Origin of the sequence: Zhengella mangrovi (assembly GCF_002727065.1) — a bacterium.
In the GTDB taxonomy this organism is placed as follows: Bacteria; Pseudomonadota; Alphaproteobacteria; order Rhizobiales; family Rhizobiaceae; genus Zhengella; species Zhengella mangrovi.
In genome coordinates, this window is sequence record NZ_PDVP01000005.1 from 54628 (window position 1) to 110915 (window position 56288).

Annotated in this window: 55 protein-coding genes (2 of these 55 only partly in view); 25 read left to right on the forward strand and 30 right to left on the reverse strand. The window is 67.0% G+C overall.

Features of this window, described 5'->3' with window-relative positions; translation table 11 throughout:
* The 5 genes from CSC94_RS10585 to eutB form a co-directional block, all read right to left on the reverse strand.
* A protein-coding gene (locus CSC94_RS10585; protein ID WP_099306315.1) for an aspartate aminotransferase family protein crosses the window boundary here: on the reverse strand, positions 1-587 show its 5' end (the start). 784 nt of this gene lie to the left of the window's left edge; only the first 587 of its 1371 coding nucleotides appear in the window; its start codon is at positions 585-587; the stop codon falls past the left edge of the window.
* Between the two features lie 22 nt (positions 588-609).
* Positions 610-2088, reverse strand: coding sequence for an NAD-dependent succinate-semialdehyde dehydrogenase (locus CSC94_RS10590; protein WP_099306316.1), 1479 nt, complete (start codon positions 2086-2088; stop codon positions 610-612).
* Between the two features lie 117 nt (positions 2089-2205).
* Entirely contained in the window at positions 2206-2691 is a 486-nt protein-coding gene (locus tag CSC94_RS10595) for an Lrp/AsnC family transcriptional regulator (protein ID WP_099306317.1), read from the reverse strand.
* Between the two features lie 18 nt (positions 2692-2709).
* Entirely contained in the window at positions 2710-3702 is a 993-nt protein-coding gene (locus CSC94_RS10600; RefSeq protein WP_099306318.1) for a cyclodeaminase, read from the reverse strand.
* Positions 3692-4699, reverse strand: a complete 1008-nt coding sequence (eutB, locus tag CSC94_RS10605; RefSeq protein ID WP_099306319.1) for a hydroxyectoine utilization dehydratase EutB — start codon at positions 4697-4699, stop codon at positions 3692-3694. The genes CSC94_RS10600 and eutB overlap by 11 nt, the downstream gene beginning before the upstream one ends.
* A 257-nt stretch (positions 4700-4956) precedes the next feature.
* On the opposite strand from eutB, the gene CSC94_RS10610 reads away from it, so the two are divergent.
* Together CSC94_RS10610 and argE are read left to right on the forward strand one after the other, a co-directional pair.
* Complete coding sequence (locus CSC94_RS10610; protein WP_099306320.1) at positions 4957-6141, forward strand: M24 family metallopeptidase; 1185 nt, start codon at positions 4957-4959, stop codon at positions 6139-6141.
* A 4-nt stretch (positions 6142-6145) separates the two neighbouring features.
* On the forward strand, positions 6146-7306 hold the full coding sequence (argE, locus tag CSC94_RS10615) for an acetylornithine deacetylase (protein WP_099306321.1): 1161 nt from the start codon (positions 6146-6148) through the stop codon (positions 7304-7306).
* A gap of 13 nt (positions 7307-7319) precedes the next feature.
* Here argE and CSC94_RS10620 read toward each other — a convergent pair whose 3' ends face one another.
* A complete protein-coding gene (locus CSC94_RS10620) occupies positions 7320-7700 on the reverse strand; it encodes a VOC family protein (protein WP_099306322.1) in 381 nt (126 codons plus the stop codon).
* Positions 7701-7770: 70 nt separating this feature from the next.
* Entirely contained in the window at positions 7771-8985 is a 1215-nt protein-coding gene (locus CSC94_RS10625; RefSeq protein ID WP_099306323.1) for an MFS transporter, read from the reverse strand.
* Between the two features lie 186 nt (positions 8986-9171).
* Here CSC94_RS10625 and CSC94_RS10630 point away from each other — a divergent pair, with 186 nt between their 5' ends.
* The 3 genes from CSC94_RS10630 to CSC94_RS10640 all read left to right on the forward strand — a co-directional run bounded on the left by CSC94_RS10630 (position 9172) and on the right by CSC94_RS10640 (position 12418).
* Positions 9172-10155, forward strand: a complete 984-nt coding sequence (locus CSC94_RS10630) for an MBL fold metallo-hydrolase (protein ID WP_425356516.1) — start codon at positions 9172-9174, stop codon at positions 10153-10155.
* Between the two features lie 246 nt (positions 10156-10401).
* Positions 10402-11904: an IMP dehydrogenase gene (gene guaB / locus CSC94_RS10635; protein WP_099306325.1), complete on the forward strand. Its 1503-nt coding sequence runs from the start codon at positions 10402-10404 to the stop codon at positions 11902-11904.
* A gap of 94 nt (positions 11905-11998) precedes the next feature.
* Positions 11999-12418 carry an MAPEG family protein gene (locus CSC94_RS10640; protein WP_099306326.1) on the forward strand — a complete coding sequence of 140 codons (420 nt, stop codon included), beginning with the start codon at positions 11999-12001 and terminating at the stop codon, positions 12416-12418.
* Here CSC94_RS10640 and CSC94_RS10645 read toward each other — a convergent pair.
* A complete protein-coding gene (locus tag CSC94_RS10645) occupies positions 12383-13741 on the reverse strand; it encodes an adenylate/guanylate cyclase domain-containing protein (protein WP_099306327.1) in 1359 nt (452 codons plus the stop codon). The genes CSC94_RS10640 and CSC94_RS10645 overlap by 36 nt on opposite strands.
* A gap of 195 nt (positions 13742-13936) precedes the next feature.
* On the opposite strand from CSC94_RS10645, the gene CSC94_RS10650 reads away from it, so the two are divergent.
* The 5 genes from CSC94_RS10650 to guaA all read left to right on the forward strand — a co-directional run bounded on the left by CSC94_RS10650 (position 13937) and on the right by guaA (position 18779).
* Positions 13937-15226: an RsmB/NOP family class I SAM-dependent RNA methyltransferase gene (locus CSC94_RS10650; protein WP_099306328.1), complete on the forward strand. Its 1290-nt coding sequence runs from the start codon at positions 13937-13939 to the stop codon at positions 15224-15226.
* An 87-nt stretch (positions 15227-15313) separates the two neighbouring features.
* Positions 15314-15766, forward strand: coding sequence for a TspO/MBR family protein (locus tag CSC94_RS10655; protein ID WP_099306329.1), 453 nt, complete (start codon positions 15314-15316; stop codon positions 15764-15766).
* Between the two features lie 90 nt (positions 15767-15856).
* Entirely contained in the window at positions 15857-16315 is a 459-nt protein-coding gene (locus CSC94_RS10660; RefSeq protein ID WP_099306480.1) for a PaaI family thioesterase, read from the forward strand.
* A 23-nt stretch (positions 16316-16338) separates the two neighbouring features.
* A complete protein-coding gene (locus CSC94_RS10665) occupies positions 16339-16977 on the forward strand; it encodes a 5'-methylthioadenosine/S-adenosylhomocysteine nucleosidase (protein WP_099306330.1) in 639 nt (212 codons plus the stop codon).
* A gap of 239 nt (positions 16978-17216) precedes the next feature.
* Positions 17217-18779 (forward strand): glutamine-hydrolyzing GMP synthase, encoded by a 1563-nt coding sequence (guaA, locus tag CSC94_RS10670; protein WP_099306331.1) that lies wholly within the window; start codon positions 17217-17219, stop codon positions 18777-18779.
* Between the two features lie 221 nt (positions 18780-19000).
* Here guaA and CSC94_RS10675 read toward each other — a convergent pair whose 3' ends face one another.
* From CSC94_RS10675 to CSC94_RS10705, 7 genes are read right to left on the reverse strand one after another with little or no spacing between them, the layout of a single operon-like run.
* The gene (locus CSC94_RS10675; protein ID WP_099306332.1) at positions 19001-19927 is read right to left on the reverse strand and encodes a hydroxyacid dehydrogenase; all 927 of its coding nucleotides are present in this window, start codon (positions 19925-19927) and stop codon (positions 19001-19003) included.
* Positions 19924-20940, reverse strand: coding sequence for an aldose epimerase family protein (locus CSC94_RS10680; protein WP_099306333.1), 1017 nt, complete (start codon positions 20938-20940; stop codon positions 19924-19926). Before CSC94_RS10680 ends, CSC94_RS10675 begins: the two co-directional genes overlap by 4 nt.
* A complete protein-coding gene (locus CSC94_RS10685; protein WP_245408319.1) occupies positions 20937-22034 on the reverse strand; it encodes a Gfo/Idh/MocA family protein in 1098 nt (365 codons plus the stop codon). The genes CSC94_RS10680 and CSC94_RS10685 overlap by 4 nt, the downstream gene beginning before the upstream one ends.
* A 2-nt stretch (positions 22035-22036) precedes the next feature.
* Positions 22037-23419: an L-fucose/L-arabinose isomerase family protein gene (locus CSC94_RS10690; RefSeq protein ID WP_099306335.1), complete on the reverse strand. Its 1383-nt coding sequence runs from the start codon at positions 23417-23419 to the stop codon at positions 22037-22039.
* Between the two features lie 3 nt (positions 23420-23422).
* Positions 23423-24454 (reverse strand): tagatose 1,6-diphosphate aldolase, encoded by a 1032-nt coding sequence (locus tag CSC94_RS10695; RefSeq protein WP_099306336.1) that lies wholly within the window; start codon positions 24452-24454, stop codon positions 23423-23425.
* Complete coding sequence (locus tag CSC94_RS10700; RefSeq protein ID WP_099306337.1) at positions 24445-25338, reverse strand: PfkB family carbohydrate kinase; 894 nt, start codon at positions 25336-25338, stop codon at positions 24445-24447. Before CSC94_RS10700 ends, CSC94_RS10695 begins: the two co-directional genes overlap by 10 nt.
* Positions 25338-26732, reverse strand: coding sequence for a cytochrome-c peroxidase (locus tag CSC94_RS10705; RefSeq protein WP_245408328.1), 1395 nt, complete (start codon positions 26730-26732; stop codon positions 25338-25340). Before CSC94_RS10705 ends, CSC94_RS10700 begins: the two co-directional genes overlap by 1 nt.
* On the opposite strand from CSC94_RS10705, the gene CSC94_RS10710 reads away from it, so the two are divergent.
* Positions 26619-27149: a tetratricopeptide repeat protein gene (locus tag CSC94_RS10710; protein WP_245408320.1), complete on the forward strand. Its 531-nt coding sequence runs from the start codon at positions 26619-26621 to the stop codon at positions 27147-27149. The two genes, CSC94_RS10705 and CSC94_RS10710, sit on opposite strands and share 114 nt — an antisense overlap.
* A 60-nt stretch (positions 27150-27209) precedes the next feature.
* On the opposite strand, the gene CSC94_RS10715 is transcribed toward CSC94_RS10710, so the two are convergent.
* The 6 genes from CSC94_RS10715 to CSC94_RS10740 all read right to left on the reverse strand — a co-directional run bounded on the left by CSC94_RS10715 (position 27210) and on the right by CSC94_RS10740 (position 32855).
* Complete coding sequence (locus CSC94_RS10715; protein WP_099306338.1) at positions 27210-28268, reverse strand: TRAP transporter substrate-binding protein; 1059 nt, start codon at positions 28266-28268, stop codon at positions 27210-27212.
* A 32-nt stretch (positions 28269-28300) separates the two neighbouring features.
* Positions 28301-29821, reverse strand: a complete 1521-nt coding sequence (locus CSC94_RS25030) for a TRAP transporter large permease (RefSeq protein WP_099306483.1) — start codon at positions 29819-29821, stop codon at positions 28301-28303.
* A complete protein-coding gene (locus CSC94_RS10725) occupies positions 29821-30420 on the reverse strand; it encodes a TRAP transporter small permease (RefSeq protein WP_099306339.1) in 600 nt (199 codons plus the stop codon). Before CSC94_RS10725 ends, CSC94_RS25030 begins: the two co-directional genes overlap by 1 nt.
* 97 nt (positions 30421-30517) lie before the next feature.
* A complete protein-coding gene (locus CSC94_RS10730; RefSeq protein WP_099306340.1) occupies positions 30518-31291 on the reverse strand; it encodes a DeoR/GlpR family DNA-binding transcription regulator in 774 nt (257 codons plus the stop codon).
* Positions 31292-31410: 119 nt separating this feature from the next.
* The gene (locus tag CSC94_RS10735; protein WP_099306341.1) at positions 31411-31815 is read right to left on the reverse strand and encodes a universal stress protein; all 405 of its coding nucleotides are present in this window, start codon (positions 31813-31815) and stop codon (positions 31411-31413) included.
* An 11-nt stretch (positions 31816-31826) separates the two neighbouring features.
* Positions 31827-32855, reverse strand: a complete 1029-nt coding sequence (locus tag CSC94_RS10740) for a LacI family DNA-binding transcriptional regulator (RefSeq protein WP_099306342.1) — start codon at positions 32853-32855, stop codon at positions 31827-31829.
* Positions 32856-32976: 121 nt separating this feature from the next.
* On the opposite strand from CSC94_RS10740, the gene CSC94_RS10745 reads away from it, so the two are divergent.
* The 11 genes from CSC94_RS10745 (at position 32977) to CSC94_RS10795 (ending at position 43130) form a co-directional block, all read left to right on the forward strand.
* Positions 32977-33204 carry a hypothetical protein gene (locus tag CSC94_RS10745; RefSeq protein WP_205853281.1) on the forward strand — a complete coding sequence of 76 codons (228 nt, stop codon included), beginning with the start codon at positions 32977-32979 and terminating at the stop codon, positions 33202-33204.
* The gene (locus CSC94_RS10750) at positions 33204-34352 is read left to right on the forward strand and encodes a TRAP transporter substrate-binding protein (RefSeq protein ID WP_099306343.1); all 1149 of its coding nucleotides are present in this window, start codon (positions 33204-33206) and stop codon (positions 34350-34352) included. Before CSC94_RS10745 ends, CSC94_RS10750 begins: the two co-directional genes overlap by 1 nt.
* A 112-nt stretch (positions 34353-34464) precedes the next feature.
* Positions 34465-34980 (forward strand): TRAP transporter small permease, encoded by a 516-nt coding sequence (locus CSC94_RS10755; protein ID WP_245408321.1) that lies wholly within the window; start codon positions 34465-34467, stop codon positions 34978-34980.
* Between the two features lie 13 nt (positions 34981-34993).
* Positions 34994-36325 (forward strand): TRAP transporter large permease, encoded by a 1332-nt coding sequence (locus CSC94_RS10760; RefSeq protein ID WP_099306344.1) that lies wholly within the window; start codon positions 34994-34996, stop codon positions 36323-36325.
* 11 nt (positions 36326-36336) lie between these two features.
* Positions 36337-37644, forward strand: coding sequence for a histidinol dehydrogenase (hisD, locus tag CSC94_RS10765; protein WP_099306345.1), 1308 nt, complete (start codon positions 36337-36339; stop codon positions 37642-37644).
* Between the two features lie 3 nt (positions 37645-37647).
* Complete coding sequence (locus CSC94_RS10770) at positions 37648-38415, forward strand: SDR family NAD(P)-dependent oxidoreductase (RefSeq protein ID WP_099306346.1); 768 nt, start codon at positions 37648-37650, stop codon at positions 38413-38415.
* The gene (locus CSC94_RS10775) at positions 38412-39407 is read left to right on the forward strand and encodes a zinc-dependent alcohol dehydrogenase (RefSeq protein ID WP_099306347.1); all 996 of its coding nucleotides are present in this window, start codon (positions 38412-38414) and stop codon (positions 39405-39407) included. Before CSC94_RS10770 ends, CSC94_RS10775 begins: the two co-directional genes overlap by 4 nt.
* A 12-nt stretch (positions 39408-39419) precedes the next feature.
* A complete protein-coding gene (locus CSC94_RS10780) occupies positions 39420-39710 on the forward strand; it encodes a UxaA family hydrolase (RefSeq protein WP_099306348.1) in 291 nt (96 codons plus the stop codon).
* Between the two features lie 11 nt (positions 39711-39721).
* Positions 39722-40903, forward strand: a complete 1182-nt coding sequence (locus CSC94_RS10785) for a UxaA family hydrolase (RefSeq protein WP_099306349.1) — start codon at positions 39722-39724, stop codon at positions 40901-40903.
* Between the two features lie 64 nt (positions 40904-40967).
* Positions 40968-41978, forward strand: a complete 1011-nt coding sequence (locus CSC94_RS10790; RefSeq protein ID WP_099306350.1) for a YeiH family protein — start codon at positions 40968-40970, stop codon at positions 41976-41978.
* 132 nt (positions 41979-42110) lie between these two features.
* A complete protein-coding gene (locus CSC94_RS10795) occupies positions 42111-43130 on the forward strand; it encodes an Ldh family oxidoreductase (protein WP_099306351.1) in 1020 nt (339 codons plus the stop codon).
* Between the two features lie 264 nt (positions 43131-43394).
* Here CSC94_RS10795 and CSC94_RS10800 read toward each other — a convergent pair whose 3' ends face one another.
* The 9 genes from CSC94_RS10800 to CSC94_RS10840 all read right to left on the reverse strand — a co-directional run bounded on the left by CSC94_RS10800 (position 43395) and on the right by CSC94_RS10840 (position 53952).
* Entirely contained in the window at positions 43395-44156 is a 762-nt protein-coding gene (locus tag CSC94_RS10800; RefSeq protein WP_099306352.1) for an SDR family oxidoreductase, read from the reverse strand.
* Positions 44157-44160: 4 nt separating this feature from the next.
* Positions 44161-45060: a 2-oxo acid dehydrogenase subunit E2 gene (locus CSC94_RS10805; protein ID WP_099306353.1), complete on the reverse strand. Its 900-nt coding sequence runs from the start codon at positions 45058-45060 to the stop codon at positions 44161-44163.
* 1 nt (position 45061) lies between these two features.
* Positions 45062-46492 (reverse strand): NAD-dependent succinate-semialdehyde dehydrogenase, encoded by a 1431-nt coding sequence (locus CSC94_RS10810; protein ID WP_099306354.1) that lies wholly within the window; start codon positions 46490-46492, stop codon positions 45062-45064.
* A 15-nt stretch (positions 46493-46507) separates the two neighbouring features.
* Entirely contained in the window at positions 46508-47839 is a 1332-nt protein-coding gene (locus tag CSC94_RS10815) for a biotin/lipoyl-containing protein (RefSeq protein WP_099306355.1), read from the reverse strand.
* Positions 47829-48827, reverse strand: coding sequence for an alpha-ketoacid dehydrogenase subunit beta (locus CSC94_RS10820; protein ID WP_099306356.1), 999 nt, complete (start codon positions 48825-48827; stop codon positions 47829-47831). The genes CSC94_RS10815 and CSC94_RS10820 overlap by 11 nt, the downstream gene beginning before the upstream one ends.
* Before the next feature lie 11 nt (positions 48828-48838).
* A complete protein-coding gene (locus CSC94_RS10825) occupies positions 48839-49858 on the reverse strand; it encodes a thiamine pyrophosphate-dependent dehydrogenase E1 component subunit alpha (RefSeq protein WP_099306357.1) in 1020 nt (339 codons plus the stop codon).
* Positions 49859-49926: 68 nt separating this feature from the next.
* Positions 49927-51225: a M24 family metallopeptidase gene (locus CSC94_RS10830; RefSeq protein WP_099306358.1), complete on the reverse strand. Its 1299-nt coding sequence runs from the start codon at positions 51223-51225 to the stop codon at positions 49927-49929.
* A 67-nt stretch (positions 51226-51292) separates the two neighbouring features.
* On the reverse strand, positions 51293-52102 hold the full coding sequence (locus tag CSC94_RS10835) for an SDR family NAD(P)-dependent oxidoreductase (protein ID WP_099306359.1): 810 nt from the start codon (positions 52100-52102) through the stop codon (positions 51293-51295).
* 14 nt (positions 52103-52116) lie between these two features.
* Positions 52117-53952, reverse strand: a complete 1836-nt coding sequence (locus CSC94_RS10840) for an ABC transporter substrate-binding protein (RefSeq protein ID WP_205853282.1) — start codon at positions 53950-53952, stop codon at positions 52117-52119.
* A gap of 250 nt (positions 53953-54202) precedes the next feature.
* Here CSC94_RS10840 and CSC94_RS10845 point away from each other — a divergent pair, with 250 nt between their 5' ends.
* From CSC94_RS10845 to CSC94_RS10855, 3 genes are all read left to right on the forward strand, one after another.
* Positions 54203-55159, forward strand: a complete 957-nt coding sequence (locus CSC94_RS10845) for a sugar ABC transporter substrate-binding protein (RefSeq protein WP_099306361.1) — start codon at positions 54203-54205, stop codon at positions 55157-55159.
* Between the two features lie 82 nt (positions 55160-55241).
* On the forward strand, positions 55242-56039 hold the full coding sequence (locus CSC94_RS10850) for an SDR family NAD(P)-dependent oxidoreductase (RefSeq protein WP_099306362.1): 798 nt from the start codon (positions 55242-55244) through the stop codon (positions 56037-56039).
* A gap of 81 nt (positions 56040-56120) precedes the next feature.
* Positions 56121-56288 carry the beginning of an ABC transporter permease gene (locus tag CSC94_RS10855; protein ID WP_099306486.1) on the forward strand. It continues 807 nt past the right edge of the window, so the window shows 168 of its 975 coding nt (coding positions 1-168); its start codon is at positions 56121-56123; the stop codon falls past the right edge of the window.

Here is a 56288-nt window from a genome sequence, read left to right on the forward strand (position 1 = left end):
CTCATCGTCAGGTCGGCGCGGCGGTAGTAATAGGGTGCCTCGGTGTGCAGCACCTGCGCCAGTGGCAGGTCGAACTTCTTGTGGAACAGCTCGAGCCCGGTCAGCGAACCGGTCATCAGTCCGGAGCCGTGATAGCCGCGCCAGCGCGAGATGATCTTCTTCTTCCCGGGCCGGCCAAGGATGTTGTTGTAGTACCAGACCAGCTTGATGTTGGTCTCGTTGGCATCCGAGCCGCCAAGCCCGAAATAGACCTTGGACATGTTGTCCGGCGCGCGCTCGACGACCATCTTGGCCAGCGTGATGGACGCCTCCGTGCCGTGGCCGACATAGGCATGGTAATAGGCCAGTTCCTTCGCCTGGGCGGCAATCGCCTCGGCGATCTCGGACCGTCCGTAGCCGACGTTGACGCAGTAGAGGCCGGCAAAGGCGTCGAGCAGCCGGTTGCCGTCGCGGTCCTCGATGTGCACGCCCGAACCGCCGGTCACGATGCGGTTGGGGCTTTCGCCGCGCGCATGCTGGGCAAGATGGGTGGAGGGGTGGAAGAAGTTGTCCCGGTCCCACTGGTCGAGCTGGTCGTTCTTCAGCATTGTCTTTTCCTTCCAGTTGCTGTCATGCCCAGTCGCGGCAGACATATTTGACGTCCATGAAGGCGGCCATGCCGAGGCGGGCGCCTTCGCGCCCCACGCCGGACTGTTTCATGCCGCCGAACGGAATGGGCGCGCCGGTCACCTTGGTCCGGTTTACCGCCACCATGCCGTATTGCAAGGCGCGGCTGGCCCGGTAGATGCGCCGCGGATCGCTCGTGTGCAGGTAGGCGATCAGCCCGTATTCGCTGTCGTTGGCCCGGCCGAAGGCCTCCTCCTCGGTGTCGAAGGCGGCGATCGCGGCCACCGGCCCGAAGGTCTCCTCGGTCATGATCAGGGCGTCGGCGGGCACGTCCGCCAGCACGGTCGGCTCGAAGAAGAGAGGCCCGGCGGCATGGCGTTTTCCGCCGCACAGCAGCCGCGCGCCACGCTCCAGGGCATCGGCCACCTGTTCTTCCTGCTTGGCCACGGCCTTCTCGTTCATCAGCGGCCCGATATCGGGATCCTCCATGCCGGGACCGACCGACAGTCCGGCCGTCCGGCCGGCGAGCCGGGCGCAGAAATCCTCGTAGGCGCTGCGCTCGACGAGAAACCGGTTGGCGCCGAGGCAATCCTGGCCCGACGTCGCGAATTTCGCCTTCATCGCCTCGCCGACCGCGTGATCCATGTCCGCGTCGCCGAACAGCAGGAAGGGTGCATGCCCGCCGAGTTCCATCACGATCCGCTTCACCGTGTCGGCCGACTGCCGGTACAGCAGCTTGCCGATCGCGGTGGACCCGGTGAACGACAGCGCGCGCACGCGCCGGTCGGCCGTCCAGACCGGGACGATATCGGTGGCATGACCGGTCACGACATTGAACACGCCGGGCGGAAAGCCGGCCCGCTCGGCCAGTTCAGCCAGCGCCGTGGCGCTCAGCGGCGTCTCGTGGGACGGATGGATCAGCACCGGGCACCCGGCCGCGAGTGCGGCGGCGGCCTTGCGCACGATCATCGCGTTGGGGAAATTCCACGGCGTGATAAGCGCGGCGACCCCGACGGGTTCCATCCAGACCTCCACCTCCGCGTCGGGCAGGTGCGACGTGACGCTTTCGATGTTCGGCCGCTTGGCCTCCTCGGAATAGAATTCCGCGAAGGAGGCGCCGTAATCGATCTCGCCGCGCGCTTCCGACAGCGGCTTCCCCTGTTCCAGGGTCATGACGGTGGCGAGGTCCTCGCGATGCGCGCGCATCAGGTCGAACCAGCGTTTCAGATAGGCCGCGCGGTCCTGCGGCAGCAGTCCCGACCAGCCGGCAAAGGCATCGTGCGCGGCATCGACAGCGGCCTGCGCCTCGGCCTGACCCATCGCCGCGACGCGGGCAAGGGCCGCCCCGCTGGCCGGATCTGTCACCGCGATGGTGGCGCCATCGGCCGACGAGACCCAGGCCCCGCCGACATAGGCGAAGGTGCGAAGGATCTTGGGATCGTTCAACGGGACGGGCCAATGGCCCTTGTCGTTGCCTGTCATGATGCGCCTCGCTGTGCTGGATGCCGAAGGACATCGCCAGCATAGGGGCGAAGGCGGACAGGTTTTTGCCGCAGTGATGCGCGCTGGCAGTGGTTCTTGCTGAATTCGGGGTCCGTCTCAGCGTTTTTCGCTGCGGGGCGGCGAGGGCAGCGCCGGCGGGGCATTCTTCACCGCCTTGGTGACGATGTAGCCGAAGTAGCGCTCGATCCCGACGCCGGCGTCCAGCAGCCGGTCCATCAGACGCTGGTAGGCGTCCACGTCGGCCACCACGACTTTCATCAGGTAATCGATGCCGCCACCCGTGGCCACGCATTCCGCGATCTCCGGCAGTTCGATGACGGCGGCCTCGAAACGGCGGAAGTCGGCGGCCTGGTGGTTGGCGAGCGTCACTTCCACGTGCACCTCCGTCACCGGCCCCAGCCGGCGCAGGTCCACCAGCGCGCGGTAACCGGTGATGTAGCCGGCCTTTTCCAGCTTCTTCAGCCGTTCCACGCAGGGACTCGGCGACAGGTTCACCGTTTCGGCCAGCGCCACCTTGGTCATGCGCCCGTTGGCCTGCAGCGCGGCGAGGATGGCGAGGTCGTAGGCGTCCAGCTTGCTCATGCGCGGCGTGTCCGGCGGTCAGGTGGAAATGGCGGTGCCGCTGCCGGCTGCCCGTGTCACGGCCAGCGCGTGGGTCGCGATCGCGGTATCCTGCGCGCCGGTGCCGGTCAGGTCGCAGATCGTGATCTGGTCCGGCGAGGTCCGGACCTGCGCCTTGCCCGAGACGACGTCGCCCAGTTCGATCGGCGACTGCGCCGCGCCGAGGCCGGCGGCCAGCACGCTGCGCCACTCGCCAAGCGCCTCGCACTGAGAAAGCCGGTCGCAGACATAGGCGTCCGCCGCCGCGATGGCGCGCGGATCGATTTCGTTCTTGCCTGCCTGATCCGAGCCCATGGCGGTGATGTGCAGCCCCGGATGCAGCCAGTCCGCCTGCAGCACGGGATCCCGCGCCGGGGTCGTAGTGACGACGAGCTGGCTGGCGGCAACGAGCGCCGCCGGATCGTCCATGGCCTGGGCCTCCACGCCGAGCCGGGCCGTCAGGTCGCGTGCGCAGGCCGCGGCCTTGGCGCCATCGCGGCCCCAGACGAGCACCCGGCGGAAGGGCCGGACGAGATGCGCCGCTTCCATTTGCAGGCGCGCCTGCACGCCGGTGCCGATCACGCCGGCTGTCTCGACCGTCTCCGGTGCCAGGTGCCGGGCGGCAACCGCGCCGGCCGCGGCCGTGCGCACGTCGGTGAGATAGCCGTTGTCGAGGAACACGGCCTTGACCAGCCCGGTCGTGGCGTCGAGCAGAACCATCAGCCCGTTCAGGCTCGCCAGTCCCTTGGCCGGGTTGTCGAAAAAGCCCGGGCTCACCTTGATCGCGAAGCCCTCGAAGCCCGGGATCCAGGCAGTCTTCACATCGACTTCGCCATGCACCGCCGGCAGGTCCATCGACAGGATCGGCGGCATCACGACCCCGCCGCCGGCCAGCGCGGCGAACGCCTGCGAGACGACGTCGACGGCGGTGAGGTCCAGCTTGACCGCGCCGCGCAGCTCGGTCTCGGTCACGATGCGGATTTCATGCGCCATAGGCACCTCCCGAAGTCTTGAAGCCGGCCAGGTCCACCGGTTCGCCGTTGATCACCTGACGGAACTGGCCCATGTCGACGTTGCGCCCCGTGATCAGTGTCGCCACGGGACCTTTCGGCCGGCCGGCCTTGCCGCTCAGGACGGCGGCGAGCCCGACGACACTGGCGCCTTCCGCCACCATTCGGTCCTCGAAGAACAGCACCTGCATCGCGCGGTAGATCTCGTCTTCCGACACCAGGATGATGTCGTCGAGCAGGTCACGGCACAGGGCGAAGCTGTAGCGGTTGGAAAGCCCGATGCCGCCGCCCAGCGAATCCGCCAGGCTCGCCACTTCTTCCACGTCCACCGGCCTGCCGGCGGCGATGGAGGCATGCATGGCCGCGCCGCGATCCATCGTCACCCCGATCACGCGGACCGAAGGCTTGATCGCCTTGGCCGCCAGGGCCACGCCGGCGGCCAGTCCGCCACCCGACAGCGGCACCAGGATCGTAGCGATGTCGGGCCGGTCGGCCAGCATTTCCAGCGCTGCGGTTCCCTGGCCGGCGATCACCGCCTCGTGGTCGAAGGGCGGGATTTCGACGAGCCCGTCATTCGCCGCAAGCTGCTGGCTTTCGATGCCGGCCTCGTCCTGGCTGCGCCCGGCGACGTGGGTTTCAGCGCCCAGCGCTGCGATCCCTTCCACCTTGTTGGCCGGTACGAGGGTCGACATGCAGATGACCGCGCGCAGGCCGCGCCGGCGCGCCGCATAGGCCACGGCCCGGCCGTGGTTGCCGGTCGAGCAGCAGGTTACGCCCGCCGCGTCCCCTGGCAATTGCGCGATGGCATTGGCCGCGCCGCGCAGCTTGAAGGCGCCCGTCGGCTGGCAGAGTTCCAGCTTCATCAGGAACTCGCATCCGGCAACGCCTGCCATGAAGGGTGAGGGCACCATCGGCGTCTTCACCGCCATGCCGGCAATCCGGCTGGCAGCGGCCATCACGTCTGCGAGCGCAAGCGTCATGGCGAGACCCTCCCGCGAGTGCCGGGCCGGAAACGGGTCGCAAAGACACGGAAATGTCGCATCCGGAACTCCTCTGGCGCATCTTGTCGGTGTTTCTTGTCAGGGTCCGGAACCTGCGGCTGCAAAGCATCACGCGCTGCCGCGCATGTCAACTTTCCCGGTATTGTTTTTCGCCAGCCATCGGGGCTACGGTCCCAGTGTCTCGCCGCGTGGAAAGCACGGGAGGAACAACTCGAAAAACCTGGAAGGAGCGGGACATGAGCGCAATCCATCTGCCATTCGAGAAGGCCGAGTACGAGCGCCGCCTGGCCAGGGTGCGCGAGGCCATGGTCGCCCAGCAGATGGATCTCCTGTTCATCGAGGACCCGTCCAACATGGCGTGGCTGACCGGCTATGACGGCTGGTCTTTCTATGTCCACCAGGGCGTTCTGGTCTTCCTCGACGAGGACCCGATCTGGTGGGGCCGGTCGCAGGATTCCAACGGCGCCCTGCGTACCGTCTGGATGGACGATTCCCGTGTCGCCTGGTACCCGGACCACTACGTGCAGTCCACGCTCTGCCACCCGATGGAACTGCTCGCCGCCATGATCCGCGACCGCGGCTACGGCGCCAGCCGCATCGGCCTGGAATTGGAAAACTACTACTTCTCCGCCAAGGCCTTCCTGGTGTTGCAGAACGAACTGCCGGACGCGCTGCTGGCCGATGCGACCGCGCTGGTGAACTGGCAGCGCGCGGTGAAGAGCGAGCCGGAAATCGCCTTCATGCGCAAGGCGGCCCGCATTTCCGAGAAGATCATCGACTACATCGTCGAGCGCGTCGAGCCGGGGGTGAAGAAATCCGAGGTGGTCGCCGAGATCTACGGCAAGGCCATTCGCGGCACCGACGAGGACTGGGGCGACTATCCCGCCATCGTCCCGCTGCTGCCCTCCGGCTCCGACGCCGCCGCTCCGCACCTGACCTGGGACGGCCGCGTGTTTGAAAAGGACATGGCGACCTTCTTCGAGATCGCCGGCTGCTATCGCCGCTATCATGCCCCGTTCTGCCGCACGGTTTTCCTGGGCACCCCGCCCGACTATTTCCGCCGTGCCGAGGAAGCGCTGGTCGAGGGCCTCGAGGCCGGGCTCGACGCGGCACGGGCCGGCAACACCGCCGCCGATATCGCCCGCGCGCTGGCCATGCCGCTGGAACGCGCCGGCATCGAGCGTTCCGCCCGCGCGGGCTATCCGATCGGCATCTCCTATCCGCCCGACTGGGGCGAGCGCACGATCTCCATCCGCGAGGGCGACGAGACGGTGCTGGAACCGGGCATGACCTTCCACTTCATGCCGGGCCTGTGGATGAACGACTGGGGCCTGGAGATCACCGAGAGCATCCTGATCAAGGACAAGGGGCCGGCGGAATGCCTGTGCGACCGTCCGCGCCAGCTCTTCGTCAAGGAGTGATCCGGTGAGCGCGCTGGACCGCACCGTCGCCATCCTCGGTGACCTGGTCGCCTATCCCACGGTCTCCGCCGATTCCAACCTTGCGCTCATCACCTACGCCGCCGAACGCCTGGGCGATGCCGGCGCCACGATCCAGATCCACCGCGATCCATCCGGCGAGAAGGCCAATCTTTTTGCCACCATCGGGCCGGACCGGCCCGGCGGCGTGGTCCTGTCGGGTCACAGCGATGTCGTGCCGGCACTGGAGCCGGAATGGGAAAGCGATCCCTTCGCGATGCGCCAGGCCGATGGCCGCCTGCATGGCCGCGGAACCTGCGACATGAAGGGCTTCATCGCTTGCATGCTGGCTACGGCGGATACCTTCGCCGCGCGCAAGCTGGTGCGCCCGGTTCACTTTGCGCTGACCTATGACGAGGAGGTCGGCTGCCTCGGCGCCCGGCAGATGGTGCAGGATCTCGCCGCCGCCGGGATTCGTCCGGCCACCGCCATCATCGGCGAGCCGACCAGCATGCGGATGATCGAGGGCCACAAGGGCTGTTTCGAATACACCACCCGCTTCAAGGGCGTGGAAGGCCACGGTTCGGACCCGGACGCCGGCGTCAATGCCATCGAATATGCCGTGCGCTACGCCGCCCGTCTGGCCGATCTCGGCCGCGGCCTGCGCGCCGATCCGGTGGAAGGATCGCGGTTCCGCCCGCCGTTCACCACCGTCCAGATCGGCCGCATCGAGGGTGGGGCCGCACGCAATGTCATTGCCGGCGACTGCCTGATCGAATGGGAAATGCGCCCGGTGCGCCCCGGCGACGCGGGCCGGGTGAAGGACAACCTGAAACTCTTCTGCGAAGAGGTCCTGCTGCCGGAAATGCGCCGCGTCTCGCCAGATTGCTCCATCGAGACCGAGATCATCGGCGAGGTGGCGGGGCTGGAACCCGTGCCAGACAACGAGGCCCGCGACATCGTCTCCCGCCTGACGGGCGCCAACGATTGCGATGTCGTCGCCTTCGGCACCGAGGCCGGCCTGTTCCAGGAATTCGGCATGTCGGCCATCGTCTGCGGCCCCGGCTCCATCGAGCAGGCGCACAAGCCGAACGAATATGTCGAGCTGTCGCAACTCGACGCCTGCCTCGTCATGCTGGACGGACTGGCCGGCACGCTGTCGGCCTGATCGCAGGCGGCGGTTATTGCGACGCGACCCACCAGGTGTTGCCGTCGGGATCGCGAAAACCGCCGCGCAGGTCGTCATCCTCGCGCTTGCGCTCGGGCACCTGTACCGATGGTGCGTCAAACGCCATGGCCCGCTCGTAGGCGGCTGCCGCATCCTCGACATAGACGTGAAGATGCGCGTCGCCTGACCGCCAGTCCGTTGCCCCGCCACCGATCATCACCACGCTGTCGTCGATCTTGACCTCGGCATGCATCAGCGAGCCGTCGGGCCGGTCAAAGCGGCGCAACAGGGTCGCACCGAACACGTTTCCGAGGAAATTGATCAGCCCCTGGGCATCGGGGCTGACGAGATAGGGGCTGACGGACGTGTAGCCGTCCGGCTTCCAGTCGGGCATGGGCAGGGCCTCCTCGGCAAGGGTCGCTGCTTGGGGACATAGGGCGCCGCGCGGACCCGGCGACCTCCGGTCAGCGCAATCCGCCGGCCATGCGCGCCGCTTCCGGCAGGCGCCGCAGCTTCAGCATCGACACCGCGCCGAAGATCGGCCCGGGCACCAGCACGAGGAAGACCCAGCGCCAGCTTCCCGCCCAATGCGCGATCAGCGGCAGCAGCCAGATCGCCCCGATGGTGATCGCGAAGCCGACGCCCATCTGCAGCGCCAGCGCCGAGCCGACCCAGCCCGGCTCCGAAAGCTCCGTGACGGCAGCGGAGAACTGGGCACTGTCGGCGATGACGCTGACGCCCCAGATGAGCGCGACGGTCGTGAACAGCCAGGCCGGTCCTTCGAAGACAAAGCCGATGACGATCGCACAGGTGCCGGAGATGGCGAGCGCCAGCGCCGTGGTCCGGCATCGCCCGATCCGGTCGGCCAGCCAGCCGCCTGCCGCCGCGCCGGCGAAGCCGGTCGCGATCACGATGAAGGTCAGCGCCGAGGCATTGCCCCCGGCAAGCGGGTTGCCCGCCGAAATTGCGGCCTGCGCATAGGCCAGGAACCAGCCCCAGACGGCGTAGAGCTCCCACATATGGCCGAAGTAGCCGCAATTGGCCAGCATCACCGGCCGGTTGCGGACGATCTCGGCGATCTGGCCGAGGCGCGCCGGCGCGCGCGGAAACGGGTAGGGGCCTTCCTTCAGCGCGAAGGCGAAGATGAGCGTGGCGGCAAGCGCGAACCCCGAACTGGCCAGCACGACGAGCCGCCAGTCGAAACCGCCGCCGAGCGCCCGCACCAGGTGGGGCAGTGCGGAACCGACGGTCAGCGCGCCGATCATCACCCCCATGGCGAAGCCTCGCCCGGTGCGGAACCATGTCGCGATCAGCTTGACGGCCGGCGGGTAGACCCCGGCGAGCGCGACGCCGGTCACGATGCGCGCTGCGATGGCAAGAACGGTGCCGGGTTCCGTGAGCAGCAGGAGGTTGGCACCGGATGCCAGAAGCGCCGCCCCGGCCATCATCCGGCCATGCGGCCAGCGGTCGCCCAGCCCGAGAAAGGCCGACAGCAGCGCGCCGGTGACGAACCCGGCCTGGACTCCGTTGGTCAGCCAGGCAGCCGCACTGGTTCCGAGCGACCAGCGGTCGATCAGCACCGGCAGCACGGCGGTCGCGGAAAACCACGTCGTCAGCGACATCAGCGTCGCCGCGCAGATCAGCCCCAGGAACCGCCAGCGTCCCGTGTCGTCAGCCATCGCACGTCTCTCCTCCGCTCCTCCGGCATCCTTGGTCTCACGGACCGCGCGGCCGGGCAAGTCTGTCCACAAATTGGAAACGCTGCGTTCAGACCTGTTCACGATCACAAAACGCGTGATCGGCTTGCCGGCCACGAACCCGCTTCCATTCTAGTTTGCGCGGAATGCACCAGCTAACAAGGGAGAATGCTGATGACCGTACAGACTGACCGCCGCAGCCTGTTCAAGCTCGCGGGCGTGACCGCCGTGGCGCTTGCTACCCCGCAGATCATGGTTCGCAAGGCTTTCGCCGAAACCATGGCCATGCCGGCCGCCACCGCCTTCAACCAGTTCAAACTGGGTGAATTCACCGTCACCACCGTCAATGACGGCTCCACCGTCATGGAAAACCCGCAAGGGACGTTCGGCACCGATCAGTCGGTCGAAACGGTCTCGGACCTCTTGCAGGCAAATTACCTGCCGACCGAAAAACTGGTCAACGGCTTTGCCCCGACCGTCGTCAACACCGGCTCCGATATCGTCCTGTTCGACACGGGCCTCGGAGAAGGCGCCCGCGGCAAGGGCATGGGGCAACTGTCCGCCCGCATGGCCGCCGCAGGCATCAAGCCGGAGGACGTGACGGTCGTCGTGATCACGCACATGCACCCCGACCACATCGGCGGGCTTATGGAAGGCGGTAGCCCGGCCTTCCCGAACGCCCGCTACGTGACGGGACAGGCCGAGTACGATTTCTGGTCCGACAGCGCCCGTGCCGGCACGCCGGCCGAAGGCGTGCACAAGCTGGTCCAGGCCAAGGTGGTGCCGCTCGCCGACAAGATGACCTTCATTGCCGATGGCGGCGAGGTCGTACCCGGTATCACCGGTATGGCGGCACCCGGACACACCCCCGGCCACATGATCTACCGCATGGAATCGGGCGGGCGGCAACTCGTCGTCACTGCCGACACGGCCAACCACTTCATCCTGTCGCTGCAGCGCCCGGAATGGGAAGTGCGATTCGACATGGACAAGGCCACGGCGGCGAAGAGCCGCAAGATGGTGTTCGACATGATCGCCACGGACCGGCTGCCGTTCATCGGCTACCATATGCCGTTCCCCTCGGTCGGTTTCGTCGAGGCCATGGACACGGGCTACCGGTTCATTCCCGAGACCTACCAGTTCGACCTGTAGCCTGTCTTGCCCGGCCCGGCGGAAATGCTGTCCGCTCCAGGCCGTGAGAGACATGAGAAAGCCCCGGCGGCTGGCGTCCGGGGCTTTCTCTTGTGCATTCGATGATGCAGTGCAACGCATGTCTTTCCAATGTCGCAAAGACGTGGTACCAGCCAGCGCCAATCCTGAAAGGGACTCACAAGAACGAGTCGGCCTTGAACCGCATGCGGGCAAGAGCCGCCTTTTTGCTATTTGCAGGGACTGGCCATGGTGAAGATCATTGAAACTTCGACCGGCGCGACCGCGCTGACCTTTGACGACGTGCTGCTGCAGCCCGGCCATTCGGAGGTCATGCCCGGTCAGGTCGACATTCGCACAACCATCGCCGGGGACATCGACCTCAACCTGCCGATCCTCTCGGCAGCCATGGACACGGTGACCGAGAGCCGGCTTGCCATTGCCATGGCCCAGGCCGGCGGCATCGGCGTCATCCATCGCAACCTGACGCCGGAAGAGCAGGCCGAGGAGGTCCGCCAGGTCAAGAAGTTCGAAAGCGGCATGGTGGTCAACCCGGTCACCATCGGCCCGGACGCGACGCTGGCTGACGCGCAGGCGGTGATGCGCGCCCACGGCATCTCCGGCATTCCGGTGGTCGAGAACGGCGGCACCGGCGGCCATCGTACCGGCCGTCTCGTCGGCATCCTGACCAACCGCGACGTCCGCTTTGCCTCCGATCCGGGCCAGAAGGTCTATGAACTCATGACCCGGGAAAACCTGATCACGGTGAAGGAGAACGTCGACCAGGAAGAGGCCAAGCGCCTGCTGCACCAGCACCGCATCGAGAAGCTGCTGGTCGTCGATGGCGAGGGACATTGCGTCGGACTGGTGACGGTCAAGGACATCGAGAAGTCCCAGCTCAATCCCAACGCGACGAAAGACGTGCAGGGCCGCCTGCGTGCCGCGGCCGCCACCTCCGTGGGCGACGACGGCTTCGAGCGCGCCGAGCGCCTTATCGATGCCGGCGTCGACCTGCTCGTCATCGACACCGCACACGGCCATTCGCAGCGCGTGCTCGATGCCGTGACGCGGGCCAAGAAACTGTCCAATTCCGTGCGCATCCTCGCCGGCAATGTGGCCACCGCCGATGGCACCAGGGCGCTCATCGACGCGGGCGCGGACGCCGTCAAGGTCGGCATCGGCCCGGGGTCCATCTGCACCACCCGCATCGTCGCCGGCGTCGGCGTGCCGCAGCTGACCGCCATCATGGCGGCGGTCGAGGCCGCCCGGGCGCAGGGCGTCACGGTCATCGCCGACGGCGGCATCAAGTTCTCCGGCGATCTCGCCAAGGCGCTCGCCGCCGGTGCCAACGCCGCCATGGTCGGCTCCCTGCTTGCCGGAACGGACGAAAGCCCGGGCGAGGTCTACCTGCACCAGGGCCGCTCCTTCAAGGCCTACCGCGGCATGGGCTCGGTGGGCGCCATGGCCCGCGGCTCGGCCGACCGCTACTTCCAGGCCGAGGTCCGTGACACGCTGAAGCTGGTGCCGGAGGGCATCGAGGGCCAGGTTCCCTACAAGGGCCCGGTGTCGGGCGTCCTCCACCAGCTCGCCGGCGGCCTCAAGGCGGCCATGGGCTACGTCGGCGCGTCCACGCTGCCCGAGTTCAACGAGCGGGCCACCTTCGTGCGCATTTCCAACGCGGGCCTGCGCGAAAGCCATGCCCACGACGTGGCGATCACCCGCGAAAGCCCGAACTACCCCGGCGGCGCCTGAGCGCGCGCTTCCTCCGCGCCGGCACTTGCCCGGCGCGGGCCGGCCGGTCTACCTTCGTCCCGTCTTGTGACCGGCGCGGCGAAGGAAAACTCCGATGAACCAGACCCTCATCTTCTGGCCCATGCTGGCGCAGGTCGTCCTGGTCTACGGCGTCTACATCCTCATTTCCCGTCGCCGGATCGCTGCGGTCAAGGGCGGCAGCGCGGTCCCGTCGCAGTTCCGCGAAAACCAGGTCGAGCCGCCCGAAAGCCTGTTCGTGCGCAACAACCTGGCCAACCAGTACGAGCTGCCGGTCCTTTTCTACGCCTGTTGCCTGAGCTTCTACGTGACGGAAGGCGTCTCGGCGGTGCCCCTGGCACTGGCCTTCGTCTTTGCCGCCTCGCGCTATGCCCACGCCTGGATCCACATCACGACCAACCGGGTCCGCCACCGCCGGGCCATGTTCATCATGGGCTTTCTCGTCCTGGGCGCCATGTGGCTATGGTTCGCCGGCCATCTCCTCGGCCTTGTCTGACGCCGGCTGCTCCGGATAGACGCCCTTCAGGAACCAGCAATCGGTCTTGCCGATGCCTTTCAGGTCGACGGCGCCGCGATGGTTGAAGCGGAACCGTCCTTGCAGTGCCTCGGCCACGGCGCCGCTGGCTTGGATCTGGCCCGGAAACGAGTATTCTTCCAGCCGTGAGGCGATGTTCACCGTGTCGCCCCACACGTCATAGGCATACTTGCGCGTGCCGATCACTCCGGCGACGACCGGGCCGCAGTGCAGGCCGATGCGCAGTTCGATCGTCTCGCCGAGGTCGTTGCCGATCAGCCGGACCGCTTCCATCATGTCCAGCGCCATGCGCGCACAGGCAGCCACGTGGTCCGTCTGCGGGTCCGGCAGGCCGCCCGCGACCATGTAGGCGTCGCCCACCGTCTTGATCTTCTCCAGCCTGTGGCGTGCCGCCAGGTCGTCGAAGGCGGAAAAGATGCGGTTGAGAAAATTCACGGTCTCGCTGGCTGGCAGGCGTCCGGCCCGCGGCGAGAAGTCCACCACGTCGGCAAACAGGATCGTCACGGTCGACAGCCCGTCGGCGATCATGTGGTCCGGCCGCGCCTTCAGGCGCTGCGCGATGGAGCCCGGAAGGATGTTGGCCAGCAGGCGTTCCGAACGCTGGTGCTCCATTTCCAGCGCATCCTCGGCCCGCGAGGCTTCCGAGAAGGCGAACAGCACGGTGGCGTAGACGAGGAAGAAGGAGAACGGCACGGTGATGAAGAACATCACGTCGGAGAACAGCGGATCGTGCGGGATGAAGGCGGCGGGCTCGGTGAAGAGGCGTTCGGTCAGCACGAACCCGGCGAAGGCGATCAGCGTGACGGTGGCCGAGAGGCGCAGCCGGTCGGCGCCGAACACCAGCATGGACGCGGCCACGCCGGGCAGGAAATAGAAGTGAAGGCCGGAATCGCGGCCGAAGAACCACGTGTAGAGAACGGCGAACAGCAGCCAGACGATGCAGAGATGAAACCCGGCCGCCCAATCGTTCACCCGGTTCCACAGCGGCGTCACGGCGAACAGCACGATCTGCGGCGACAGCGTGAGGGCGGGAAGCCACAACCGGTTGAAATCCCAGGCCATGTAAAGGGCGATGTAGGGGATGGTCATCAGCGAGACCATGGCCGACAGCACGTTGATGACGGAGAGCCGGCGCGCGACACGGGGCGGGTAGCCCTGCGTGCCGTAGACCGCCCAGTCGCGGGCGAAACGCCACACGGCTCCGATCGGTCCCGGCAGAGCCGCTGCACGCCGGTAGACCGGAATGCCAAGGACGCCGGGATGGTCTGTCTTCTGATGTTTCAAGCTGCCATGCCCCTCTGGACGGACACACTATGGGAAGTGCTGGCCGGATTGAACTGCCCGAGGGCGCTTTTTTGACCTTAGGGTAAAAGTGTGGCGGTGCGGCTACATGGCAAGCATCCTGCCTGAACCGGGTGCCGCGCTTGCAAAAATCGGGAGCCGCCTGTAGCGAGGCGTCAGACAACAGGGCGAAACTTCATGCAGCTTGGCGGACGACTGGCAGCAGCCATCGAGATACTCGACGATATCGGCACCCGGCACCGGCCCGCGGCCGATGCACTGCGCGACTGGGGCGTATCGCATCGCTTTGCCGGTTCCGGCGACCGCGCTGCCATCGGCAACATCGTTTACGACGCCCTGCGCCTGCGTACCTCCTCCCGCTGGCGGTTCAATGCCGAGGGCGGACGTCCGGAAGCCTTCGGCGCCCTCATCACCGGCTTCGCGATGACGCCGGACGATCTGGCCGGCCGCCTGGCCGGCGACCGGTTCGCACCCGAACCGCTTTCGTCGGACGAAGTCGCGGCCTGGACCGGGCGCGATCTCGACACGGCACCGGACCATGTCCGCGCCGAATGCCCGGACTGGTGCGCACCGCTGTTCGCCGAGGCCTTCGGCGGCGACTGGATTGCCGAGGCGGCTGCCCTGGCCGGGCGGCCACCGCTCGATGTCCGGGTCAACACGATCAAGGCGTCGCCCGACAAGGTGGCCAGGGCGCTGGCGAAGGCTGGAGCCGCGCCCGTCGCGGGCCTTCCCGGCGCCCTGCGCATCGCGCCGGTGACAGGGCAGGGCCGCCATCCCAACATCACCGCCGAGCCCGCGTTCCAGAAGGGCTGGTTCGAGGTGCAGGATTGCGGCAGCCAGGCCGTCGCCACGCTGGCCGCGCCGGACGAGCCGGGCCAGGTGCTGGACCTCTGCGCCGGCGGGGGCGGCAAGACGCTGGCCTTGTCGGCCGGTTTCGGCAACAAGGGCCAGGTCCATGCCTGGGACGCCGACCGCAACCGCCTCGCGCCGATCTTCGAGCGCCTGCGCCGAGCCGGTACCCGCAATGTCCAGGTCCATGCCGCCGATGCGGACCTGTCGCCCCTGGAAGACCAGATGGATCTCGTGCTTGTCGATGCGCCCTGCACCGGGTCGGGAACCTGGCGCCGGCGCCCGGACACCAAGTGGCGGCTGGCCGAAACCTCCCTGGATGCCCGCGTCGGCGAACAGGCCGGCGTGCTGGACAATGCCGTGCGCTTCGTTCGCCCCGGCGGCCGCATTGCCTATGTCACCTGTTCGCTCTTCCCGCAGGAAAACACCCGGCAGGCGGCCGCCTTCCTGGTCAGGCACCCGGCGTTCCGCGCTCTCGATGCCATGACGGTGGCCGAAACGCGCCTGCCGGACCTGGCGTCCGCCATGCGGCCGGACGGACAAGGCGGCCTGCTGCTGACGCCGGCACGCACCGGAACCGACGGCTTCTTTTTCGCGCTGTTCGAACGCGGCGCCTGAACCGCCGGCCGGATGGGTGCGCCGGGGAACCGGATCGCCGAAACCTGCGTAGAGAGAAACAATCGAAACGCATCGGATCACGCCGTCATGTCCCGCTATCTCACGCTCCCCCTGTTCCTCTTCTTCGTGCTCGGAGGCGGTACGCTGATCGGCGTATCGTCACCGCCCGGCGAATGGTTCGCAGCCCTTGCAAAGCCGGCCTTCCAGCCGCCGAACTGGCTTTTCGCCCCGGTCTGGACCTTTCTCTACATCCTGATTGCCTTTGCCGGCTGGCGCACCTGGGAGCGCCGCGCAGAGGGGCCGGCGATGCAGATCTGGTTTGCCCAGATGGCGCTGAACTTTCTCTGGTCGCCGGTCTTCTTCACCCTGCATTACACCGGCCTGGCGCTCGTCATCGTGGTCCTGATGGCTGTGCTCATCGCCGCCTTCATCGCCGTGAGCTGGAACCGCGACCGGATCTCCGCCGTGTTGTTCGTCCCCTACCTGGCGTGGGTCGCTTTTGCCTCGCTGCTCAATGCTGCCGTCTGGTGGCTGAACTGAAGCCTGTTGCGCCGCACAAATTCCTTTGCCATGATCGGGCGCAGTGGCTGGCCGCGCGGGCCGGCAGGCGAGGGGAGGCAGTTCATGCGCATGCCGGGTGGCGATCAGGCCAATCCTGATTTCGAGACGCGGGTGCGCGAAAGCTTTGCCCGCCAGAACGCGATGGAAACCATCGGCGCGGAACTGACACGCGTGTCGCCGGGCGTCATTGAGATCGAGATGCCCTTCTCCGATCACCTCACCCAGCAGCATGGCTTCCTGCATGCTGGCGTCATCTCAACGGCACTGGATTCGGCCTGCGGCTACGCGGCCTATTCCATGATGCCGGCGGATGCCGCGATCCTGACGATCGAGTTCAAGCTCAACCTCCTGTCGCCGGGACGCGGCGAACGCTTCCTTTTCCGCGGCGAGGTCACCAAGCCGGGCCGCACGATCATGGTCACCGATGGCCGCGCCTATGCCTTCGACGATGAAGGCGAGGTCCGCCTCATCGCCACCATGACCGGAACGATGATGACCGTGCGAGGCCGCGAAGGCCTGGCCGGCTGAGCGGACGGAACGAGGGCAGGGACATGCCGCATCGCTTGCTGAAGCCCGTCGCCGGAAAGCACGTCCTCTACGTGATGGCCGCCGAGCCGGAATACGGTCCGCACCTCCAGGCGCGTTTCACACCGCTCGTCACCGGGGTCGGTCCGGTGGAGGCCGGGGTTCGCATGGGCCAGGCGCTGGCCCGGCTGGAGGCGCGCGACGCCCTGCCGGACCTTGTCGTCTGTCTCGGGTCGGCCGGTTCCGCGAGGCTGGAACAGACCGAAGTCTACCAGGCATCCTCGGTGTCCTACCGCGACATGGATGCCTCGCCGCTGGGTTTCGAAAAAGGCCATACGCCCTTTCTCGACCTTCCGCCGGTGCTGCCGCTGCCGCATCACGTGGCCGGCCTGCCCGGTGCCCGCTTGTCGACGGGTGCCAACATCGTCTCCGGCGCGGCCTATGACGCCATCGATGCCGACATGGTGGACATGGAGACCTTCGCCGTCCTGCGCGCCTGCATGGGCTATGGCGTCCCCATGGTCGGACTGCGCGGCATATCCGACGGCGCGGCGGAACTGAAGCACGTCGACGACTGGACGCAGTACCTCCATGTCATCGACGCGAAACTGGGTGACGCGGTGGACCGGCTGGAGCAGGCACTGGCCAGCGGCCTGCTGGACTGACCGCCCTGCAACCGGCCACGATCCGGACGGGTGGTTCAAGGACATGAATCATTGGGTGAGGCCATTGACCAGCTGCATGAAGTCGTGGCCAATCCGCTTGCGGATGACGATCTAAAAGTTTGATTTGACGAGCGAAACAAACCCTGGGACTCCCGCCGGAACCGGTCGTCGGAGGGGGTGATCCGCCGACGGGGCGTAATGCCGTTGCGCTGCACCAAGAATCCCATTAAAGCCTTGCCATGACACAGACAGCGCACCCCGACACCATTCTCATCATCGACTTCGGCTCCCAGGTCACGCAGCTGATTGCCCGGCGCGTGCGCGAGGCCGGCGTCTACTGCGAAATCGTGCCCTTCCAGTCGGCCGAGGCCGGCTTCGAGCGGCTGAAGCCGAAGGCGGTCATCCTCTCCGGCGGCCCGGCGTCCACCACCGAGACGGGAAGCCCGCGCGCCCCGCAGATCGTCTTCGAGTCCGGCCTGCCGGTACTCGGCATCTGTTACGGTCAGCAGACCATGTGCGAGCAGCTCGGCGGCAAGGTGGAAGGCGGCCACCACCGCGAGTTCGGCCGCGCCTACCTGGAAGTCCAGAAGCCCTGCGCGCTGTACGAGGGCGTCTGGGACCTCGGGTCCCGCCATCAGGTCTGGATGAGCCACGGCGACCGGGTGACGGCGCTTCCCGAAGGCTTCGAGGTGGTGGCGACATCGCCCAATGCGCCCTTTGCGGCCATCGCCGATGAGGCGCGCCGCTACTACGCGGTGCAGTTCCACCCGGAAGTGGTGCACACGCCGGACGGGGCGAAGCTGCTGTCGAATTTCGTTCACAAGGTTGCCGGTCTGAAAGGCGACTGGTCGATGGCGGCCTACAAGGACCAGGCCATCGCCGCCATCCGCGACCAGGTGGGCGGCGGCCGGGTGATCTGCGGGCTTTCCGGTGGCGTTGACTCCTCCGTCGCCGCGCTCCTCATCCACGAGGCGATCGGCGATCAGCTCACCTGCATCCTCGTCGACCATGGCCTGATGCGCAAGAACGAGGCGGCCGAAGTGGTGGCCATGTTCAAGGAGCACTACAACATCCCGCTCGTCCACGTGGATGCCTCCGAGACCTTCATTTCCGAGCTGGAAGGCGAAGCCGATCCGGAGAAGAAGCGCAAGACGATCGGCCGGCTCTTCATCGACGTGTTCGAGGCCGAGGCGAAGAAGCTCGGCGGTGCCGACTTCCTGGCCCAGGGTACGCTCTACCCGGACGTGATCGAGAGCGTGTCGTTCACCGGCGGCCCGTCGGTGACGATCAAGAGCCATCACAACGTCGGCGGCCTGCCGGAACGCATGAACATGAAACTGGTCGAGCCGCTGCGCGAACTCTTCAAGGACGAGGTACGCAAGCTCGGACATGAACTGGGCCTGCCGGACAGCTTCATCGGCCGCCATCCCTTTCCGGGGCCGGGCCTGGCCATCCGCTGCCCCGGCGGCGTGACGCGCGAGAAGTTGCGCATCCTGCAGGAGGCCGATGCGATCTATCTCGACGAGATCCGCAAGGCCGGCCTCTACGATGCCATCTGGCAGGCCTTCGCCGTTCTGCTCCCGGTGCAGACCGTGGGTGTCATGGGCGATGGCCGCACCTATGAATTCGTCTGTGCGCTGCGCGCCGTGACATCGGTCGACGGGATGACCGCGGATTTCTATCACTACGACATGGAATTCCTCGGCCGCGCGGCCACCCGCATCATCAACGAGGTTCGCGGCATCAACCGCGTCGTCTACGACGTGACCTCCAAGCCCCCCGGCACGATTGAGTGGGAGTGAGGAGCGTTCGGCGCGAAGCGGCGATCAATCGTGAACGATTTCACGATTGAAGCGACGAACGCGCGGAGCCATAGCGGAGCGCAGCGGGGGGCGGCGCGAAGCGGCGATCAATCGTGAACGATTTCACGATTGAAGCGACGAACGCGCGGAGCCATAGCGGAGCGCAGCGGGCGGTTCGGCGCGAAGCGACGTAAAATTCGGCCCGCCGGCCCCGGCAGACCTCAGCCCCGATCGCCCAGGTGCGCCATCACCCGCTCCGCGATCAGCGAGGATACGCGGACATTCGATTCTTCCGTGACGCCGGCGATGTGCGGTGTCAGCACGAGGTTGGGGAGCCCGGCGAAGCTCTTGGCGGCTTCCGTGGTGAGCGGCTCGGTCTCGAAGACGTCGAGCGCCCCCCCGCCGATCCGCCCGTGCCTCAAGGCGTCGGCCAGCGCGGCCTCGTCCACCACGCCGCCCCGCGCTGCATTGACCAGGATGGCGTCCTTGCGCATGCGGCCGAGCGCCGCCGCGTCGATCAGGTGCCGCGTCTGGCTTGTCAGCGGAACATGCAGGCTGATGACATCGCTTTGCGCCAGCAGGTCATCGAGCGGCAGGAGCCGCGTGCCGCCAAGGCCGGGATCACCGGCGGACACGAAGGGGTCGTGGGCAACGATCTCCATGCCGAGTGACCGGGCAAGGCGGGCCGTGTCACGGGCAATGGCGCCATGACCGACAAGGCCGAGCGTCTTTCCAGCCACCTCGCGGCCCGCGCAGTCCTGGCGCGGCCATTGCCCCGCCAGCATGGCGGCATTGGAGAACCAGGCACGACGCAGCAGCGTCATGGCCGCCGTGATGACGTATTCCGCCACGCTCAGGTTGTTGGCGCCGGTCGCCGGGTAGACGGCGATCCCGCGGCGTTCGCAGGCCGCCATGTCGATGTTGTCGAGCCCGACGCCCAGCCGGCCGACGCAGGCGAGGTCGGGCGCCGCCGCCAGCAGCGCGTCGGTCACCTGCGTCCGGTTGCGCACGATCAGGGCCTTCACGCCCGCCATCAGGCCCGGGATGTCGCCCTGCCGGTCGGCCAGGCCCGGGTCGTAGACGGTCTCGTGCCGCGCCCGCAGCATTGCCACCGCCGCCTCGTCCATGAATTCGGTGATCAGGATCATGCCCCGTGCTCCTTGCGGAAAACGAATTGCGTATGCTGGCGATAGGTCTCTCCCGGGCGCAGCACCGCCTGCGGGAAGGCCGGATGGTTGATGGCATCCGGCCAGACCTGCGGTTCCAGCGCCATGCCGGCGTGGGCGCCCATGCGGCGGCCGTCGAGCCCCGGTACGGGCACGTCGAGCGGCCCGCCGTCGTAGACCTGCAGGCCGGGTTCGGTCGTCAGGATGTCCATCGAGATGCCGGAGGCCGGGGCGCTGAGCGTCGCCACCCGGGTGAGTTCCCGGCGCCGGTCGGACAGGCAGAAATTGTGGTCGATCGACCGGGCCGCGCAGACCTCGCGCAGGCGCCGCGGCCGGCGGAGATCGAAGGCGTCGCCCTCCACCGGCGTGACCTCGCCGGTCGGGATCAGTTCGCCGTCGACCGGCAGGTAGTGGTCCGCCGCGACCTGCAGGTCATGGTCCAGGATCGTGTCGGAGCCGTCGAGGTTGAAATAGCTGTGGTGGGCGAGGTTGCACAGCGTCGGTGCGTCGCTTTGCGCCTCCAGCCGGATGTCGAGCACGCCGTCGCCCGGCAGAGACAGGACCTGCCGGATGGTCATCGCGCCGGGATAGCCCATCTCGCCATCGGCCAGCGCGATCGACAGCGTCACCCGGTCCGCCTGCGCGTCCTCCAGTGTCCAGACACGCTTGCCGATATTGCCGCTGCCGCCATGAAGGTGATGCTTGCCAAGGAAGTTGCAGTCGAGCTGGTAGTCCCGCCCGTCCAGCGCGAAGCGCCCGTCGCGGATACGGTTGGCGCAACGTCCGGCGGTCGCGCCGAAGAAGCGTGAATGGGCCAGGTAGTCTGCAAGCGTCTCGAACCCCAGAACCAGCGGTGGCTGGTGGCCGGCAAGCCGCAGGTCCTGCAGCACGGCGCCGTAGGTCAGGACGGTTGCGGCCAGCCCGCCGCCGGCGATGCGTACCGCCTCCACGACGCTGCCATCGGCCAGGGTGCCGAAGCGGTGATAGTTGCTCATGGCTGGAAACTCCGCAGGTCGACGGCCTGTCCGCTTCGCGCCGACTGCTCCGCCGCCGCGCCGACGAGAACCGACCAAAGCCCGTCCTCAGCCGTGACTTCCGGCTGTCCCTGCCCGGTGCGGACGAGGTCGAGAAAACGCTGGTGCTGGTAGAAAGTCGATCCGTGGTGGTCGCCGGCGCCGAGGATGGTCTCGTCGACCTCGATATCCTCCGCGGTTTCCACCTTGCTCGCCCGGTCCGACAGCACGATGCGCGATTTCCGCTCCCGGCCGTCCGGCGCGAAGCGGGCAGGGCCGGGCACGCAGGCGTCGATGCGCGCCTTCGGACCGGTGACCGAGACCACTTCCTGCCAGTAGGAGCCCTCGGCGAACATGCACAGGTCGAGCATGCCGCGTGCGCCGTTCTCGAAATCGACCACCACGAACGCGTTGTCGATGATGTCGGGCACGGCCCCGCCATAGCGTTCGTCGCGGTGGTTCACGTCCATGGCGCCGGAAGCGTAGACCCGGACCGGATCGCTCTTCAGTACCAGCCGCATCAGATCCCAGAAATGGCAGCATTTCTCGACCAGCGTTCCGCCCGTCCGGCTGGAGAAGCGGTTCCAGTCGCCAACCTTGACGAGGAAGGGAAAGCGGTGCTCGCGGATCGCCATCATCACCGGCTGTCCGGCGGTGCCGCCCTCCACTTCCCGGAGCAGACGCTGCATCGGCGGCATGTAGCGGTATTCCATGGCGACCCAGAGCGGCGCGCTTCGTCCGGCCTGACGGCTGACGATGTCGCGGCAATCCGCTACCGTGGTGCACATCGGCTTCTCGCAAAGTACCGGCTTGTTGGACGGCAGCACGTCGAGCAGCGCCGCGTGATGCGCGTCGTTCGGCGAGCAGATGACATAGGCGTCGCAGATGTCGGCCGTGATGAGGTCGCGATAGTCCTCGAAGACCCGGGCCGTCCCCCCCTGGGTGGCGAGCGACGACGCCCGCATGCCGGCATCCGGGTCGGCGATGCCGCTGACCGTGGCGCCGTCGAGAAGCGCCAGGTTGCGCAGGTGCTCCTGCCCCATCATGCCCGCACCGATGAAACCGTAACGCACCATGGTCAGATCTCCAGGACCGGGATAGCAAGCGCCGCCGCGACGCTCTTCAGCGCGGCGCGATGGTCGCCATAGGCCAGCGCCATGTGGTGTTCAAGGCCCGAAGCGATGATCGCGCCGAGCGCCGCGCTCGCGCCGCTGTCGAAGCGCAGCGTGCCCGAGGTGCCGGTGAAGGCCATCGGCCGCTCCAGCATCTCCGCGCCCGCCAGGATCATCTGCGTCCGCCCGAAGGCCTGCGAGACGCGCGCCAGTGTCACCCGCCCGGGCTTGAGCGCGAACTGGTAGAGCAGCGGCATCTTGCGGTTGGTGTGGATCGTCGCCTCGGCGCGCGCTCCCTCGGCCAGCATCGAGATCGGTGCCTGCCCGCAGTGCCAGACAACGGCGCTGTCGTCGGCCGTGTCGACGTCGACGAGATCGGTCAGGAAGACCGGCGCATCGGCCGCCTCCTGCAGGATCATCTGCGTCAGTGCGCCATAGACATCCGCTTCGCAGGCGCATGGCAGCCGTGCCTCGCCCATCATCGACACGGGCCCGCAGACCGCACCGCCATATTCGGTGAACGTCTCCGGCCAGCAACGGATGGCAAAGGCGTCGTACCGGCCGGCCTCGCCGATCTCGGACAGCGCGGCCTTGAGCCGCAGCGACCGGTCCAGCTCCGCCTGGTCCACCGTGTCGAGGCCGTCGAGCTGGTCGTCCGCGACAGCCCGGATGGCGCTGACCCCGTCGGCCGGAACGCCGCGTGCCGTGTCGAACAGGCGCTCCAGGCCGATCTCGTCCACGGTCACCCCGGCCAGCGCGGCCAGCTTGTCCGGCGCATAGGCACAGGTGTCGAAACCGTCCGGGTGCTGCCCGATCCGCCCGATGCGGCGTCCGCGCACGGCTTCCGCAATGGTCCGGCCCGGCTCGGACGGCGCGGGTACCGTCGCCCCGGACAGGTGCCCGGACGGCCTGCCGCCATCGATGAGGGCCGCAATATCGTCCTCCGCCACCGTCTCCGGGTCCGCGTAGAGCCAGCCGAAGGCGCGTCCGTTGAGACCCAGCGCGTGGCTGGCCAGGTTCAGCCCGCAAAAGGCGTTGAGCCGCAGCCTGCCGCCCAGCCTTGGTTCGGGAACGGCCCAGATGGCGAGGGGGACGTCGAGCGCCCGTGCTGCCTCCACGGTCATCGAGGCGTCGGTGAAGGTCACCTGCAGGATGAGCAGGCTCGAGATGCCGGCCGCGCGGAGCTCCGCGATGGCTTCCCGTGTCTGCCCGGCATCGAACAGCAGGTGGCGCGGGCCGGTGAAAGCCTGCCCCGTCGCGTCGAGGCGTGCCAGCATGGCGGCCAGTTTCTCATTGGCGAAGTCGACGTCGAACGTCGGACGGCCGAGCGGCAGAAGACCGATGGTCACGGCTCAGGCCCCCATCGGTTCGTACTGGTGCCGGAACGAGGCGTCGTCCGGCGCAAACTGTGCGCCTGACGGACCGTAGCAGGGGTGGCTGCGCCAGTCGCGCGCCGAAGCATCGGCGAGGGCGGAGATCTCCTTCATGTAGTCGACCGATCCGGTCTCCAGATCGGCGGTGATCGCGGCCCAGTCCGGGTAGTGGTTGAAGGCGTCGAGCCAGATGGCGCGCCCGGCCAGGAAGCCCGATGCCCCGGCCTTGAAGGCATGGGCCAGCACGTTGCGGAATTCCGCCTTGCCCGCGCCTGCCGACAGCATCACCCACGGCCGTCCGGCCAGCCGGCCCATCTCGTCGAACAGCGCCTGCACCTCGGCCGAACCGTCGGCCTCCGCCGCGTTCACCGGGCTTTCCAGCTTGAAGACGTCGATGCCGAAGTCCGGATGGGCGAAAGCCTCGACCGAAGCGAGCACGTGATCGGCCTTCTTGGACGCCATCTCGACGTATTCGGTCGTGTGATGGGTGTCCGACGGCAGGGGATAGACCAGCAGTTCGAACAGGAAGGGAATGTCGAAACGGGCGCAATCCTCGCCAATCCGCTTGACATAGTCCTTCTGCGCCTCGCAGACGTCCGGCGCGGCGTCGGGCCGGTACCAGGCCAGCACCTTGACCGCGTCTCCGCCCATGCGCTTGATCTTGTCCACCGACCAGTCGTCGATGCTGGCCGAAAGCCGCCCGCCCGGCGTCTCGCGGAACAGCGAATCCTCCAGCGTCACGATCAGCCCCTTGTCAGGCGACAGGCAGTCGATCCCGTGCGGAACCGCATAATGCGGATCGAGCAGCATGGCCGTGCTGTCGGCCTGCAACTTTTCCACCAGCAGCCGCTTGAAGCGGGCGACCTCGCCCCAGGGCGCCTCGTCGACACCCAGATGGGCGGCAATCGGCTGCTTGATGGGCGGGCGCTGGTCCACGGCGGTCATCTTGAAGAGGCCGTTGGCATCGGCCATGCGGCGCATGCCCCACAGCTTGCCGGGTGTCAGTTGCATCGCTGGTTCTCCTTCAGGAAGGTCTCGGTTGCCGCGCGGTCCGGGCAACCCTTTCGTCCGCCGAAGGCAAGGCATTTGAGCGTTGCCGTGGCGTTGGCATGGATGATGGCCTGGTGCTCTTGGGCACCCTCAGCCAGCAGCAAGGCAAAGGCGCCGTGCCAGATGTCGCCGGCGCCGAGCGTGTCGACCGGCTGGATGGCGAAGGCCGGCACGTGGGCGAGCGTGTCCCCGTCGAGGTACAGCACGCCCCGGGCGCCATCGGTGACGCATACCCAGGCGTCCGTTTCGCCGCGGGCAAGCCGCAGCGCGTCGGCCGGCGCCGCGCCGGGCGCCAGGTCGGCCAGGCCCTGCATGGAAAAGGCGATGTGGCTTGCGTCGGCGAGGTTGTCCGGTGTCACCGGCGCCTCGGCATCCACGATCCCCGGAATGCCGGCGGCCCTTGCCAGGCCGAGCACCTTGCGCGTCAGGGCCGGCCAGCGGTTGTCGGTCAGCACCGCCTGGGCATCCCGCGTATCGGTCAGCCAGTCGACCGATTCGGTCAGGCCGCGGCCACGGAAATTCATGATCTGGCGTTCGCCCGCGCCATCGACATAGATCGAGGAAAAGGACGACATGCCGCCCGGCGCCCGGCGGACGAGATGCGTGTCCACCCCTTCCGCTGCGAGGTCGGCCAGGATCAGGTCGCCGACCGGGTCGTCGCCGAGCCGGGCAGCCAGCAGCGCCTCGCCGCCCTGGCGGGCAATGGCCACGGCGGCATTGGCCGCGCAGCCGCCGCCCGCCACCCCGGCATCCCGGGCCCGGTACTTTTCCGCCCCGGTCGGCATCTCGTCGACCTGGAAGATGAAATCGGCAACGGCCATGCCGGCCACGAGAACCCGGCCCATCAGTCCACCCCCAGTCCGCTGGGAACGCGCGCGGGTTTGCCCAGCCGCCCCTTGACCGAGGCGGTTCCCGTCAGCGACTCGAGGAATGCCACCAGGCTTTCGATCTCGTCCTCGCCTAGCCGCATCGGCCGGATATCGATGCGCGAAGCCAGCCGGTCCCGTTCGCGGCTGTCGGAAAAGGCGATGAAGTCGACAGGCGCCAGCCACGGCACGTCCGGCAGCACCGCTTCTGTTGTCGGCCATTTCCGGAAACAGCCGAGCGGGTCGAGGTGGTGTTCGATCATACCCCGGAGCGTCCGGTAGGCGCCATTGTGCCCGTAGGGCGCGGTCAGGGCCACGTTGCGCAGCGACGGCGTGCGGAAGCGGTAGGCGTCCTCGAGCCGGTCGCTGATGCCCATGCGGCCGACGTCGCGCACGTATGGGTCGTGGCGTCGCGTCCGCCCCGGACCGAAATGGGGCAGGGCAAGGGCGTGGAAATCCTGGTCGGTGAAGAGCTTGCCGGAGTGGCAGGCGGCGCAGTCCGCCTTGCCGAAGAACAGCCGCAGCCCGGCCTGCTGGCGAGCGTCGAGCGCCTTTTCGTCACCCGCCAGCCAGCGGTCGAAGGGGCTGTCGTAGGACATCCATTCGAAGCCTTCGAAGGCCGCGATGGCATTGGCAATGTGGACGATCGTCACGTCCGATGGGGTCGAGACGTCGTCGAAGGCCTCCACGAAGAGCTTGCCGTATTCGGGAATGACGCGCACCCGCTTGGCCAGGATCGGCCAGACATTGTCGATCCGGTCATAGGCCGCGCCGGCGACCTGGTTTTCCTTCGGATCGCCCGCCATCTCGAACTGCGCGGCGAGCGGGAACAGGGCCTGCGCGGCAAGCACGGAATCGAGGCCCCGGGGCAGCCATTCCTCGGCCGGCGTGTTGAACCCGTTGCCGTACAGATCGGAGACGCTCACCCGCCCGTCATGGAACATCACGTTGACCGACCGGGCGCCGAGGTTCCACAGGCCGGGGGCGTTGCGCGGGATGCGCTTGCGGATGCGGCTGTCGCCCGTACCCGGCGTCCGCTCCGGGCCGACGCCGGCGCCGCCTTCGCCGATGCCGAGCGACAGCCCGTCACCGGTTCCGAACGCCGTGCTGTGGCAGGTGCCGCAGGAGATGTTGCGGTTGCCCGACAGGATCGGGTCGTAGAAAAGCAGTTGGCCGAGCCTTGCTTTCAGCAGGTCAAATCGGGGAAAGTCCTCCGGGCCGAGGGGCGCTGGCAGCGACGCGTTCCCGGCAAACGCGAGATGCAGCGGCGCGACGACCGAGAGAACGGCCAGGGGGAAACGGAAACCATGCGCGGGACGGTGTTGACGATGGCCCTGGCGATGATGCTGGCGCCGGCGGCGGCGCGGGCGGATATCGAGGCCGCGCGCGACCTGATGGAGCAGAACCGCTTTGCCGAGGCGATGCAGGAACTGCGCCCCGCGGCACGGTCGGGCAATGCCGACGCCGAGGAACTGATCGGCGTCATGTATGCCATGGGCCTCGGCGTCGAGCGCGACGACCGCCGTGCCTTCGAATGGTATCTCCGCGCGGCGATGAAGGGACATGCCGGCGCCCAGTCGGGAATCGGCTGGTACTACGAGACCGGGCGCGGCCTTCCCGCGCCCGACCTGGTGCGCGCCTACACCTGGTATGTACTGTCCGCCATCGGTGGCGACCCCGACGCCGCGATCTCGCAGGAAGAGGTTGTGAAGAAGATGACCAGGGATGAGATCGACGAGGCGCATGTTCTGATCGACGATTATCGCAAGTGGCTCTATCCGTTCCGCTAGCAGGCGGTCCGGAAAAAAAGCGGGGCACGCCGGCGAATGCCGACGCACCCCGCGGGGAGGTTACTTGGTGTCTTCTGCGCGGGCTGCGTTGATTTCCGTTTCCGCCTTGGCGACGGCATCGGTCAGCGCGGTGAAGACCTCGTCGCCACCCTTCACGTTGGCCTTGAACCAGTCGTAGACCGGCGCGGCGGCCTTCTTGAACTCGGCCTTCTCGTCGGGGGTCGGCACGTAGAGATCACCGCCCTCGGCGACGAAGTCCTGGTAGGCCTGGATTGACTTGCGCTTCGGCGATGCGAAGGTCGCCTGCTGCAGCTCCGCGAAACCGTCGACCACGACGCGGCGCAGGTCTTCCGGCATTGCCATGAACTTGTCGTTCGACATCCACCACAGCGCGCCCATGTAGGCATGGCCGTCGAGCGTCAGGTACTTCAGGCCGGCGTCGGGAAACTTCATGCCCATGATGTCGGTGATGCCGTTCTTCGATCCTTCGACGACGCCGGTCTGCAGCGACGTGAACAGTTCCGGCCACGGGATCGGCGTCGGCGAGGCGCCCATTGCCTTGACCAGTTCCTGCGGCAGGTCGGCGACGACGGTGCGGATCTTCAGGCCCTTGAGGTCTTCCGGCTTGCTGACGCGGCGCTTGGTGTTGGCGAAATTGCGCCAGCCGCCCGTGTTGCCGATGGTCATCAGGCGGATCTTGTTGTCCGAATCGGCCAGCGCCATCGCCCGGAGCTTGCGCACGAAATCGCCGGACAGCACGTCTTCGGCGATCCGGTCATCGGCCATCAGGTAGGGAAGGTCGAGCACCTGCACGTAGGGGAAGATGCCGGCCGCGCCGCCCGAGGTGGAGATGTAGACATCGATGGAGCCGTCGGCGACGCCCTGAAGGCACTCCGCGCCCTTCGAGCACAGCTGCGTGCCGATGAACAGTTCGACCGCGATCTTGCCGTTCGAAGCCGATTCGACATAGTTCTTGAACACCACGAGGCCGTCGTAGTCCTCGTCGTTCTCGTTGGAATTCGCGGTCGCCCGGATAGTGTAGTCGGCGGCTGCCGCTGCCAGCGGTGCACTCACCAGCATGGCTGCTGCCAGCAGCGATTTCATGGCGGTCTTGAGCATGGTTTCCTCCTTCGTTTTTCCTCTGGATTGTCTTACTTGATGAAGCCGGCCAGCGTCGGCACGGTCATGGAGATGGCCGGGAAATAGGTGATCAGGAAGATCACCAGCACTTCCACGGCGAGGAAGGGCAGGATGGCGCGCGAGATCGTCTCCACCTTCTCGCCGGAGACCGACGAGGCGACGAATAGCACCAGTCCCATGGGTGGCGTGGCCAGCCCGACGGTCAGGTTCACCGACATGATGATGGCGAAATGCACCGGGTGAACGCCGATCTGGATGAAGATCGGCGCCAGGATCGGGCCGAGGATGATGATCGCCGGCCCGGCATCCAGGAACATCCCGACGATGAACAGCAGCAGGTTGATCAGGAACAGCAGGACCAGCGGATCATCGCTGAGCGCGAGGATGGACGAGGCCAGGTGCTCCGGCGCATGGCTGAGGCTGACCACGGTCTTGAAGGCGACGGCCGCGCCCACCAGCAGCAGCACGGTCGAGGCGCCGAGCGCCGACTTGGTCAGGATGCCCGGCAGGTCCGACAGCTTCATCGAGCGCAACACGAAGAACGAGACGATCAGCGCATAGGCGACAGCCGCCGCCGAGGCTTCCGTCGGCGTGAAGACGCCGACGAGGATGCCGCCGAGGATGATGATCGGTGCCTGAAGCGGTGCGACGGCCTTCTTGCAGACGATGCGGAAATCGCGCGACGCGCGGCGCCGTGCCCACAGGAGGATGCCGTGCGCCACGAGCAGGAAGACGGCAAACAGCACCCAGCCGGCAAGCCCGCTGAGGGCGGTCGTGCCCTCGTTGTCGGTCAGCTCGGCCGCGGCCCAGAAGGGCGCCAGGACCGCGTAGAGGCCGTAGAGCAGGCCGGCAATGTTGATGCGCAGCAGGATGAAGGACACCCAGTCTTCCAGGGCGGAAATCTCCTGGTTGCGCTTCACGATGCGCTCGGCCTTGGGCAGGTCGTAGCGGTCGGCCATCAGCCGCACCACCACCATCAGCCCGACGCCCACCAGCAGGCCCGGCACGATGCCGGCCAGGAACAGGGCGGCGACGCTCTCGCCCATGACATAGGCGTAGATGATCATGATGCCCGAGGGCGGGATGATCGGGCCGATCACCGAGCTGGCGGCGGTGACGGCGGCCGCGAATTTCCGCGTGTAGCCGTTGCGCTCCATGGCCGGGATGAGGGTCGAGCCCAGCGCCGAGGTGTCGGCCACGGCCGAGCCGGAAAGCCCGGCGAACAGGATCGACGAGAGGATGTTGACATGCGCCAGTCCGCCTCGCAGGTGCCCCATCAGCGCTTGCGAGAAATCGACCAGGCGGCCGGTGATGCCGCCCCTGTTCATCAGTTCGCCGGCGAGCATGAAGAAGGGCAGGGCCATCAGCGGAAAGCTGTCCATGCCGTTGTAGAGGTTGCGGTAGAGGAGCGCCATGTCGCGCTCCTGTCCGTTGAGCCAGAGCAGCAGGCCGGGCGCGAACATCAATGCGAAGAAGACCGGGAGACCGATCATCAGCAGGACGAGGAAGAGGGGCAGGAACCAGACAAGCATCATTCGGACCCCGCAACGGCGAAATGGAGGGGTTCAGGCTCCGGCAGCGGCCGGTCCGGCTTCATGACGCCGATCACGTGGCGCAGCAGCAGTTCCAGGTTCACCGGGATCATCAGCACCATGCAGGCCAGCAGCGAACCGTACATGTAGCGCAGCTTCACGCGAACGACCTCGAAGCCGATGAGATCGAGCGGCAGCTTGAGCGACGAGGAATCGAAGTTCCCGCCGAAACCCATCGTGTGATCCCAGCCGAACTTGACCGCGACGGCGATCACGCAGAGCGACACCAGCAGGATGGCGGTCACCAGCAGGTGGGACGCCGCGCCCTTCAGCGCGTGCGGCACCATTTCGATGGCGACGAAGCCGCCATGGCGATAGGCGAGCGGCGCGATCAGCCCCGTCATCCAGAGCATCAGGAAGCGCGCGGCCTCGTCGGGCCACGGCAACGCGTTGTTCAGGACGTAGCGGAAGAAAATTTGCGCCAGGATCACGGCGACCATCAGCGCGAGGCTGATCCAGGCCACCGTCCGGCCGATGCGCAGCACCCGGTCGTTGAACGCCACGAGTACCTTCAGCGCGATGATCAATGCGTTGACCATGATCCTCCCCAGGCATGGCTTGCGCGTTTTTATGCGCGTTATTTTCGTTATGGTCTCGCAAACGAAAATCGCTGTCAAGGGAGGGAATGACGAATCGTCAGGCCTGACCGGCTTCCACCAGTTCCACTTCGTGGGTCTGGCAGAGCGCGCGCAGCGCCGGTGCGGCAAACCGGTCGGTCACGAGCGTGTGCACCTTGCCGAGCTGGTCGATGCAGACCGGCGCGGAACGTCCGAACTTGGAACTGTCGGCAGCGAGGATGACGTGCTTGGCGCTGTCGATCATGGCCCGCGTGACGTGGACTTCCGCCAGGTCGAAATCGAGCAAAGTCCCCTTTTCGTCGATCGCCGCGGCACCGATCACCGCGATGTCGGCGCGAAACTGGCGGATGAAATCGACCGAGGATTCACCGAGGATCGTGCCGTCCGACCGCCGCAGAACGCCGCCGGGCACCAGCACTTCAATGCCCGGAAATCCTCGTAAATCATTGGCAATGTTGACATTGTCGATCAGAATCTTGAGCCCGGCATGGTTCTTCATGGCGCTCGCGACGGCCGCGGTCGTCGTGCCGCTGTTGATCATCACCATCGTGCGGTCGGGGATCCGCGCCGCGACAGCCGCGCCGATCGCTTCCTTCTGTTCCGCCGCCACGGTGCGCCGGATGTCGAAGCCGGTGTATTCCACGCCCGCCGGCAGCGACGCGCCGCCGTGAAAGCGCATCACCTCGCCGCTCTCGGCGAGGATCTGCAAGTCCCGGCGGATCGTCTGCGGGGTGGTGGCGAAGGCTTCCGAGAGATCCTCGACGAACACGCGTCCGGCCTGCCGGATCTGGTTGAGAATGGCGATCTGTCGCGGATTGAGGGCCTGGGTCATGGCAATGGAAAAGGTCCGGGTGCGTTTTCGCTTTCATTTTAACAAGCGAAATGAAAATGAAAAGCACCCGGCTTGCCGGGCATGGCAAGCCGCCGGATTTTCAGGCGCCGAAGACGGTGTCAGCGCAGCACGTGGACCGAGCAGGGCGCATGCCGGACGATGCGCGCCGCCGTCGAACCGAGCAGGAAGTCGCGCAGGCCCGGCTTGTGCGAGGCCACCACGATGCAGTCGGCGCCGATCGTCCCGGCATAGTCGGCGAGCGATTGGCCGGCGTGGCCGTCGATCACCACCGGCGTGACGCCCGGATGGCTGGCGAGGCGCTCGCGCAGGCTCTCTTCCATCTGCTCGCGCGCCTTCTTCATGTCCTCTTCCGCGATGTAGAAGCGCACCGATCCCTGCAGCGGCTCGGCGACATGGACGGCCAGGATTTCCGCGTCGTCGTCGCCGAGCGCCCTTGCGGTCCGGAGCGCCCGGTCGGCGATGCCATGTTCGAGCGAAAGTCCGACGATGATCTTCTTGTACATGGTCGCATCCTCTATCCTGTTGTGGTCTGCGGGGCCGGACCCAGCGAGCCGCGCATGCGCAGCTCGACGTCGATCTCGACACGTCGCCTGGCCTGTTCCCCGGCGATGAGCTGCAACAGCAGTTGCGCCGCCGCGGTCCCCATGCGCCGGTGCGGGACGTGGATCGTCGTCAGGGCAGGGGTCACGAAACTGGCGATGTCGATGTCGTCGAAGCCGGTGATCGAGACGTCTTCGGGAACCGCAAGCCCCATGGCCTTGGCACGCTTGATCGCGCCGACGGCCAGCACATCGTTGCCGCAGATGACAGCGGTCGGCCGCGGGCTGTGCTGCATGAGCGCCTCGAAGGCGCGGCTGCCGTCCTCGAAGGAATAGGGGGCCTCGATGACCGGCAGGGCGTCGGCGTCGAGGCCGGCGTCGCGAAGGGCGTTCCTGACACCGCGGACGCGGTCGGCTGCACGGTCGTTCATCGCGGTCACACCGGCGATCATCCCGATCTCGCGATGCCCCATCTCGAGGACCTTGCGGGTGATCCGCGCCGCGGCGTCCGCGTTGTCGAACCCGACGAAGGGGTCGTCGCCAGCCCCCAGGTTCCAGGCCAGGACGAACGGCATCCCGCGCCGCTTCAGCAGGTCGTAGGTCGATGCCGGCCGCGCTGCGCCGATCAGCAGCAATCCGTCCGCGCCCCGGCCGATGAGGGTCTGGATCTGCTGGGCTTCCTGCTCCGGGTCGTAGCCCGAACTGGCCACGAGAAGGGTGACACCGGCGCCCGTCAGCGCTTCCTGGAACGCCTGGATGCCACGCGCGAAAATGGCGTTCTCCATGGTCGGGATCACGGCGCCGACCGTATTGGTCCGCCGCGAGGCGAGCGCCCTGCCGCTGAAATCCGGCGTGTAGCCGAGTTCCTCGACCGCGCGCAGCACCCGCTCGCGGGTCGCCTGCACCACGAGGCCCGGTTCGTTCAGGCAGCGGGACACCGTCGCCGTCGAAACGCCGGCCACGCGGGCAACATCGCTCAGGGTGGGTCTCGGACTGTCTTTCATCTCACCGGGCCAGCGTTTCCACAGGGCAAAGCCTAATGGACAGTTTGTTTCATGTAAACGCTTGCATTTGCCAATGTAAGCGCTTACAAGGCGATTATCACGAATGATTTGGGAGGAAATCATGCGCGGGTTCGATCGCTATGCCATGGCTGGCGCCGTTGGCCTGTTCGCCGTCTTCCTCCTCAACGTCACGCTCGGGGCCGCGCGCTTTGGCGCGTTTCTGAGTGATGTTGGCGAGATGCTCGTGCTTTTCGGGTGCTGCATCTTTTTCGTGATTGCGATCCTTGGTCTCGAGCGCCGGGCGCGCGAGGCGGGCAGGGAAGTTTCCAAACAGGGAGGAGAAACCTGATGAGCGAGAATTCGCGAGACACGCTGGAATCGGCCGAACGGCGCAATTTCCTGAAGCTGAGCGGCATGGGTGCCTTTACGGCGGCCATGGTTGCCGGCGCTGCGGGCACCTTGTGGTCGGAAGAGGCGGCCGCGCAGACGGCCAAGGAAGAGCGGGAGCGGGAGGCTGCCGCCGCGCACACGATGACGATCGCCACGGCCTATGTCCTGGGCGCCTCGCGCAGCTACCCGATCATGCAGCTCGATCTCAAGGAGAACATCCAGAACGCCACCAACGGCAAGGTCTACGTCAAGCTGGCACCGGGCGGCCAGCTCGGTGCCGGTGGCGCCCTGGTGCAGAAGGTGCAGGCGGGAACCATCCAGGGCGCGCAGCATTCGCTGTCGAACTTCGCGCCCTTCGCCAGCGCCGTCGACCTGATCAACCTGCCGTACCTGTGCGGCGCCAATCAGCGCTTCGTCAACCTCGTCAATTCCGACGCCTGGAAGTCCGAGGTCCATCCGAAGGTCGAGGCGGCCGGGTTCAAGGCCCTCTTCTACGTAGTGATCGATCCGCGTGTCGTCGCGGTGCGCAAGGGTGGCAATGCCGTCATCACGCCTGCCGACCTGTCGGGCGTCAAGTTCCGCGTGCCGGGATCGGCCATGCTGCAGCAGTATTACCGCATGGTCGGCGCCAATCCGACGCCGGTGGCCTGGGGCGAAACCCCGTCGGCCATCAAGCAGGGTGTCGCCGATGCGCTCGACCCCTCGGTCGGTGCTCTCTATGTCTTCGGTTTCAAGGACATCCTGAGCCACGTCACCTTCACCCAGGCCGTGCCGGACAGCCAAGTCTACTCGATCAACCTGGAGTGGTTCAACGGACTGCCTGCCGACGTGAAGGAAGGCATCGAGTTCGCTGGCGAGATCACTGCCCAGCAGAACCTCGCCAAGGTTCCGGCCGCGCGCGCCTATGCCATGTCGGAACTCACCAAGGCCGGCGTGGAATTCCACGCGCTCAACGACGACCAGCTTGCACAGTGGAAGGACGCCGGTGGCTACCAGCGGTCCGAGTGGGACAAGTTCAAGGTCGACCTGGCCGGCTCGATGGAGACCTTCGCGAAGCTGGAAGAGGCGGCCGGCACCATGGGCCGCTACTACGTCCACGACGCCTGAGGCGCATCACTCCGCGGGCCGGCCGGCGGCCGGTCCGCATCGTTTCTGAAACACGCACCAACCGGTTGTTGCGGGTCGCGCCTGGCGTGATCTGGACGGGGAGGGACAAGTCGTGCCTGGATTATTCGACGCGCTGAACCGGAATGCCGAGCGATGGGCGCTGCTGGTTTTCTACACCATGCTGGTCGTGACCATGTTCATCGAGGTCATCCGGCGGGAAGTGTTCGCCTATTCCTCCATCTGGGGTGAGGAAATCGTGCGCTATTCCTTCATCTACCTGGCCTGGATCGGCGCGGCGGCGGCCGTCAAGGAACGCGGCCACATCCGCATAGACGTTCTGATGCACTATGTCGGGCCGCGCGCCAAGGCCGCGCTCTACATGTTCGGCGATCTCGTCATGCTCGCCGTCGCCCTGGTCGCCCTCTACTGGTCGTTCGAGACCGTCATGGTCTCCGCCCGCTTCGGCTCCGTCAGCCACGGCCTTCGCGTCTCCATGGTCTGGTTCCTGGCGGCCGTTCCGCTGGGCTTCACGCTGGTGACCTTCCGCCTCCTGCAGTCGCTGTTCCGCGACCTGCGCGACCTTCGTCACGGACGTCCCGTGTACGAGGGCGACAAGCTGTTCGATTGAGGGGAGGTCCGTCATGCTCTGGAACCAGTTGCAGAACCAGGCCGTCGAACTCGGCTGGGATTTCTACGGTCCCGTTCTCATCTTCGTCGGCCTCGTCACGCTGGCCGTGCCGGTCTGGGCCGCCATCGGCGCCGCCGCTATCGCAATGCTGGTCTTTTCCCAGGCCTTGCCGCTCAGCCTCGTCGGCGAAAGCCTGTTCGACGGAATCGATGCCTTCGCGCTGACCGCCGTGCCGCTGTTCATCCTCACCGGTGACGTGCTGGTCCGCACCGGCCTGTCGCGGAAATTCCTCGACGTGGCCGAGGCGCTGACCTGCTGGACCAAGGGCGGCTTCGGCTCCGCCACGGTGCTGGTCTGCGGCATGTTCTCCGCCATCTCCGGGTCCGACGCTGCCGGCGCCGCCGCGGTCGGCCGGATGACCATCGACCGGCTGGTGGAGTCGGGTTATCCGCGCCCCTATGCCTGTGCGCTCGTCGCCGCCGGCGCCTGTACCGGCATCCTCATTCCGCCGTCGATCGCCTACATCATCATCGGTCTCGTGCTCGGCATCTCGGCCTCCACGCTGTTCATGGCGGCCCTGATCCCGGGCATTGCCATCCTGTTGTCGATCCTGGCGACCAACATCGTCATGAACCGTCTCTACGCCTGGGAAGGCGGCGAGCCCATGACGATGAGCGAATGGCTGGGCCAGCTCGGCCGCGCGCTCAAGTCCGGCTGGTATGCCTTCATCGTTCCGGGCATCATCTTCTACGGCATCTTCTCCGGGCGCCTCACGCCCACCGAGGCAGGCGCCACCGCCGTGATCGTCACCATGATCATGGGCTTCATCCTGGGAACGCTGAAACTGTCGGACTTTCCGTCCATGCTGGTCAGCTCCGCCAAGGTCAACGGCGTCATCCTGCCGATCATCGCCTTCTCGCTGCCGCTGGCGCAGGCGCTCGCCATCCTCGGCGTGCCGCAGGGTTTTGTCTTCTCGGTCACCTCGCTCACCGACGACCCGACGATCCTCATCCTGCTGATGATCATGATCCTCATCGCCGCCGGCTGCGTCATGGAGACGACGCCCAACATCGTCATCCTTGCGCCGATCCTCAAGCCGCTCGCCGACAACATCGGCATGAACGAAATCCAGTTCTGCGTCATGATGATCACCGCGCTGGGTGTCGGCTTCATCACGCCGCCGCTCGGCCTGAACCTCTTCGTCGTTTCCGGCCTCACCGGTGAATCGATCCTCAAGATCGCCGCCCGGGCCGTCCCCTTCGTTTTCTTCATGCTGATCGTCGTTCTCGTGATCGCCTATGTGCCGGCGCTGTCGACGGTCATGCTGCCGGATGCCTTTAAGTAGGAGTTGCTCCCATGTCTCGCAGATATCTCAAGAAAGCCGACCTGACGCCGTCCAGCGGTGCCGGCGACGTGCGCGAAACCGTCCAGTCCATGCTCGACGACATCGAGGCGCGCGGCGACGCGGCGGCGATGGAATATGCTGCCCGGCTGGACCGCTACGACGGTCCGGTCAAGCTGTCGCGCGCCGATATCGATGCCGCGATCGCCAAGGTTCCCGAGAAGCTGAAGCAGGACATCCGGTTCGCCCATGACAACGTCCGCCGCTTTGCCGAGGCGCAGAAGGAAACGCTGAGCGAGTTCGAGATCGAGGTCGTGCCCGGCCTGGTCGCCGGCCAGAAGAGCATCCCCGTGCGCGGCGCCGGCTGCTACATCCCCGGTGGCCGCTACAGCCACATCGCCTCCGCCATCATGACCGTCACCACGGCCAAGGTCGCCGGCTGCGGCTCCATCGTCGCCTGTTCGCCGCCGCGCCCGGAGGTGGGCATCGCCCCGGCCATCATCTATGCCGCCGACTTGTGCGGCGCCGACACCATCCTTGCCATGGGCGGCGTGCAGGGCGTGGCCGCCATGGCCTTCGGCCTTTTCGGCCTGCCCAAGGCCGACATCCTGGTCGGTCCCGGCAACCAGTTCGTCGCCGAGGCCAAGCGCATCCTCTTCGGCCGCGTTGGCATCGACATGTTCGCCGGCCCCACCGACAGCCTCATCCTGGCCGATGCGACGGCCGATCCCGAGGTCGTCGCCGCCGATCTCGTCGGCCAGGCCGAGCACGGCTACAACTCGCCAGTCTGGCTGGTCACCGATGACGAGCCGCTGGCGCGCAAGGTCATGGAGATCGTACCGCGGATGATCGCCGACCTGCCAGAGGTCAACAGCAAGAACGCCGAGGCCGCCTGGCGCGACTACGCCGAGGTCATCGTCTGCGACGATCGCGAGGAAATGGCCGCGACCGCCGACGACTACGCCCCGGAACATCTCACCGTGCAGGCCGCGGATCTCGACTGGTGGCTTGGCCGGCTGCAATGCTACGGCTCGCTCTTCCTCGGCGAGGAAACCACCGTGGCCTTCGGCGACAAGGCATCCGGCCCCAACCACGTCCTGCCGACGTCGAAGGCGGCCAACTACACCGGCGGCCTGTCGGTGCACAAGTACATGAAGATCGTCACCTGGCAGCGGGCGACGCGCGAGGGGGCCCGCCCGGTCGCCGAGGCCACCGCGCGCATCTCCAGGCTGGAGGGCATGGAGGCCCACGCGCGGACGGCCGATATCCGTCTGCGCAAGTACTTCCCGGACGAAACCTTCGACCTGACGCCCGGAGAATGAGGCATGGCCGCTCGTGATCCTGCTCGACTGTTTGACCTGACGGGCCGCGTGGCCTGTGTCACCGGTGCCAGCTCGGGCCTTGGCAGGAGGGCAGCCGATGTCCTGCTGGCGGCGGGTGCACGGGTGGTCGGCGTGGCGCGGCGCGAAGCGGTGCTGGCCGACTGGGCGGTCGGGGCCGGGGACGATGCGGCCTTCGTCGCCGGTGATCTAGCCGGCGCCGAGAGCGCGTCGCGGATCGCCGGCGAGGTCATCGGCCGGTTCGGCGCCCCGGACATCCTGGTCAACGCCGCCGGCATCAACACGCGGCAGGCCGCCGACGACGTCACCCCCGAGGGCTGGCAGGTCACGCTCGGCATCAATCTCACAGCGCCCTTCTTCCTCGCGCAGGCCTTCGCGCCGGCCATGCGCGAAAGGGGATGGGGCCGCATCGTCAACTTCGCCTCGCTGCAGAGCTATCGCGCCTTCCCGGGCGGCATCGCCTATGGCGCCAGCAAGGGCGGTGTCGTCCAGATGACCCGCGCCATGGCCGAGGCCTGGTCGGGCAGCGGCATCACCGCCAATGCCATCGGTCCCGGCTTCTTCCGCACCGAGCTGACCGCGCCCGTTTTCGCCGATCCCGCCCGCGCGGCGCGCAACGCGGCGCAGACCTGCATTGGCCGCAACGGCGAACCGGAGGACATCGACGGCCCCGTGCTCTTCCTGTGCTCCGATGCCGGCGCCTATGTCACGGGCCAGACCCTGATGGTGGATGGAGGATTTACCGCCAAATGAAAGCGCTCGTCTATCTCGGTCCCAACCAGCTCGCGATCCGCGACGTTCCCATGCCGCAACCGGCGGCGGGCGAACTGCTCGTGCGGGTCGACAGCGTCGGCATCTGCGGCTCCGACATGCACGCATATCTCGGCCACGACGAACGCCGTCCCGCGCCGCTGATCCTGGGTCACGAGGCGGCGGGCATCGTGGTCGCCGGCCCGCAGGAGGGCCGCCGCGTCACCATCAATCCGCTGGTCACCTGCATGGCCTGCCCGGCCTGCCTGTCGGGCCGGGAAAACCTGTGCGCCGACCGGCAGATCATTTCAATGCCGCCGCGAGAGGGCGCCTTCGCCCAATATGTCGCCATGCCGGAACGCAACCTCGTGACCGTCCCCGACGGCGTGCCCTTCGACAAGGCGGCCCTGGCCGAACCCATCGCCTGTGGATGGCACGCGGTGAAGCTCGCCCACCGAGCACTGGCGCGCCCGCTGGGCGAGGTCTCGATGCTGATCCTCGGCGGCGGTGCCATCGGCGTCGGCGCGGCGCTGTCCTTCCGTGCCATGGGCGGCGGCGACATCGTGCTCGTCGAGCCGAATGCCGCCCGTCGCGCCTTCCTGTGCGAGGCCGTCGGCCTGGATGCACGCGATCCCGCCGAGGTCGGGGACGGGCGGTTCTTCGACCTCGTCATCGATGCCGCCGGCTTCGCGGCCACCCGCGAAGTGGCATCGCAAAGGGCCGTGCCGGGCGGCGTCATCGTCCATATCGGTCTGGGCGAGGCGGCGGGGGGGCTGAACATCCGCCGCATGACGCTGCAGGAAATCACCTTCATCGGTACCTACACCTACACGATGACGGATTTTCGCGAGACCGCGCAGGCGATTTTCGACGGCCGCCTCGGTGCCCTCGACTGGGCCGTGCCGCATCCCCTCGACGCGGGCCCCGACGCCTTCGCCGATCTCCATTCCGGCGCGGTGACAGCGCCGAAGATCATTCTCAAACCCCAACTCTGAAAGGAAACCAGGATGGCTGAAATTCCCCATCTTCTCGTCCACGAGCAGGCCGACAACGTCGGCGTGGTCGTCGTTGAAGGCCTCAAGGCCGGCACCGACATGCTCTGCTGCGTCACCCACGACAACTCGACCTTCCGGCTGACCGCCAATGCCGACGTGCCGATCGGCCACAAGATCGCGTTGAAGGATCTCAAGTCCGGCGACACGGCCATCAAGTACGGCGAGGACATCGGCAAGTTCGTCGCCGATGTCGCGAAGGGCGGTCACGTCCATACCCACAACCTCAAGACCAAGCGCTGGTAAGGAACCCGACCATGGCTTCGAAATATTCCAACATCACCTTCCAGGGCTACCGCCGTGAGAACGGCCGGGTCGGCGTGCGCAACCATGTGCTCATCCTGCCGCTGGACGACATCTCCAACGCCGCCTGCGAGGCGGTCGCCAACAACATCAAGGGCACGCTGGCCATCCCCCATGCCTACGGCCGCCTGCAGTTCGGCGAGGATCTCGAGCTGCATTTCCGGACCATCATCGGCACCGGCGCCAATCCGAACGTCGCCGCCTGCGTGGTCATCGGCATCGAGCCGGGCTGGACACAGCGCGTCGTTGACGGCATTGCCGCCACGGGCAAGCCGGTGGCAGGCTTCTCCATCGAGCAGAACGGCGACCTGAAGACGATCATGGACGCCTCGCGCAAGGCCAAGGAATTCGTCCACTTCGCCACCGAGCTGCAGCGCGAGGAATGCTCCATTTCCGAGCTCTGGGTTTCGACCAAGTGCGGCGAAAGCGACACCACCACCGGTCTGGGCTCCTGCCCGACGGTTGGCAACATGTACGACAAGCTGCTTCCCGAAGGCATCTACGGCTGCTTCGGCGAAACCTCCGAGATCACCGGCGCCGAGCACATCTGCAAGGCCCGCGCGATCAGCGACGAGGTCGGCGAGCGCTGGTATGCCATGTGGAAGGCCTACCAGGACGATGTGATCTTTGCCCACCAGACCGACGACCTGTCCGACAGCCAGCCGACCAAGGGCAACATCGAGGGCGGCCTGACGACCATCGAGGAAAAGGCGCTCGGCAACCTGGAGAAGATCGGCCGCACGTCGAAATACATCGACATTCTCGATCCGGCCGAGGCACCGAAATCAGGCAAGGGCCTCTACTTCATGGACTCCTCGTCCGCGGCGGCCGAATGCGTCACCCTGATGGCCGCCGGCGGCTACGTGATCCATACCTTCCCGACCGGGCAGGGCAACGTGATCGGCAATCCCATCGTGCCGGTCATCAAGATCACGGCCAACCCGCGCACCGTGCGCACCATGAGCGAGCATGTCGACGTCGACGTCTCGGGCATCCTGCGCCGCGAGATGACGATCGACGAGGCCGGTGACGAGCTGATCGACATGATCCGCCGCACTGCCAACGGCCGCAACACGGCGTCCGAGGCGCTCGGCCATCGCGAGTTCTCGATGACCAAGCTCTACCGCAGCGCCTGATCACTCCCGCGCTGTCCTTGCCGCCCGGGTTCTCCCCGGGCGGCGTCCATCATCCGGATCTGCCATGTCCAGCTTTTCCCTGTCCTCGGTGCGCACCCGGGTCGCCGACCTGTTTCCCGGCGTCCTGCTTGCGCTGACCGTCGCTGCGGCCGCCAAGTTCCTGTCGGAACACTATGGCGCCCCGGTCATGCTGTTCGCGCTGCTGATCGGCATGGCGTTCAACTTTCTCGCGGTCGATGCCCGCTGCAAGCCAGGCATCGAGTTCGCCTCGCGGACCCTGTTGCGCGCGGGGATCGTGCTCCTGGGCGCGCGCATCACCGTTGGCGACATCGCCTCAATCGGCGTGTCCGGCCTGCTCACGGTGATTTCTCTGATCGCGCTGACGATCGGCAGCGGCTTCGTCTTTGCCCGCCTGTTCGACCGCGGCTGGCGGTTCGCGCTTCTGACGGGCGGTTCGGTTGCCATTTGCGGCGCGTCCGCCGCGCTCGCCATCGCCTCCGTCATCCCGCACAACGACAAGACCGAGCGCAATCTCCTCTTCACGGTCGTCGCTGTGACGACCATGTCGACGGTCGCCATGATCGTCTATCCGATCGTCTTCTCGCTCCTCGGGCTGTCCGACATGCAGAGCGGCTTCCTGATTGGCGCCACCGTCCACGACGTCGCGCAGGTCGTCGGCGCCGGCTATTCCATCTCCGTCGAGGCCGGCGACATGGCGACCATCGTCAAGCTGCTCCGCGTCACCATGCTGCCGGTGGTTCTGCTCATCATCGCGCTGTCGCTGTCGGGCGGGCTGGGCAATGGCGGCAAGGTGCGCCTTCCGGCCTTCGTTGTCGGCTTCGTCGTGGTCGCGGCGGCCAACAGCCTCCAGGTGATCCCGCAGGCCATCGCGTCCGGCGCCGTCACCGTCTCGTCCTGGCTGCTGGTCATTGCCATCTCGGCGCTGGGCGTGAAGACCAACATGAAGGCCATGCTGGGGCTCGGCTGGCGCCACGCCGCCGTCGTCGTGGTCGAAACCCTGTTCCTGCTCGCCATGGCGCTCGTCGCGCTGGAAAGCGGGCTTGTGCCGGGTTAAAGCAATCCCAGCGAAAGTGGACGCCGGTTTCGCGTCCGGGATTGCGTGGGGCAAGAGCAATCCCGGCGAAAGTGGACGCCGGTTTCGCGTCCGGGATTGCGTGCGTTGAGTGCAGCGGAGGAGCGGGCAACGATGAGTGACACAGACATCCGGTTGGGCATCGCCGAGGCGGAGGCCCTGATCGGGCGGGTCCTGCAGCAGAGCGGAACGACGGCGGCCAATGCCGCGAGCGTTGCCAGGGCGCTCGTTGCCGCGGAGGTGGACGGACAGGCCGGCCACGGGTTCTCGCGTGTTGCCGCATATGCGGCCCAGGCGAAATCGGGCAAGGTGGTTGGCGATGCTGTCCCGCGCGTCGGGAAGGGCGCGGCCGCGCTCCTGAACGTCGATGCCGGACACGGCTTTGCCTTCCCGGCCATCGATGCCGCCATCGATGCGCTGGCGGAACTCGTGCCGGCGACCGGCGTCGCCGCGGCCCTGATCCGCCGCTCGCACCATTGCGGCCAGCTCGGCGCCCATGTCGAGCGTCTCGCCGACCGCGGGTTCCTGGCGCTGATGATGGCCAACAGCCCGCCGGCCATGGCGCCATGGGGCGGGGCGGCCGCGCTCTTTGGCACCAACCCGATCGCCGTCGCCGCGCCGCGCGGCGACGCCCCGCCGCTGGTCATCGACCTGTCCCTGTCGCGGGTTGCGCGTGGCAAGGTGATGGCGGCGTCCAAGATGGGCAAGCCTATTCCAGAGGGCTGGGCGCTCGACAGCGAGGGTCGACCGACGACCGATCCCGATGCGGCGCTGAAGGGCACCATGCTCCCGGCCGGCGATGCCAAGGGCGCCATGCTGGCACTCATCGTCGAGATCCTGGCGGGCACCCTGACCGGCGCCAACCATTCCTTCGAGGCGACCTCCTTCTTCGATGCCGAGGGAGCGCCGCCCGGGGTCGGGCAGACGCTCATCGCCTTTGACCCGGCCCGCACCGGCGGACCCGGCTTTGCCGACCGCCTCGAAATCCTGCTGACCGCGATGACGGACCAGGAGGGCGTGCGCCTGCCCGGCTCGAACCGCGCCGCGCGGCGCGCGGCAGCGGTGCGCGACGGCGTCCTGATCCCGGCCAAACTCCATGCCGAGATCGTGGCGCTGGATACCGGGGCGGCCTAGAGCAATTCCAGCGAAAGCGGGCACCGGCTTCGCGTCCGGGATTGCGGCATGGGGAGAGCAATTCCAGCGAAAGTGGGCACCGGTTTCGCGTCCGGGATTGCGGCATGGGGAGAGCAATTCCAGCGAAAGCGGGCACCGGTTTCGCGTCCGGGATTGCGGCATTGGGAGAGCAATTTCAGCGAAAGCGGGCACCGGTTTCGCGTCCGGATTGGGAAAAACAACCGGATTGGGCATTCCGGCGATTGGCTTGAGCGCGGAAATGCCTTAGCGCGCCAGCCAGCCGCCATCCACCGGCAGGATCGCGCCGTGGATGAACCGCGCGGCTTCGCTGCACAGGAAGGCGACCGGCTCGCCGATCTCGTCCGCCTCGCCCCAGCGCCCGGCCGGCACGCGCGCCATCAGCGCGGCCTCGCGGTCCTTGTCCGCCTGCAGCGCGGCGGTGTTGTCGGTGGCGATATAGCCCGGCGCCACCCCGTTCACGTTGACGCCCTGAGAGGCCCATTCGTTGGCGAAGGCGCGGACCAGTTGCGCCGTGGCGCCCTTGCTGGCCGCATAGCCCGGCACGGTGATGCCGCCCTGGAAACTCAGCACCGAGGCGATGAAGACGATCCGGCCGCCGCCGCGCCGTATCATGTCGGCGCCGATCGCCCGCGTCAGGATGAACGGTGCATCCGTGTTCACCGCCTGAACCAGGTCCCAGTCGTCCAGCGGATGCTTGGCGGCCGGCGCCCGCCGGATCGTGCCGGCATTGTTGACGAGGATCGAGATGTCGCCGCGCGCCGCCATGGCATCGGCAAACGCGACGGTGGCCGCCCGGTCGGAAAAGTCGCAGTGCGCCGGTGTGAAGCGCCGCCCTTCTGCCTCGACTGACTGCCGTGCCGCGTCGCCCATGGAGGCCGGCGTGGTGCTGACGCCGATGATGTCGGCGCCGGCGCGCGCCAGTGCCCGGCAGATGCCGAGACCGATCCCGCGCGAGCAGCCGGTCACCAGTGCGGTCTGTCCGGAAAGGTCGATGGCGAGCGTCATGGCATCACACCAGCATCCGGCGCGGATCGGCGAGCAGGCGAGCGAAATGCGCCAGGAAACGCGCAGCGTCGGCTCCGTTGATCACGCGGTGGTCATAAGAGAGGTCAAGCGGCACCATGGGCACCGGCTGCCAGGCGTCGTTTTCCCAGACCGGCACGGTCTCGCCGCGCGTCAGGCCGAGGATCGCCACCTCCGGCGGATTGACGATCGGGGTGAAAGCCGTGCCGCCGATGCCGCCGAGATTGGAGATCGACATCGATGCCCCGCCCATTTCGTCCGGCCGCAGCTTGCGCTCCTGCGCCCGGGCAGCAAGGTCGGCGATTTCCGCCGCGATCTGCCAGATACCCTTGCTGTCGGCATTGCGCACGACCGGAACCACCAGCCCGTGCGGTGTATCGACCGCGATGCCGACGTGGCAATAATCCTTCAGCACCAGTGTCTCGCCGTCCGGCGTCAGCGAGGCATTGAAACGCGGGAAGGCGGCAAGGCAGCACGCCAGCGCCTTGACATGGAAGGGCAGGGCGGTCAGCCGCATGCCGCGTGCCGCCGCCTCGGGCTTCAGGCGCTCCCGCCACGCGTTGATCGCGCGCAGGTCGCCACGGTCGTGGTGCGTGACCTGCGGGATCATCCGGTTGGCGGCCGAAAGATTGTCCGCCGCGATCCGCTCGATACGCCCCATCGGTTCCTCGCGCACCGGCCCGAAGGCGCCATGGTCCACCTGCCAGTAGCGCGTATCCTGCGCTGCCGGTGCCGCCGATCCGTCCTGTCCCGCAACATGCATGTCCACGTCCTCCCGCGCCAGAACCTGCCGACCGCTCCGGCGGGCCACCTCGGCCAGGTCGACGCCGAGACGCCCCGCGTGGGCGACGACAGCCGGGCTGGCGATGAAATCGCTCTGCGCCATCCTACCAGTCCGCCGAGATGTACTGGGTTTCCATGAATTCCAGCATGCCCTCGTGTCCGCCTTCGCGCCCCAGGCCGGACTGCTTGACGCCGCCGAACGGCGCCGCCGGATCGGACACCAGCCCGCGGTTGAGACCGACCATGCCGTATTCGAGCCGCTCGCAGACCTGCATCGCCCGCTTCATGTCTTCCGAGAACACGTAGGCCACGAGGCCGTATTCGGTGGCATTGGCCCGGCGGATGACATCCTCCTGGTCGGAAAAGCGCTGCAGCGCCGCCACGGGCCCGAAGATCTCGTCATGCACACAGTCGGCGGTTTCCGGCACGCCGGACAGCACGGTCGGCGGGTAGAAATAGCCCTTGCCGTTCGGGCGTGTTCCGCCGATCTCCACCCTGGCACCCCTGGCCACGGCATCGTCGACGAAGGCGGCCACCTTGTCGCGCGTATCGGCGTTGACCAGCGGCCCGACATCCACCCCGTCCTCCAGTCCGTTGCCCATGGTCAGCCTGCCCATGGCGGCGGTGAACTTCGCGGTGAATTCATCCGCGACGCGGTCGTGGATGTAGAAGCGGTTGGCCGCCGTGCAGGCTTCGCCCAGGTTGCGCATCTTGGCCAGCATGGCGCCGTTCACCGCCTTGTCGATGTCGGCATCCTCGAACACGATCAGCGGCGCGTTGCCGCCCAGTTCCATGGCGGGCTTGAGCACCTGGTCCGCCGCCGAATGCAGCAGCTTGCGTCCCACCTCGGTCGATCCGGTGAACGAGACAACGCGCACGCGCGGGTCGTGCAGCATGTGATCGACCAGCGCGCCGGACTTGCGCGACGGCACCACGTTGACGAGGCCCTTGGGCACGCCGGCCTCCTCCAGCAACGGCATCAGCGCGAGCATCGTCAGCGGCGTTTCGGAAGCCGGCTTGATGATGACAGGGCAGCCGGCGGCCAGCGCCGGCGCGATCTTGCGCGTGCCCATGGCCGCCGGGTAGTTCCAGGGCGTCACCAGCACGGCGATGCCGGCAGGCTTGTGCTGCACCACGATGCGCGCGCCCGACGCCGGCGCATGGGTGATCAGCCCGTCGGCGCGGACGGCTTCCTCGGCGAACCAGCGGAAGAACTCCGCCGCGTAGGTGGCCTCGCCCATGGCGTCGGCGCGCGCCTTGCCGTTTTCCAGGGTGATCAGGCGGGCGAACTCGTCGAGGCGCGCCGTCATCAGTTCCCAGCAGCGGCGCAGCACTTCCGACCGCTCGCGCGGCTTGCGGGCCGCCCAGTCGGGGAAGGCGGCCGCTGCCGCGTCCAGCGCGGCGTCGGCATCGGCGAGATCGGCCGAGGCGACCGAGGCGATCACCTCTTCCGTCGCCGGATTGAGCACGTCGAACCGGGCGCCATCGGCCGCCTTGCGCCACTGCCCGTCGATGTAGAGATCGGTATGGTCCATGGATGAGCCTCCGGGTCAGAGAAGATGGGTCAGCGGGTCGCCAAGACGGCCGCAGAAGGCCGAAACCAGGCCGATCGCGGCGTCGTCGTCCAGCTGCGAGGCGCGGTAGGCCAGCGTGACCGAAAGACGGTCGCCGTCCTGGCCGATGGTCAGCACCGGGGCGGAGCCGGCCCGCGCGCTGGCCGACAGGATGGCCGAGCCGCTCAGGTCGCGCAGCACGAGATCGCAGGCACTGTCGTCGATGGCCTCGACTGCGGCCGAGAGTCCGGCACGGTCGGCATCGGCGAAACGCCGGGAAGGTCCCGTGGTGCCGAGGACCTCCGTGACGATGGTCGCGGCCGGATCGGTGCGGACGGACCTGAGCGCGGCCCCCGCAAACCGCAGCCAGAGGTCCCGGGCCGCGATGGCTGGCCCGCCGTCATTGGCAAGCCAGGCGATGAACGCCTGGCTCGGCGCCATCGGGACGCGCGCCTTGACCTCCAGAATGGGAACGGCCGGTTCCTCAACCGGCTGTCGCCGCGAAATCTGCTCCAGCGTGTCGATGTCCGCCGCATGGAACGGTTGCGCCACCCCTTCGCGGACCAGGAGGTCGAGATCGAGCCCGCGCTCCAACGCCAGCCGCCGCGCCTTCGGCGAGGCGAGAACGCGCCCGCCCGATGCCGGGGCGAGGGTCTTGCGTGGCACGGCTGCGGGGGCCGGACTGTCCGCCGGTGCGCCGGGCGGTTCGGTGGTCCTGGCCTCTCCCTTCGCCGGAGCGGGGGGCGTCGCGCGCAGTCCGCGTTCCACCACGTGGCCGGGCTTCTCCCCGGAGATGATGGCGATGGTCGCGCCCACCGGCACGTCGTCGCCGGCCTTTGCCAGGATCGCCGCGACGAAGCCGTCATGCCCGGCCTCCACTTCCATCACCGACTTGTCGGTCTCCACTTCCAGCAGCACGTCGGAGGCAGCAACGGCCTCGCCGGCGCCCTTGCACCAGGAGACGATCCGGCCGGTATCCTGCGCCATGCCAAGCGCCGGCATGATGATCGCCCGGCCTTCCGGCAATTCCTCGCCCGCATCCGGCGCGTCTGGTGCCTTTGGATTGTCCGGCTTTGCGGCGGCCTCGTCCGGCGTGTCGGCGATCACCGCGACCGTCGCGCCGACAGGCACATGCTCGCCGGCGGCGGCCGTCACCCGGGTCAGGAAGCCGTCCGCCTGGGCTTCCACCTCCATCACCGCCTTGTCGGTCTCGACCTCCATCAGCCCGTCGCCGGCCTTCACGGCATCGCCCGGCTGCTTGAGCCAGGAGACGATCAGGCCGCTGTCCTGCGCCATGCCGAGCGCCGGCATGATGACCTCATGCGGCATGGAACAGCTCCCCGCGCACGGCCAGGCGAGCCCGCTCGGCCACGCGCTCCGGCGTCGGCACCGTCAGGTCTTCCAGCGCCGGCGAGAAGGGCACGGGCACGTCCATCGCGCCCATGCGCTGCACCGGTGCGTCGAGATGGTAGAAGGCCTTTTCCGAGATGCGCGACGCGATTTCCCCGGTAATGCCGAAATTCTGGTGTCCCTCGTCGATGACGATGGCGCGGGACGTCTTGCGCACCGAGGCCAGGATGGTCTCCTCGTCCAGCGGCACGATGGTGCGCGGGTCGATGACTTCCGCCGAGATGTTCTCGCGCGCCAGCAGCTCGGCCGCCGCCTGCGCTACCTGCACCATGGACGAGGTGGCCACCAGAGTGATGTCGCGGCCCTCGCGCAGCACGGCCGCCTGGCCGAACGGCAGCAGGTATTCCTCCTCCTGCACCGGCGCCTTGTCGTTGTACATCAGCTTGTCTTCGAAGATGACCACCGGGTTGTCGTCGCGGATGGCGGTCTTCAGGAGGCCCTTGGCCTCGTAGGCCGAGGAGGGCAGGGCCACCTTCAGCCCCGGGATGTGGGCAACGAGGGCATGCAGTGACTGAGAATGCTGCGCGGCCGACCGCCGCGTGGCGCCGAGATTGGTGCGCAGCACCAGCGGCACCTTCAGCTTGCCGCCGGACATGTAATGCGTCTTGGCGGCCTGGTTGCACAACTGGTCCATGACCAGGAACAGGAAGTCGCCGAACATCAGGTCGACGATCGGCCGCGAGCCGGTCATCGCGGCGCCCACCGCAATGCCCATGAAGCCCGGCTCGGCGATCGGCGTGTCGATGATCCGGTCGGTGCCGAACTCCTCCACCAGGCCGGACAGCACCTTGAAAGGCGTCCCGGCTTCCGCCACGTCCTCGCCGATGAGGAAAATGGTTTCGTCGCGCCGCATCTCTTCGGCGATGGCCTCGTTGACGGCCTTGGAAAGCGTGATCTCGCGGGTCATGGCGCTGGTCCTCACACCTGCTGGAGGGCGTGTTCGATCCCGGCGAACACGTGCATGTCGACTTCGGACGCGTCCGGGTAGGGAGCCTTTTCGGCGTAGGCGACGGCGGCTTCGGCGTCGGCGCGGATCTCGTCGTTGATCGCGGCGAGGTCGTCTGCGCTGGCGATCTTCTGCTCCTGCAGCCACATCCCGAAATTGGTGATCGGGTCGCGGGTCGTCTTCCACTCCGCTTCCTCGTCCTTCGAACGGTAATAATCGCGGTTGATGTCGCCGACGTGGTGGCCGTGGTAGCGGTAGGTCATCAGTTCGATGAAGAACGGGCCTTCGCCCTTGCGCGCCCGTGCGACCAGGTCGCCGGCCAGCTGGTTGACCGCCAGCACGTCCTGCCCGTCCACCTGGTGGCTCTCGATGCCGAAGGCCTGAGCCCGCGCGAGGATCGATCCGGCGGCGATCTCGTCGGTGCGGGTGTATTCGGAATAGCCGTTGTTCTCGCAGGCATAGATGACGGGCAGCTTCCACAGCGCCGCCATGTTCATCACCTCGTACCAGAGGCCCTGTGCCGTCGCCCCGTCGCCGAAGAAGCAGACCGTCACGTCGTCGCGCCCGAGCCGCCTGGCCGACAGGGCGGCACCCGTGGCAATGCCCATCGATCCGCCGACGATGGCATTGGCGCCGAGATTGCCGTGTGCCTGGTCGGCGATATGCATCGAGCCGCCCTTGCCGCGGCAATAGCCCTCCGCCTTGCCGAGCAGTTCGCAGAACATGGCCTGGAACTCCGCCCCCTTGGCGACGCAATGGCCATGGCCGCGATGGGTGGAGGTGACCTTGTCGCTGTCGCGCAGCGCCTCGCAGATGCCGACGGCCACGGCCTCCTGGCCGGAATACATGTGGGTCAGCCCCGGCATCCGCGCCGACAGGTAGAGCTGGTTGGCATTGTCCTCGAAGGCGCGGATGCGCACCATCTGCCGGTACATCCTCAGATAGGTCTCGGCATTGCGTTTGTCGCCCGCGGGCTTCCTGGCGGCACTCATGGCAATCGTCCTTGCATGGCGGTCAGGCCCGGCGGCGCGAAGCCGTCCGGACCGGGCCTTGGGGAGGATCAGTAGCGATTGGCGATCGGCAGTTCCTCGGCCGGGAACAGCGAGATGACCTCGACGCCGGTGTCGGTGACGACGACCTCTTCCTCGATGCGGGCGGCCGAGTAGCCGTCCGCCGCCGGGCAATAGGTTTCCAGCGCGAAGACCATGCCGGTCTGGATCTCCATCGGGTGGTCGAGCGATACCGCGCGGCTGATGATCGGCCGCTCGTGCAGGGCGAGGCCAAGGCCATGGCCGAACTGCAGCCCGAACGCGGCGTCCTCGTTGGGGAAACCGAATTCCTCCGCCTTCGGCCAGACGGCCGCTACCTTGTCGGTCGTCACCCCCGGCTTGATCATCGCGATGGAGGCGTCGATCCACTCGCGCGCCTTCACGTAGGCGTCGCGCTGGGCCGGCGTCGACCGGCCGATGTTGAAGGTCCGGTAGTAGCAGGTCCGGTAGCCCTGGTAGGACTGCAGGATGTCGAAGAAGGCCTGGTCGCCGGGACGGAAATACCGGTCGGTGAAATTGTGCGGATGCGGGTTGCAGCGCTCGCCGGAAATGGCGTTGATCGCCTCCACGTCGTCCGAGCCCATCTCGTAGAGCATCTTGTTCGACATCGCGACGATGTCGTTCTCGCGCACGCCCGGTTTCAGTTCCTCGTAGATCATGTGGTAGACGCCATCGACCATGGAGGCGGCCTGGGTGAGCAACTGGATCTCGTCCCAGTTCTTGATCTCGCGCGCAGCCAGCATGATCTGCTGGCCATCGATGACCTTCAGGCCCTCTTCCTGCAGGGCGTGGAACATGGCCGTCTCGGCATAGTCGACGCCGACCGGCATGTCGGCCATGCCGGCATCGCGGATGAGACCGGCGATCTCGTGTGCGTATTTCTGCATCAGGCCGAATTCCGGCGGAATGGTGCCGCGCATGCCGACGACACCGGCCCGGCAATGGTCCGGTTCCAGCCAGTCGGAGAACTTCTTGTGATGCATCGCGGCGGACCCGAAATCCCAGACGTAGGGGGAATCGTCGCCGGTCAGCAGGCAGAAGCGGCACATCTTGTCCCGTTCCCACTCGCCGATCTTGGTGGCCGAGACGTAGCGGATGTTGTTGACGTCGAAGAGCAGCAGCGTGCCGGCCGGCGAATTCTTCATCGCCTGGCGGGTGCGGCTCAGCCGGTAGCGGCGCAGCCGGTCATGATCGATCCGGCGCTCGAAGTCGACGGAGGTATGACCCCAGGCCGGCAGCCGGCCCTCCCATCGCCAGTTCGGCTCCAGGTCGGCGGGTGTCAGGATGTTCGGTGTCAGTGCGCGGTTCATGACAAACTCCTCCGGATGCGCCTGTGCGCACCCGTGTCAGGGAAGCGGGGGTGAAAAGGGTGTGGCGCTACTGGATGCACCAGCCGCCGTCGATGTGGATCATCTGGCCGGTCATGTAGTCGCTGTCGTCGCTGGCCAGGAACGAGGCCGTGCCGACGATATCGTCGGGATAGGACACGCGCTTGATCTGCAGCGCATCGCGCACGATGTCCTCGTAGGCCTGGCCTTCGCGCTCCTTGAAGCCGATGTCGACCAGGTCCTTGTCGAGCTGTTCCCACAGCGGCGTGACGACCACGCCCGGCGCGTAGCCGTTGACCGTGATCTTGTGCTCGGCGAGGCCGACCGCGCCGCAATGGGTCAGCGCCAGGCAGCCGTACTTGGACGTGCAATAGACGGTGACGTCCACCAGCGGCTTGCGCGAGGCGATCGAGCCGACGTTGATGAGCTTGTAGGGATGGTCCTCCATCGGCCCCTGCGCGATCATCTGGCGCGCGGTCTCCTGCATGCCGAGCCACATCGCCTTGGTGTTGACCGTCATGATCATGTCCCAGTTGTCTTCATCGATGTCCATGAAGAAGCGGGGCTTGTTGAGACCGGCGTTGAACAGCCCGACGTTGATCGAACCGAAGGCGTCCACGGTCGCCTTGACCGCGGCGGCGTTGTCGGCGCGCTTCGTCACGTCCATCTTCACCGCGATCGCCTTGCCGTTGCCGGCCGCGTTGATCCGGTCGGCCACCTTCTGCGCCTCGTCCAGGTCGAGGTCGCCGAGGCACACGTTGGCGCCCTGGCTGGCGAAGGATTCGGCATTCGCCGCGCCCATGCCGCGTGCCGCGCCCGTGATCAGGATGTTTTTGCCTTTCAGCCGGTTGGGGTCCATCGTCTCCTCCGTGGTCAGGTTGGTCCGTCGTTTTTCATCGCCGCGTCGGCGCGGTTCTGGGCGTTTCTGAGCGCCGTGCGCGGCGGGATGATGCCGCGCAGCATGTCGTGGAATTCCTCGCCGCAGATGCGGATGATCTCGCTGATCTGGGGGATCGGCGGGCGCGGCCAGAACTGCAGCTCGTCGCGCCAGGACATCTCGTCCACCGCCTCGAAAATCGTCGAGGTGCGGCGCACGTCCGGGTCCGAGCCGACCGAGTAGCGCGGGTTCGTCCGGCTGCCGTTCTGCACGTAGAGCTTCTGTGCTTCCGGCGACGTGAAGACGATCAGCGCTTCCGCCGCCGCCTTGAGGCGTTCGGGCGGAAGGTTGCGTGGAATGCCCATGACGTAACCGCCCACCGGCGCCACCGGTGAAGCGCCCGGTCCCGGCGGATGCGGCATGTAGCCGGTCTGTCCGTAGGCGGGCGAACCCGGGTCGAGTTCGAAATACGGGGCCAGCAGGGTATAGCCGTAGGCCATGGCCACCTCGCCGCTGGCATAGGGCCGCACCCGCTCGTACCAGGACATTGAAAGGATGTAGGGCGGCGAGTAATGGAGAAGCTCCAGCAGGTACTCCGCTGCCGCCAGGCCCTTTTCCGTGTCGATGGTCGGGCGGTGCCGGTCGCGGTTGAGCCTGTCGGTGTCGAAGCCGCCCGCGTTGGCGGTCAGGTTGATCACCGGCTGGCCGAAATCCGACAGCAGCATCAGGAACGTGTGCCCCAGCGCGGTGCCACGGGCCGCGTTCCAGGCCACGCCGTAGCGCCCCTGCGTCGGCTGGTGCAGTTCGCGGGCTGCCGCGATCAGGTCGGTCGTCGTCGCCGGCGGTTCCAGCCCGGCTTCCGCGAACAGGTCCTTGCGGTAGAACAGCAGTTCCGGCGTCGTCTGTGCCGGCACGCCGTAGGGCCGTCCGCCCCAGTGGGCCGCCTTCCAGCCGGCGGTGTGGAAGTCGGCCGGGTCGAGCCGCGCGATGTCCATGGCCTCGTCAAGCGGCATCAGCACGCCCTTTTCGGCCAGTTCGCCGATCCACGGCAGGTCCACGGCAACGATGTCGTAGCGGCTCGCCTTGCGTTCCCCGTTTTTCAGCACCTCCTGGTGCAGCCGGTCGATGGAGAAAGCGCGCTGGTGGATATCGGTCCCCACCACGTGCTCGAACTGCCGCTTGAGCTGGTCCATCACCATGAAGGTCGGGTCGCCGTGTACCAGGACCCGGATCCCGCCGGCGATGCGCAGCGGCTCGCCGAGCACCTGCAGCGGCGGCACCGAGCGGGCGGCCATGTAGGAGCCGCCGTAATAGTAGTCGCGCGTCGCGCGGGCGGGCGCGCCGAGCCGGGTTTCGGCCAGCCGCTTCAGCCGTCCGGACATCCGGATCCACGAGCCCATCAGCGTTTCGCTGGGATGCAGCGAGAAGCTCTTGCCGCTCAGCGTGCGTGGCCGCTGGTCGATCAGCCCGCGGTCGAGCATCTCCCGCATGCGCCGCGTCGCCGTTGCATGCGGCGCACCCGACGCGCCGATCAGCGAGGTCGGCGTCACGGTCTTTGCTTCCAGATGGCTTCGGATCAGGTGCAGCGACATGCGGAGATACGGATTGGGCGCAAGGAAATCGATGGTGTCGTCGAGCTCTTCGCCGAACTCCTCCAGGAACGCGATCACGTTCAGGAGCTCGGTCTTCTCGCCCGGCGAGACCGGATAGGTTTGCGCTTGCGATCCTCCCTGGTTCATCGGCTCGGCTCTTGTCGTCCCCGGTTCGCGCCGCCCCGGTGCTGCCGGGCCGGCTTGCGGGCTCTGCCCGGTTTTGAACGTTCCGCTACTCATGGCCGTCTTCCCTTTCAGAATGTTCAGATTGAGCGATTTCCAACATGGCGAAAAAATCCATAATGGATGAAAAAACATCCGAATTGGATATAAATCCGGGTCAAAGCGTTCTCCCGCTGCGGCAACCTGCCTCCGGTTGCCCGCACTGGCCGGGTGGCGTAACCCGCTATGACCGCTTCGGGCGTTGCAGCCCGCCGGGTCCGCGGGTCGGAATTTCGGGAAGAGAGACAAGTTCGGGAGGAACTTCAGCATGACCATTCGCACGATGCTCACCGTCACGACTGCCATTGCCGGCCTGGCCATGGCATCGGCCGCAGGGGCCGCCGAGTACAAGATCGGTATCACGCAGAACAACGTCGGCGTCGACAGCTACCAGACCACCTACGAGAAGGCCTTTATCGAGGCGGCCGACGCCAATTCCGATGTCGAGGCAGTGGTGCTGGATGCCGGCGGCGACGTCGCCCGCCAGATCGCCCAGATCGAGGATCTGATCCAGCAGGACGTGAATGCCATCATCATCTGGCCGACCAACGGCGAGGCCGTCATTCCGGCCGTGCGCAAGGCATCCAAGGCCGGCATTCCGGTGGTCGTCACCAATTCCAATATCGCAGAAGCGGGCTTCCCCTTCGTCAAGGCCTTCTCCGGCCCGGACAACATCACGCAGGGGTCGCGTGCCGCCGAGATCATGTGCGACAAGTTCAAGTCTATGGGCATCGACAAGACCGCGCAGATCGTCCAGATCTCGGGCCAGCCGGGCTACACCACGGCCATCGAACGCGCCAAGGGCTTCGAGGACCGCCTGCCGCAGGTCTGCCCCGACGTGAAGCTGGTGGAGACGCAGCCCGGCGACTGGAACCGCGAAAAGTCGCAGAAGGTCATGGAGGCCTTCCTGGTCAAGTACGACAAGATCGACGGCGTCTATGCCGGCGATGACAACATGGGCGTCGGCGCGCTCAACGCGGCCAAGGCGGCCGGACGCGACGGCATCATCTTCGTCGGCGCGACCAATTTCGCCGTCGGCTACGAGGCCATGGAGCGCGGCGAGTACTGGGGCTCGATCTACCAGTCCCCGGTCGACGACGCCAAGGCGGCGCTGAAGACGGCGGTCGATATCCTTGAAGGCAAGGACGTGCCCTTCTTCAACTACTTCGATACGCCGAAGATCACCCAGGACAACATGAAGGATTTCACGAAGCCCGTCTTCTGATCCGTCCTGACGTCGCCGGGCGGGTGTCTTGCCGGCGCCCGCCCGGTCCGAATGCCGTTGCCAACACAGGTGGAATGACGCCATGGGCCGTGTCTCAGGACGCTCCTGCATCGTCACGGGAGCAGCGCGCGGTATCGGCCGCGCAATTGGTGAAGCCCTGCTGGATGAAGGCGCCGATGTCTGTTTCGCCGACATCAATGCCGGACAGGCGCAGCAGGTGGCCGAGGCGAACGAGGCCCGCGCCCGTCAGGCTGGCGGCGGCGTCACCCATGCCGGGGTCGACGTGACGGACCGCGGCCAGGTCCGCGCCATGATCGCCCACGTCGTGGAGCGCTTCGGCAAGCTGGATGTCATGTTCAACAACGCCGGCATCAACAGCCCGATGAACTTCCTCGACGTGACCGAGGACAACTGGAACCGCATCATGACCGTCAACGGCCTGGGCTGCCTGATCGGCATGCAGGAGGCGGCGCAGCAGATGATCGCCCAGGGCGGGGGCGGCAAGATCGTCAACACGGCGTCCGTGGCCAGCCGCCAGGGCTTCGACAATGTCGCTCCCTATTGCGCCAGCAAGTGGGCCGTGGTCTCGCTGACCCAGTCCGCCGCGCGCGACCTGGCGAAGCATGATATCACCGTCACCGGTTTTGCACCGGGCGTTGTCGCCACCGAGATGTGGGAGCAGGTCGATCGCGACCTGATGAACATCGGTGCGGCGGAGCGGCCGGGCCAGGCCATGGAGGAGTTTTCGGCCGACATCCTGCGGGGCCGGGTTGCCACGCCTGCCGACATCGTCGGCACGACGACCTTCCTGGCATCCCGCGAGAGCGACTACATGACCGGCCAGATCGTCATGATCGACGGCGGAATGACGCTGGTCTGACACCATCCGGCCATGCCACCGGCGGCGATCCTGCCGCCGGAAAGAAAGAATGCCGGCCCGCCCGGCACAAGGGAGGAATTGATGGCGCGTTTCTGGAGTTCGGGCCTTGGCGGCCTGCTCGCCCGGCAGGGCATCCTGGTGGCCTTCGCCCTGTTCATGATCGGCTTCACGCTCGCCAATCACCGCTTTCTCGATCCCGATAACATCATGGGCGTTGTGCGCTCGTCGGCGATCCTGGGCGTCATGGCG

Bases quoted from the DNA above. Each gene is read 5' to 3' on its own strand.
- CSC94_RS10590 (WP_099306316.1), bottom strand. From the start codon at position 2,088: ATGACAGGCAACGACAAGGGCCATTGGCCCGTCCCGTTGAACGATCCC.
- CSC94_RS10595 (WP_099306317.1), bottom strand. From the start codon at position 2,691: ATGAGCAAGCTGGACGCCTACGACCTCGCCATCCTCGCCGCGCTGCAG.
- CSC94_RS10600 (WP_099306318.1), bottom strand. From the start codon at position 3,702: ATGGCGCATGAAATCCGCATCGTGACCGAGACCGAGCTGCGCGGCGCG.
- eutB (WP_099306319.1), bottom strand. From the start codon at position 4,699: ATGACGCTTGCGCTCGCAGACGTGATGGCCGCTGCCAGCCGGATTGCC.
- CSC94_RS10610 (WP_099306320.1), top strand. From the start codon at position 4,957: ATGAGCGCAATCCATCTGCCATTCGAGAAGGCCGAGTACGAGCGCCGC.
- CSC94_RS10620 (WP_099306322.1), bottom strand. From the start codon at position 7,700: ATGCCCGACTGGAAGCCGGACGGCTACACGTCCGTCAGCCCCTATCTC.
- CSC94_RS10625 (WP_099306323.1), bottom strand. From the start codon at position 8,985: ATGGCTGACGACACGGGACGCTGGCGGTTCCTGGGGCTGATCTGCGCG.
- CSC94_RS10630 (WP_425356516.1), top strand. From the start codon at position 9,172: ATGCTGATGACCGTACAGACTGACCGCCGCAGCCTGTTCAAGCTCGCG.
- guaB (WP_099306325.1), top strand. From the start codon at position 10,402: ATGGTGAAGATCATTGAAACTTCGACCGGCGCGACCGCGCTGACCTTT.
- CSC94_RS10640 (WP_099306326.1), top strand. From the start codon at position 11,999: ATGAACCAGACCCTCATCTTCTGGCCCATGCTGGCGCAGGTCGTCCTG.
- CSC94_RS10650 (WP_099306328.1), top strand. From the start codon at position 13,937: ATGCAGCTTGGCGGACGACTGGCAGCAGCCATCGAGATACTCGACGAT.
- CSC94_RS10655 (WP_099306329.1), top strand. From the start codon at position 15,314: ATGTCCCGCTATCTCACGCTCCCCCTGTTCCTCTTCTTCGTGCTCGGA.
- CSC94_RS10660 (WP_099306480.1), top strand. From the start codon at position 15,857: ATGCCGGGTGGCGATCAGGCCAATCCTGATTTCGAGACGCGGGTGCGC.
- CSC94_RS10665 (WP_099306330.1), top strand. From the start codon at position 16,339: ATGCCGCATCGCTTGCTGAAGCCCGTCGCCGGAAAGCACGTCCTCTAC.
- guaA (WP_099306331.1), top strand. From the start codon at position 17,217: ATGACACAGACAGCGCACCCCGACACCATTCTCATCATCGACTTCGGC.
- CSC94_RS10675 (WP_099306332.1), bottom strand. From the start codon at position 19,927: ATGATCCTGATCACCGAATTCATGGACGAGGCGGCGGTGGCAATGCTG.
- CSC94_RS10680 (WP_099306333.1), bottom strand. From the start codon at position 20,940: ATGAGCAACTATCACCGCTTCGGCACCCTGGCCGATGGCAGCGTCGTG.
- CSC94_RS10685 (WP_245408319.1), bottom strand. From the start codon at position 22,034: ATGGTGCGTTACGGTTTCATCGGTGCGGGCATGATGGGGCAGGAGCAC.
- CSC94_RS10695 (WP_099306336.1), bottom strand. From the start codon at position 24,454: ATGCAACTGACACCCGGCAAGCTGTGGGGCATGCGCCGCATGGCCGAT.
- CSC94_RS10700 (WP_099306337.1), bottom strand. From the start codon at position 25,338: ATGGGCCGGGTTCTCGTGGCCGGCATGGCCGTTGCCGATTTCATCTTC.
- CSC94_RS10710 (WP_245408320.1), top strand. From the start codon at position 26,619: ATGCAGCGGCGCGACGACCGAGAGAACGGCCAGGGGGAAACGGAAACC.
- CSC94_RS10715 (WP_099306338.1), bottom strand. From the start codon at position 28,268: ATGCTCAAGACCGCCATGAAATCGCTGCTGGCAGCAGCCATGCTGGTG.
- CSC94_RS25030 (WP_099306483.1), bottom strand. From the start codon at position 29,821: ATGCTTGTCTGGTTCCTGCCCCTCTTCCTCGTCCTGCTGATGATCGGT.
- CSC94_RS10725 (WP_099306339.1), bottom strand. From the start codon at position 30,420: ATGGTCAACGCATTGATCATCGCGCTGAAGGTACTCGTGGCGTTCAAC.
- CSC94_RS10730 (WP_099306340.1), bottom strand. From the start codon at position 31,291: ATGACCCAGGCCCTCAATCCGCGACAGATCGCCATTCTCAACCAGATC.
- CSC94_RS10735 (WP_099306341.1), bottom strand. From the start codon at position 31,815: ATGTACAAGAAGATCATCGTCGGACTTTCGCTCGAACATGGCATCGCC.
- CSC94_RS10740 (WP_099306342.1), bottom strand. From the start codon at position 32,855: ATGAAAGACAGTCCGAGACCCACCCTGAGCGATGTTGCCCGCGTGGCC.
- CSC94_RS10745 (WP_205853281.1), top strand. From the start codon at position 32,977: ATGCGCGGGTTCGATCGCTATGCCATGGCTGGCGCCGTTGGCCTGTTC.
- CSC94_RS10750 (WP_099306343.1), top strand. From the start codon at position 33,204: ATGAGCGAGAATTCGCGAGACACGCTGGAATCGGCCGAACGGCGCAAT.
- CSC94_RS10760 (WP_099306344.1), top strand. From the start codon at position 34,994: ATGCTCTGGAACCAGTTGCAGAACCAGGCCGTCGAACTCGGCTGGGAT.
- hisD (WP_099306345.1), top strand. From the start codon at position 36,337: ATGTCTCGCAGATATCTCAAGAAAGCCGACCTGACGCCGTCCAGCGGT.
- CSC94_RS10770 (WP_099306346.1), top strand. From the start codon at position 37,648: ATGGCCGCTCGTGATCCTGCTCGACTGTTTGACCTGACGGGCCGCGTG.
- CSC94_RS10775 (WP_099306347.1), top strand. From the start codon at position 38,412: ATGAAAGCGCTCGTCTATCTCGGTCCCAACCAGCTCGCGATCCGCGAC.
- CSC94_RS10780 (WP_099306348.1), top strand. From the start codon at position 39,420: ATGGCTGAAATTCCCCATCTTCTCGTCCACGAGCAGGCCGACAACGTC.
- CSC94_RS10785 (WP_099306349.1), top strand. From the start codon at position 39,722: ATGGCTTCGAAATATTCCAACATCACCTTCCAGGGCTACCGCCGTGAG.
- CSC94_RS10790 (WP_099306350.1), top strand. From the start codon at position 40,968: ATGTCCAGCTTTTCCCTGTCCTCGGTGCGCACCCGGGTCGCCGACCTG.
- CSC94_RS10795 (WP_099306351.1), top strand. From the start codon at position 42,111: ATGAGTGACACAGACATCCGGTTGGGCATCGCCGAGGCGGAGGCCCTG.
- CSC94_RS10800 (WP_099306352.1), bottom strand. From the start codon at position 44,156: ATGACGCTCGCCATCGACCTTTCCGGACAGACCGCACTGGTGACCGGC.
- CSC94_RS10805 (WP_099306353.1), bottom strand. From the start codon at position 45,060: ATGGCGCAGAGCGATTTCATCGCCAGCCCGGCTGTCGTCGCCCACGCG.
- CSC94_RS10810 (WP_099306354.1), bottom strand. From the start codon at position 46,492: ATGGACCATACCGATCTCTACATCGACGGGCAGTGGCGCAAGGCGGCC.
- CSC94_RS10815 (WP_099306355.1), bottom strand. From the start codon at position 47,839: ATGCCGCATGAGGTCATCATGCCGGCGCTCGGCATGGCGCAGGACAGC.
- CSC94_RS10820 (WP_099306356.1), bottom strand. From the start codon at position 48,827: ATGACCCGCGAGATCACGCTTTCCAAGGCCGTCAACGAGGCCATCGCC.
- CSC94_RS10825 (WP_099306357.1), bottom strand. From the start codon at position 49,858: ATGAGTGCCGCCAGGAAGCCCGCGGGCGACAAACGCAATGCCGAGACC.
- CSC94_RS10830 (WP_099306358.1), bottom strand. From the start codon at position 51,225: ATGAACCGCGCACTGACACCGAACATCCTGACACCCGCCGACCTGGAG.
- CSC94_RS10835 (WP_099306359.1), bottom strand. From the start codon at position 52,102: ATGGACCCCAACCGGCTGAAAGGCAAAAACATCCTGATCACGGGCGCG.
- CSC94_RS10840 (WP_205853282.1), bottom strand. From the start codon at position 53,952: ATGAGTAGCGGAACGTTCAAAACCGGGCAGAGCCCGCAAGCCGGCCCG.
- CSC94_RS10845 (WP_099306361.1), top strand. From the start codon at position 54,203: ATGACCATTCGCACGATGCTCACCGTCACGACTGCCATTGCCGGCCTG.
- CSC94_RS10850 (WP_099306362.1), top strand. From the start codon at position 55,242: ATGGGCCGTGTCTCAGGACGCTCCTGCATCGTCACGGGAGCAGCGCGC.